This is a genomic window from Cohnella sp. GCM10027633 (genome assembly GCF_042675445.1).
Lineage (GTDB): Bacteria > Bacillota > Bacilli > Paenibacillales > Paenibacillaceae > Cohnella.
Map to the genome: position 1 here is coordinate 115,343 of NZ_JBHTGV010000013.1, position 57,671 is coordinate 173,013.

Consider the following 57,671-nt stretch of genomic DNA (forward strand, 5'->3'; position numbering starts at 1 on the left):
ATGTACATGAACGACGTCCTGAGCAAAATGGCCGTTAATTCCATGCGACTTCCTCCTTCTCCCACGATAACCGTCAATTTACGCCGGACGAAGCTTGCCGTTGTAGTGTCGCCTTATGGCAGTAGGCTCATTCGATTGCAACGCACGGAATTATTGGCAATCAGGCCGTCCCTAACAAGGTGGTACTAGCCCGGCTGGACGCGCCATAAGCTGTTATAAATAGGTATCCAAGGAGTGATCGATGTGAAATCCATTACAGGCGCATTGGGCTTCCGGATCGCGTCTCCGGTCGCCTCCGGGCTGTATTGGTCCGGCATATGGCTCGCGATCGGTGCGGTCGTCCTCTCCATTCTGCTGACGGGCTCGTCCTTCGACGAGGCGAACTTGCTGCCCTGGGTGTTCGGCGCGCACGGCTTCTCTTCGTTCGCCGGCGGCTTCGCGTCCGCCAGGAGAGCGGGACGCAAAGGTTGGTACTTCGGTCTCGCGAACGGGGTTCTGTACACGCTGCTCGTCCTGATGATCAGCTTCCTCGCGACGGACGCGAACTGGACGGCCGCGGTACCGTCGTTATTGCTCGTCGCCGCCCTCTCGGGGGCGTTCGGTGGCATGCTCGGCGTCAATACGCGCCAAGGCAAGTAAGCGCGCTCCCGAGTTCCCGACGATTCGATAATCCCGAACGTTTTGTGCTATAATAGTTCGGTATTTCGACTATCGGCTACTCGGAGGGCATCCCATGATTTTGTTCGAGAGCATGTCGTCGCTGACGATCTATTCGATCGTCGTCGTTGCCATCCTATTGACGTTCGGCACCGGACGGCAGCCTTTAATTACCGTATGGTTGTTCCTCAAATCGCTGGCGATGTCCCGCAATTACTTGTTGTTCTTGGTCGCGATGTTCGCCATTCTCGTTCTGAACAAGAACGAGCTCCGGCTGGAGCATTGGCTGAAAGTTCCTTACGACTTAACGCCGGCGTTGACCGGATGGGAAGGCAATTGGATGCTATGGGTGCAGCAGACGTTCCATTCGGACCTGCTTACCGGCATTAGCGCGACGTTCTATCTCGTCGTCTTCCAGTCCGTCATGATCGCTTCCGTCGGCATCTACACGTTCTATAACATGAGGAAGATGTATTACGCTTTTTGCGTCGCGTTATTGCTGAATTACTTCATCGCGGTTCCGTTCTACTTGTTCGTGCCGGTGAACGAAGTATGGTACGCGCTTCCGGAGATGAAGTTTCTGATGCTCGACGCGTTCCCCGCCTTCGAATCGCATTACCGGGCGTTATCCGGTCTGAACAATTGCTTCCCGAGCTTACATACGTCGATCTCGGTTACGATGGCGTTGATCGCGAGCCGCTCCGGCATCCGAAGATGGGCCGTCTTCACTTGGATTCACGCGGCGATCATTATTTTCACGATTTTCTATCTCGGCATCCACTGGTTCACCGATATGCTTGCCGGCCTCGTGCTCGCGTCCTTCGCGGCCACCGTCGGAATGAAGGTCGGAGAGTGGGCGGACAGCTCTCTCGGCGACGTCAGCTATCCGCTGCGCATTCGGGCGAAGCTCAAGGCTCGCTCGCTTGAATCTTAAGATGAAGTTGTGCAAAAGGGTTGTTCCTGCGGCATCGTTCGATGTCTCGCGGGAACAACCCTTTTTTGACGCATAAAAATAGAACGATTCGCATGGAACCGTTCTATCTTCGTCCAACTACCGATTAGTCTTCCTTCGTCTCCGAGCGAGCGGTCACGTTATTAATGGAAGAACGGTCGAACGTCAGTTTCGTTACGTCGTTCACCTTGAGCACGATCGTGTCGTCGGTAATTTCCGAGATCGTGCCGTGCATGCCGCCGATCGTCACGACTTTATCGCCCTTCTTCAGATTGTTAAGCATCGCGCCGCGCGTGCGCTGCTTCTTCTGTTGTGGACGAATCAGCAGGAAATAAAAGATAGCGAACATAAGAATGAACGGCAGCAACGTCACGAGCAGGTTGCTACCTCCATCGCCTTCGGCTAACCACATTTGCAGTCCCCCCCTTCTCTAGAATCCGCTTTCGTTACCGGCCATGCCGTAAGCATCGAAAAATTGATCGCGGAAGTCGCGAAGCCGGTCTTCCCGAATCGCCTGACGCACGTTCTCCATGAGCTTAACCAGAAAATGCAGGTTATGTACGGTCGTGAGACGGAGGCCGAACATCTCGTCCGCTTTGATGAGATGCCGGATATAAGCGCGGGAGTAATGGCGGCAAGCGTAGCAATCGCATTCCGGATCTAGCGGACCGAAGTCGTTGGCGAACTTCGCGTTGCGCACGACGAGCCGACCTTGACTAGTCATGAGCGTGCCGTTGCGGGCGATCCGCGTCGGCAGCACGCAATCGAACATATCGACGCCGCGGATGCTGCCTTCGACGAGCGCGTCCGGAGAACCGACCCCCATCAAGTAACGGGGCTTGTCACTCGGGAGCAGCGGTACCGTCTCCTCCAGCATCTCGTACATCAAGTGCTTAGGCTCGCCTACGCTCAGTCCACCCATAGCATACCCCGGAAAATCAAGGGAAGTCAAATCCCGCGCGCTCTGCTTGCGCAAATCGGCGTGCATGCCTCCTTGCACGATGGCGAACAGCGCTTGATCGTGCGGACGGCGATGAGCCTGCTGACAACGTTCCGCCCATCTGCTCGTCCTCTCGGTCGACTTCTTCACGTATTCGTACTCCGCCGGATAAGGCGGACATTCGTCGAACGCCATCATAATGTCCGAACCGAGCGCGTTCTGGACGTGCGTCGCGCTCTCCGGCGTTAGCGACAGCTTATCCCCGTTAATATGGGATCGGAACTGCACGCCTTCCTCCGTAATCTTGCGCATTTCGCTCAGAGAGAACACTTGGAACCCGCCGCTGTCCGTCAAGATCGGGCGGTCCCAGTTCATGAACTTATGCAAGCCGCCGGCCTGCTCGACGAGCTCATGGCCGGGACGGAGGAATAGGTGGTACGTGTTGCTTAGGATGATCTGCGCGCCCAAGTCCTTCAATTCCTCGGGGCTCATCCCTTTGACCGTCGCTTGCGTGCCCACCGGCATGAAAGTCGGCGTATCGATGACGCCGTGCGGCGTATGCACCCGGCCCAACCTCGCTCCGGTCTGCTTGCATGCTTTGATGAATTCGTATCTAATCGCCATCTGTGTGCATTTCCTCTCTGCTTAAGCGCTGCCTAAGTGATGAACATCGCGTCTCCGAAGCTGAAGAACCGGTATTGCCGTTCGACGGCTTCCCGGTATGCGGACAGCGTCGCTTCGCGTCCCGCGAGCGCGCTGACGAGCATGACGAGCGTCGACTTCGGCAGATGGAAGTTCGTCAATAGCGCATCTACCATGCGGAACCGATAACCGGGATAGATGAAAATATCCGTCCACCCTTCGCATGCTTGGACCGCGCTTCCTTCGAAGCGGTTGCCGATCGTCTCGAGCGTTCGCGCGGACGTCGTCCCGACCGCCACGATTCGTCCGCCGCTTGCCTTCGCTTCCCGCAGCATCGCGGCGCTCTCCTCGCTGACCGAATACCATTCCGCGTGCATCTCGTGCTCTTCGATCGTCTCCGCGGACACCGGACGGAAAGTTCCGAGTCCGACGTGCAGCGTGATCGGGCATACCTTCACGCCCATCGCCCGCAGCTCCCCAAGGAACGAATCCGTGAAGTGAAGCCCCGCCGTCGGGGCGGCGGCCGAACCTTCGTGCTTCGCGTACACGGTCTGGTACCGCTCGCGGTCTTCCAACGTTTCTTTAATATAAGGAGGCAACGGCATCTGTCCGAGACGGTCGAGCAGCTCGTTGAAGATGCCCTCGTACGAGAACCTGACGAGCCGCGCGCCCATTTCTCCTTCTTCCTCCACGACGGCGGACAGCAGCGGTTCGCCCGCTTCGTCTTGTCCGAATAGCAATCGCGCGCCCTTCGTGATCCTTTTGCCCGGACGGGCCAACGCTTCCCATCGGTCTCCCTCGATTTGCTTCAACAGCAGCAGCTCCACCTTCGCGCCGGTCTCGGCTTTCGTGCCGAACAGACGCGCGGGGAGCACTCTCGTGTCGTTCAACACGAGCGTGTCCCCGGGGTTCAATTGCTTCGCGAGATCGGTGAACGTACCGTGCTCCGTCCGGCCGTCGTCCTTATGAAGGACGAGCAGCCTGGAGGAGGTCCGATCCGCAAGCGGCGTTTGAGCTATTAATGATTCCGGTAATTCAAAGTCGTAATCGCTGACGTTCATCTCGTTCGCACCTTTTAGTCAACCTTTATAGATCGTGACGTTCTTATAGTAGTATTGCAGGATGTATTGGTAGTCATACCCTTGCTCGGCGAACCCTCTGGCTCCCCATTGCGACATGCCGATGCCGTGTCCCCAGCCTTTGCCGGAGATAACGAACTGCGGAGTCGCGGACGCCGCTCGCAGCTTGCCGCTTCCGTCCATGATGAACAGATTGCCTTCGCTCGCCGTCCGGACTTGTCCGTCCCCGCCGGCGATGGCTAACGAACCGAATTGTCTCGGCAGTTCTCTCGTGCTGCCTTGACCGTCTACGATCGACATCCTGCCCGTTTCCTCGATCGTGATCAGCGTGCTATTGACGCCGCCTAGCGCGCTCCGGATGTTATCCGGGTAAGCGAGAGCGACGCGGACGCCGTTCGCCTGCAGCTCCGTCGCGCGCCCGGAAGGACCTCTAGCGGACACTTCGAGCGTGTAGATCGGACCCGTAATGCTCTTGTCGTACTTCGCGAGCGACGCTCGCATCTGATCCGGCGAGAACGGTCCCGCGATCCAGCTGTACGCCGTCGTCATCTCGGGCACCTTGTCCAGCGGCACGACCGCGTCGCCGACAGCCAGCCTGCCGAGCTCTTCGCCGGCCGTCGTCGGCTTCGAGCGGACGATCGTCCCCGACGCGGTCGATTGCAACTGCGGCAATCCGACCGCGTTCTTAAGGCCGGTATCGGCCAGCAAATCCTCGCGCACGTAGCCGACGATGCCGGTTCCCGTCGCGACCTTGATCCATGGCTTCTTGCCGGCGTTCGGTCCATCGTCCGGGCTGACCGCGGCGCTTGCGTAAGTCGGATCGACGTTGCCCCACGCTTCGGTCGAATCCGCGGTAATGCCTCCGGCGTTCGATGCGAACAGCGCGCTGACGATACGTCCCGATGCGTTCACGAGCACCTCGCCCTTCGTCGCGTCGACGCCGGCGGTCGAGTTCGGGTTCTCCTTGCCCTCTCCCGCGCCGTAATACGCTTGGCTGACCGTCGTGTCGACGACGTTCGCGATCTTGAACGACATGCCGCCCGCGAGCGCGTACGATCTCGCCGCGACGGCCTGCGCCTTCTGCGCTTCGGCCGGCCAGCCCGATCCGACTTCGGCGGCCACCACGGAATACAAGTAATGCTCCAGGTTCACGTCGTTCACGACGGCAAGCGAGTTGTTGTACACGCTCATCTCCATGCTGCCGCGATACGTCCGCTTCGACCGTTCGGTCAGTTGGATCGTATCCGCGCCGGCGGGATCCGCGCGAAGCACGACGCCGGAAGCCGCCGGTATGGCGTACATCGTGGCGGGAGCGTTCACGGTCACATCGTTGCGCAGCAACGCGTAAGCATCTCCGGCTGTCGGAATCGTCGCCGTAGCGGCCCCCGCCGCAAGCGCCGCTTGCTGCAGCGCCGGCAGCGTCGACGCGTCCTTCTCTTGGCCGACGCGGACCGTGTACGTCATCGCGCCGGACAACGGCTTCGCCGCGACGAACGTATCCAGTCCGGCGGCGCCGATGACGCTTGCCGCCGCCGATGCTTCTTCGACGGTGGCATACGTGCCGGCTTCGACTGCCCATGGTCCGGCGATGCGCGGGCTGAGCAACGTCTGCACCCCGACGGACGCAGCCGCGTTCGACCATTTGGTCAGCGAGGCCGCCGCCTGCGCCGCGGTCGCGTATGCGCCCTCCGACACTTGATAGACGACCTTGCCCGACTTGTTCAGCTGCGTCACGAACGCGGCCGAAGACTGCGTCTGAATGTTCTTCAATACCGTCATCGCCGCTCCCTGCTCGGTCGTCTCCAGCACGAGCGCGCGGTAGCCGTCCATGCCGAACCTTACCGCCTGCCTAGGCGCCGCGCTGCCGATAACCGCGCTGTAAGCGGGGTCCTTCCACGAGACGGTCAATCCGCCCGCGGACTGTAGCGTCGCGACGGACGTCAGCGACGTCGATGCGCTGCTTCCCGTATTGATGAACAGCGCTACCCGGATCGTCGGCGGGACGTTCACGGCCGCATCGGCGACGATTCTTGACGATGCGGACAATACGGCCGCGACTAGTATAACGAGCAAGGCCAACCGAGAGTAAGATCGTTGATGTCGAATGCTTGTCATCTTCTAAGCCTCTCTTTCCGGCATAGGGAGCCCGAGGTGCTTATAGCCTGCGGCGGTTACGATTCTTCCTCGCGGCGTTCGTTGAAGGAAGCCGATCTGCATGAGATAAGGCTCGTATACGTCCTCGATCGTCTGGCTCTCTTCCCCGATCGAAGCCGCTATCGTGTCGAGGCCGACCGGACGGCCGGCGTAATTCAATATCATCGCCCGCAACATTTTATGGTCGATGCTGTCGAGCCCCATCGGATCGACTTGGATGCGCACCAAGGCGTCGTGGGCGACCGTTTCCGTAATGATGCCGTCTCCCCTTACCTGCGCATGGTCCCGAACCCGCTTCAGCAGGCGGTTCGCGATGCGCGGCGTGCCTCTCGACCTGCGCGCGATCTCGCGGGACGCTTCCCCGATTATGCCGACGCCGAAAATCTCCGACGTGCGCGTCACGATGTACGACAGCTCGTCCTCCGTGTAGAACTCGAGGCGGCTGACGACGCCGAACCGGTCGCGCAGCGGCGCGGACAAGAGGCCCGCTCGCGTCGTTGCGCCGATCAGCGTGAACTTCGGCAAGTCGAGCCTGACCGACCTCGCGCTAGGGCCTTTGCCGATAATGAAATCGAGCGCGAAGTCTTCCATTGCGGGATAGAGCACTTCCTCGACGGTACGGTGCAACCGATGAATCTCGTCGATGAACAGAACGTCGTTCTCCTGCAAGTTCGTCAAGATCGCGGCCAGGTCTCCCGGCCGCTCGATCGCGGGTCCGCTCGTCGTGCGGATGTTGACTCCAAGCTCGTTGGCGATAATGTTCGACAACGTCGTCTTCCCCAGCCCCGGCGGCCCGTATAGCAGTACATGGTCGAGCGGTTCGCGGCGCATCTTGGCCGCTTCTATGTAAATCTTCAGATTGTCCTTCACTTGCGCTTGGCCGATATATTCCGCCAAGTAACGCGGACGCAGGCTGTACTCCACCGCCTGGTCTTCCATCATCAAATGCGCGGTGACGATGCGGTCTTCCATCCTTCCGGCCTCCTCTCCCGCTTATAACGCGATTATCCCTGAAAAAGTTGCTGGAGCGCCAGCTTCATGAGAGCATCCGGCGATTCGCTGCCGGTCACCTTGTCCTTCATCGCGTGCCATGCGCGGTCCAGCTCCGCTTCGCGGTAGCCCAAGCCTCCGAGCGCTTCGCGCGCGGCCGCCCACGAGGCGCCGCCGCCCATGACCGCCGGCGAACTTACTTCCTCGATCGCCGATGCCGTCCATAGACCGTCCGTGCCGCCGAGCTTCTCCTTCAGATCGAGAATCATGCGCTGAGCCGTCTTCTTCCCGATGCCGGGCAGCTTCGTAAGGAACGTAAGGTTCTCTTGCTGGATCGCCGCCGCGATCGTCTCCGGCTTGCCGCCTGCCATGATGCCGAGAGCGACCTTCGGTCCGATGCCGGACACTTCGAGCAGCCTTCGGAACAGCCACTGTTCGTCGCGCGTCGCGAATCCGAACAATTGGATCGCGTCTTCGCGGACGTGATGATGGATGAAGAGCTGCACGGCGTCTTCCTTAGCCGCGAGCGCGTACGGATTCGGCGTGAACACCCGGTATCCGACGTCGCGAACGTCCATTACGACGTATTCCAATTCCGTATGTACGACCTTGCCTCGCAGGAAATCGATCATCTTAGCGTCGCTCCATTCATTCTATCATTCATCACGACGGAGTGCGCATGGCAGATCGCCACCGCGAGCGCGTCGGCGACGTCGTCCGGCTTCGGCACGGCCTGCAGCTTCAGCAGCATCCGAACCATCTCCTGCACTTGCTTCTTCTCCGCGGCGCCGTAACCGACGACCGCCTGCTTCACTTGCATCGGGGTATATTCGGAGATCGGAAGGCCGCGCTGCGCCGCCGCGAGCATGAATACTCCCCGCGCTTGGCCGACGCTGAACGCGTTCGTTACGTTCTTATTGAAGAACAGCTTCTCCACGGCGACCGTGTCCGGCTTGTATTGATCGAGCAAGCCGCAAGCCGATTCGTATATTTGCTTGAGACGTATCTCTTGGGGCGTTCCCGCCTCCGTCACGATGCTCCCGTATTGCACGGGCGTCAGCTTATGGCCGGACTTATCGATGAATCCGAAGCCCATGATCGCGATTCCGGGGTCTATGCCGAGCACTCTCATCTTCGCGTTTCCCCGCTTTCTTCCTATCGCTATCGACTATCCTATGATTATAGCAAAAGTCGAACGGGATGAGAACAGAAGGAGAACATAAATTCGGGTGCGGCTATTCGGTCTGGGACAATGATTGTTTTTGCGGACAGTCGTTACCATAATTGATACAAGCTTATACAATATCCCATCAGAGGACGAGGCGGTGGGAGCAAGTTGAAGCGATCGGGCGACGAAGATGACCGGGAGCCGCACGAGTGCGGCAGGCATAAGAAGAAACATTGCAAGTGCAAGAAAAAGAAAAAGCATTGCCGATGCGAGAAACACAAGCATTGCCGATGCCGGAAACATAAGAAGCATTGCCGATGCTGCAAAAGAGGACCGAGGGGGCCGAAAGGGGCTACAGGCGCAACCGGGGCTACTGGCGTTACTGGCGCGACCGGGATTACGGGGGTAACCGGGTTCGGAGCAACGGGGGCGACGGGCGCTACAGGGGCTACAGGCGCTACAGGGGCTACAGGCGCTACTGGCGCGACCGGGATTACGGGGGCAACCGGAATCGGATTGTCTGGACCGACGGGGCCGACGGGATCCACGGGAGCCACCGGAGCGACGGGTGCTACCGGCGATACCGGTGCGACCGGATTCGGCGTATCGGGAGCTACCGGGGCTACCGGGGCTACGGGATCTACCGGCGACACGGGTGCAACCGGATTCGGGGTGACGGGGCCAACGGGTCCGACGGGGGCCACCGGGGCAGCCGGCGGCTCGACCGGCGATACCGGCGCGACGGGACCGACCGGAGCGACCGGACTCACGGGCACGACTGGCGCGACCGGGGAGACGGGAGCGACCGGGCCGGTCGGAGATACGGGGCCTGCCGGAGGAGCCACGGGAGCTACCGGGCCGACCGGCGCGTCAGGAGCGACAGGCGATTCCGGTGCCACAGGCGCAACGGGTGCAACGGGCGTAACCGGCGATTCCGGCGCTACAGGAGCTACCGGTGAAACCGGCGACGCTGGCACGACGGGAGCGACCGGCAATACCGGCTCAACGGGGGCAACAGGGCCGACGGGACCCACTGGCGACGCGGGTGCCACGGGCAACACCGGAGCAACGGGACCGACGGGACCCACTGGCGATACGGGTGTCACGGGCGCGACCGGATTCGGAGTAACGGGAGCGACCGGACCGACTGGAGCAACCGGTCCGGGCGGAGGTTCAACAGGCGACACGGGTGCTACTGGCGCTACCGGCGCGACGGGTGCAACGGGCACGACTGGCGCGACGGGAGAAACGGGAGCGACCGGACCGATCGGCGACACGGGACCGACCGGTGGAGCGACTGGCGATACGGGGGCAACCGGGGACACCGGAGCAACCGGCGCGACTGGCACCACAGGGGATACCGGCGCGACCGGTGCTTCGGGACCAACCGGCGCGACAGGCGCTACCGGCGACACTGGAGCAACGGGTGCGACGGGCGATGCAGGCGCTACCGGAGCGAATGGAACTACAGGCGTTACAGGTGCAACTGGCGCTACCGGGGATACTGGAGCAACCGGTGCGACGGGCGATGCAGGCGCTACCGGAACTACAGGAGCCACGGGACCTACCGGAGCGACGGGAGCAACAGGCGTTACCGGAGTGACTGGTGCAACGGGCAGTACGGGTCCGACGGGACCCACCGGTGCTACGGGCGATGCAGGCGCTACCGGAACTACAGGTGCCACGGGACCTACAGGAGCGACAGGCCCAACAGGTGCTACCGGTGTGACTGGTGCAACGGGCGATATCGGAGAGACTGGTGCTACCGGTGAGACCGGGGATACAGGAGCTACCGGAGCCACTGGAGCTACCGGCGCGACCGGAGAGACTGGCGATACGGGCGCTACCGGATTCGGGGTTACGGGAGCCACCGGGCCGACGGGACCGGGCGGAGGGTCAACCGGCGATACCGGAGCTACTGGCGCGACCGGTGCAACAGGCGATACGGGCGCGACTGGGCCGACGGGTGCAACAGGGGAAACCGGAGCGGTCGGCGAAACGGGACCGGCCGGGGGCGCGACCGGTGCTACCGGACCAACAGGCGAGACCGGAACTACCGGTGCCACTGGAGCCACTGGAGCCACTGGAGCAACAGGCGATACCGGCGATACAGGTGCTACCGGAGCTACAGGAGCTACAGGAGCTACAGGAGCTACTGGTGCTACTGGTGCTACTGGTGCTACTGGTGCTACTGGTGCTACTGGTGCTACTGGTGCTACCGGCGCTACCGGCGCTACTGGCGATACCGGTGCTACCGGCGCTACTGGCGCAACCGGCGATATAGGCGATACAGGCTCTACTGGTGCTACTGGTGCTACTGGTGCTACTGGCGCGACCGGAGCAACCGGTGCAACCGGTGACACTGGTGATACCGGCGCCACTGGCGCCACTGGCGCTACTGGCGCTACCGGAGCTACTGGCGATACTGGCGCTACTGGCGCTACTGGCGCTACTGGCGCTACTGGCGCTACCGGAGCTACTGGCGCTACCGGCGCCACTGGCGCTACTGGCGCTACCGGCGATACTGGCGCTACAGGTGCTACTGGCGCTACCGGTGCAACAGGCGCTACCGGAGCTACTGGTGCTACTGGTGCTACTGGTGCTACTGGTGCTACTGGTGCTACCGGCGCTACCGGCGCTACTGGCGCTACTGGCGCTACTGGCGCTACCGGCGCTACCGGCGCTACTGGCGCTACCGGCGATACCGGTGTAACAGGCGCTACCGGCGCTACTGGCGATACCGGCGCTACTGGCGCTACCGGCGCTACTGGCGCCACCGGCGCAACAGGCGCTACTGGCGCTACCGGCGCTACTGGCGCTACCGGCGCTACTGGCGCTACTGGCGATACCGGCGTAACAGGTGCTACAGGTGCTACAGGTGCTACTGGCGCTACAGGTGCTACTGGCGCTACTGGCGCTACCGGTGCAACTGGCGCTACCGGTGCTACCGGCACTACTGGCGCTACCGGTGCTACCGGTGCAACAGGCGCTACTGGCGCTACTGGCGCTACCGGTTCTACCGGCGCCACGGGTCCGGCGTCGTCTACCTCAACCAAAGCGATCCTGTTCAGCGGCAACAACGTCGGCTTCCAACGGATCGCTGGCTCTCCGGGAGCTCTGTCCCAAGCGTTGCCTTACGTCACGGGGGGAGCCGGCAGCATCGTCGGGTTCTCCGCCTCTATTAATATCAACAACTTGATGGCCGGTACGTATCTCTACCAAATCTGTTGGGACGTCATCAACAGCGCGGCTTCGCCGCTGCCCGGCAACGTGATCTCGACGGTCACCCTAACGATCGGCGTCGCCCAGACCGGGACGATCATCTTCACGATTCGGCCGACCGACGTCGGCGCGCAAACGGTCCGCGTATCGAACGGCGGCGCTTACGCGCCGTTAACTCTCGCGCAGGCGAACGTCACGTGGACGAGTAACGTCGTTGGCAACCCTGTCTCCAGAACGAGCGCGATTTCCCTGTACTTGAATAATAATGTGACGCAGACCGCTATGTACTCGGTATTCATCTCGAGCGCAATCTAACGCGCGAGCTTGCGAATGCCAAATAAAAAGTCAACCGCCGCTGGCGGTTGACTTTTTTGTCCGGAATCCATCTATTCTTCGTGTCCCATCACGCCGCGCGATTTCAGCCGCGCATAATCGCTGAACGTGGAGATGACGCTGTTGTATTCGTCCTTGTCCGACACGCGGATGCCGTGAAGCAGCTCCCTCAGCTTCTCCTGCGTCAAGCTCGTCTGCAGCGTCTTCACGTCCAACTGGAAAAAGGTTCGGACGACTTTATCCTTCTGCGGAGGCCCGTTGAACAGCGACAGATTGCCGTCCTGGTCCATGCCGATATACGCCGTCTTGCGGCACTGCGGCGACAGATCGTCGACGTCTTCCGATAGAGTGACTTTGCCTCCGTCCGTCATCGATGCATCCCATTCCCGGTGAGCGAGGAGCAGGTTATAGGCCTCTTCCGGGGTATGCATCCCGAGCTTCCTCGTTTCTTCTCCGCACAAGTACGTTCGGTGCAGCACGAGCTCGACGTCCCCTTTGCGCTCGCGCAGCGAGGCGATCGTCTTGTCGCGGTTCGCTTCTCCGTAACCGGGACCGAATCCGAGCTTGTCCGACGCGGAGAAGACGGCGACCGCGTCGTCCGGCACGTCGGCGGTCCAACTCTTGACGATCGCGTAAGCCCCCCAGGAGCCGGCCAGCGTCGCCAGCGCGAATACGGCCGCGCCGATGCCGAGCGACCAGATATGACGGCGTTTGCGTTTCAGCTTCTTCTTCAGTTCCTTGAAAACGCGAAAGCGTAGCACCGGAATCCCCTTCTCTGCCTTTTTCTCTATTGTTGCCTGGGAATTCCGGTACTATGCGCTTAGGTTACCAATTTATCCATGGCAAGCTTTCTTTGCGTCTCGGCTTGCTCTTCTTCGCCGCCGCATGCCGAGGCTTTGCCTTCGCTGCGCGAGGTTTCGCCTGAGCCGCGGGCTGATGCTCGACTTCCCCGCTCTCGTCGGACGGATCGCGGTATGACCCGTCGAACGATTCCGGCTGCGTCATGGATCCGAGCGACGGGAATGCCGGAATCGACGGGAATCCGCCGTAAGCGTAAGGCTCGGCGCCGGCGTAGGAAAAGCCATGGCCCGGAGATATCAAGTCGGCCGGCGATACGGCCCCCGCCACTTGCGCATTGGGATAGCTGCCGTAGTAGCCCGGATAACCGACGTTCGGCATGGCCCCGGCTTGAACCCCGCCGACCTGCGGAACCGTTCCGTACCCGTAACCGTCGTAAGGCGACGAAGCGATCGGTTGCACGGCGCTTGGATTGCCCATGCCCTGGAATGCACCCGCCGTATTCGGCCAGCCGATCGGCGCCCCGCACGAAGAGCAACCGCCGACGGAAGCGGGAGAGACGGCGTTCGGGAACGGAGCGTTGTGCGCCGTATGCCCGCCGTAATTGCTGTCGTTCCAGCCTCCTATACCGCCATGGATATTTCCTCCGAGGTTACCCAACTGTCCGTCAAGCGAGCCGATGCCCTGAATAGGAGCGTGCCCGTATCCGCCTTGCGGTTGAACGGCGGGAGATACCGCGGAAGGAAATCCGAAGCCGTAATCCGGTGGGCAGTCGTCCGCCACGGCTCCCGCTACGACGGCAGGCGTCGGATATTGCAGGAACAGATCCTTGCTCGGCGCCGCATGGCCTCCGTAGATCGGTTGAATGTCTTGCACCGGATATGCCGGCGCGTGCGGCATGACGGGAGCGATCTTCTCCGATATCGGCATCGGCATCGGCATCGGCACCGGTGCCGGAAGAGGCGTCGGCAACGGCATCGGCATCGGTGCGGTTTCCGCCTTCGCGCCCGTGTTCGGCTTCGCGCCCGTTTCGGGCTTCACGCCTGTAGGCGCCTTCCCATGCATACCGCCGTGTCCCGCCGAGCCTACTCCTTCGTTCGAGGAACCGGCCTTCGGAATATTCACGACTTCGCCCGTAAGAAGCGCGTTCGGATTTTTCAACTGCGGATTCGCCTTGATCATATCTGACAAATGAATGCCCCACGCCTTGGACAGCTTCCACAGGCTGTCTCCCTGCTGAACGATATGCTGGTGCATCACTTCGACCGCCGATTTCGGCTGCGAATGGATTTTGACTTTCGTGCCGATCGCCAGCTCATCCGGATTGCTGATCTCCGGATTCGCCTTGATCAACTCTTCCAATGGCACGTTGTACTTCTTGGCGATCAAATACAACGTATCCCCTTGCTTCACCATATGGATCTTCACGCCGTTCCCTCCCTGATCGGATAACGTCCTCTACGTGCGGGCGGATGCCCTCGCGCAATCCCTACATCCTATGCAGGCAATGGGCGTTTGACATCCTTCCGAGCATAAAAAACCGACACCCCAGGACGGGATGCCGGATTCGTGAACGATCGCTTCGTTCGGGGACGTTATTCGGTTACGAACGGCAAGCTCGGATACGAGCCCAGCAAGCGTACTTGGCAGCCGATCGCCTCGATCTCGGAGATCGCGGCCGGCAGCAGTACCGTATCGAGCGACAGTTCGATATCGATGTAAAAATAATAGTTGCCCAGCTTCTTCTTCGTCGGGCGCGATTCGATCTTCGATAGATTGATCCGGCGCCAAGCGAACGCGGACAGCACTTGATGGAGCGCGCCCGGGTAATCTTCCGGCAGCGTGATCAGGATGCTCGTCTTCCGAAGCGGCGCCTGAGGCCGTTCCAGCGGCGCGTTGCCGACGAGCAGGAAGCGCGTGTAGTTGTTGTCGTGGTCGGTCACGCCTTCCCGGAGAATATCCAAGCCGAGGTCCTCCGCCGCGAGCTTCGTGCCGATCGCCGCCCATCCGAGTCCAGGGTTCGCCTTCACCACGCGTACCGCTTCGCTCGTGCTGCTCAGCGTCTCGAGCTCGGCGTGGGGCAAGTTGGCGCGCACGAATTGCTGACATTGCGCCATCGCTACCGGGTGACTCATCACCTTCGTAATTTTTCCTGGATCCCAAGCGCCGTCTTCGCCCGACAGCTCGTCTCGTCTTCCGATCAAGTTCTGAATCGACGGATAGATCCATTCCGCTTGAATCGGCAGATCGACCTCGTGAACGAGCCAATCCATATGCAGGCTTACCGAGCCGTCGATCGTGTTCTCGATCGGAATGATACTCCAATCCGTAACGCCTCTCGCGGTCGATTGGAACACGTCCTGAATCATTTTGTAATACACGAACTCGACGTCCTCGCCCCGGAACAAGTACCTGGTCGCTTCGTCGGATACGGTGCCGCTAGGCAGCAGCGCGACTTTGCGTCTCGTCATGCGCTCACCTCCGCTTCGGATGCCGCGAGAATGCGGTCGGGCGCATCTCCGAACTCCGGTTGGTCCTTGCTCAGCTTGCGCACCTGCGGGCCATGCAAGCAAGGCGCCAGCCAGCTTGTCGCCACGTCGATGCCTTCGTCCTTCATCGACTTCACGACGAAGCTTTCCAGCAATCCCTTCTTCGGCTCATCCCCCGCTTCCGCGAGAAGCAGCAGCGTAGGGCCGGCGCCGGACAGCACCGCGCCGAGGGCGCCGTTGTCGCACGCCTCGCGCAGAATCTTCTCCATGCCCGGTATGAGCGGCGCGCGATACGGCTGGTGCAGCCGGTCCCGCATCGCGAAGCGAAGCAGGTCCAACCTTCCGCTGGCAAGCGCCGCGGTCAACAGCGAGCTATGGCAGACGTTGAAGACGGCGTCCGTAAGCGACAGGCTCTCCGGCAATATGCCGCGCGCCTTCTTCGTCGCCAATTCGAATTGCGGCACGGCCGCCATTACGGCCAAGCCCGCGGGCGGATCGAGCTTGACGTGCTCCGCGCGAGTTCCGTCCCACGCGGCGACGATTATGCCGCCGAACAGCGAGGCGCCTACGTTATCCGGATGCTTCTCGAGGGCGGTCGCCATCTGGAACAACTCGTCCTTGGAGAGCGGATCCCCGATCAGCGCGTTCGCCGCGACGAGCGCCCCGACGATCGCCGCCGCGGAGCTGCCTAGCCCTCGCGTCAGCGGAATATCCGACCGGATCGCGATGTCCAGTTCGGGAAGCTCGGTTCCCGCGCGCTCGAATACGGCTTGCGCGACCTCGTACACGAGATTGGTCTTGTCCGTCGGAACGCCGCCGAGATTGTCGCCGTGCAGCGTAATCCGCGTCTCGCTTGCTGGCGCGAGACTCACCCATGCGAATAAAGATAATGCCATACCAAGCGAATCGAAGCCCGGTCCGAGGTTAGCGGTGCTTGCCGGAACCTTGACCACGACGCGGTCGGCGATCGTTGCGTTATTATTCAGGCTCATTGCGGACTCCTTTACCCCTCGACGCGGTAGACGCTTTTGATTTGTTGCACGGCGGGCAGCGCTTCGAACGCATCCAGTACGTCGTTCATCGCCGCCTTGCTCGCGTTATGCGTAATGATGATCAGCTCGGCGCCCGACTTGTTCGGCGCGGAAGGCTGCATGACCGATTCGATGCTGACGTCGAGACCGGAGAACACTTGGGCGATTTGAGCGAGCACGCCCGCGCGGTCGTCGACGTGCAGCAGCAGGAAGTACTTCGAGGCGATCTGCTCGTCCGTCTTGAGCTTCATGACCTTATAGCTAAGACCGGCTTGGCGTCCGTTCACGCCCAGCTTCATGTTCTTGACGACGGCGACCAAGTCGGCCACGACGGACGTCGCCGTCGGCAGCTCGCCCGCGCCGGGTCCGTAGAACATCGTCTCGCCGACCGCTTCCCCGTGAACGTATACCGCATTGTACACGCCGCCTACGGACGAGAGCGGATGACTCGTCTTCACCATCGTCGGTTGCACGCTGACGCTGATCGCGTCTTCGTCCCGCTCGGCGATACCGAGCAGCTTCACCTGGTAGCCGAGCCGCTTCGCATAGCCGATATCCTCTTGCGTAACGCCGCTGATTCCGCTCGCGCGAACGTCTTCCAGCGCGACGTTGGCCCGGAAGCCGAGCGTCGCCAGAATCGTCATTTTGCGGGCGGCGTCCAGCCCCTCCACGTCGGACGTCGGATCGGATTCCGCGTAACCGAGCGCCTGCGCTTCCTTCAGGACATCCTCGTAGGCGGCGCCCTCCTGGCTCATCTTCGTCAGAATATAGTTCGTCGTCCCGTTTACGATGCCCATGATCTTCGTGATGCGATCCGAAGAGAAGCCTTCGATCAGCGTCCGGATAATCGGAATGCCGCCTGCGACGCTAGCTTCGTACAGCACGTCGCAACCTTTCTCCCGCGCCTTCGCCAGGATTTCCGGTCCGTGCATCGCCATCAAGTCCTTATTCGCGGTAACGACGTGCTTGCCGCGCTCGAGCGCTTCGAGAATGAAGTCGCGGGATTGGGCGATGCCTCCCATCACTTCCACGATGACGTCGATCTCCGGATCGCGGACGATCTCCCACGGATCCTCCGTCAGCTTGTTCGGATCCACGTTGACGCTCCGGGATTTCGAACGGTCTTTCACCAATATTTTCGCGATCGAGATGTGCGAGCCGACTTGACTGCGCAAATCCTCTTGGTGGCCTTCGACGATGCGAACGACACCCGTTCCGACCGTGCCTAATCCGAGCAATCCTACTTTTACCGGCTTCATCCTGACTCCTCCGATTCTATCTATCTTCCAATGACTCGTCTTCCGATGCCTATGTCGCGCTAGCCTCTGCCGACGACGATCGCCCGCTTCACGCCGTCGATGGCGCGAAGCTTCTCTAGAAGTTCCGCCAGCTCTCCGTTCATGAGCGACGTGTCCACGGACACGACGACGTTCGCCATCCCTTGCAGCGGAATCGATTGCGAGATCGTCAGAACGTTCCCTTCGCTGGCCGCGAGCGTGCCGAGCACCTTGGACAGAACGCCCGAGCGATGCTCCAAGTCCATCGACAACGTAACGATGCGTTCGCGTGTCGTCTGCTCCAGCGCGTAGACGCCGTCCTTGTATTTGTAGAACGCGCTTCGGCTTAATCCGACGCGTTCGGCCGCTTCGTGAACCGTCGCCGCTTCCCCGCGCCGGAGAAGCTCCTTGACCTGCTCCGTCTTGAGGATGCCTTCGGGCAGCAAGTCTTCCCGAACGACATAATAGCGCTCCGCCATCTTCCGTCCTCCCACAAGAGACGAATGTATGCTCATGGTGGACATTATATCGAAAATCTTCACTCGAGGCAATAGGCGGCTTCCACTTGCGAGAAAATTGTCAAAAGATGCCTAACCATGTGGTATACTGGGAGCATTTAGATTAAATAAGCTTGCCGGAGGTATCGGATGGAGCCTAACTTAAACGCCAACCAGCGCGCTTGGACCGGAAGACGCCTGAGGAGCGACCTGCACGCCGGGAACGGCGTCGTCCTGCTCCCCGCGGGGCATCCGCTCTCGGATGAAGACATCATGAAGGTTCATCGCCATCGCATCGAATTGACGGAAGCCGACTTCGAGCCTCTATCCAAGCAAGACCAGGCGCTTCAGGCGCTGGAAGAATCGGTCGAGACGATTCAACGGCTGTTCGATGACATTCGACAAGGCGGAACGATTCCGTTCATGGACATTCGCAAGGAAGTATTGCCCGCTATCGTGCAATCGACGGAGCAGCTCCGCGTATTCCCGCTGCTCGTCTCGATGCAGGCGAAGGACGACTATACGTATCGCCATAATATCGCCGTCGGCGCGATCTCGTCCATGATCGGCAAATGGCTGAAGCTTCCCGAGAACGAACAAGCGATTCTAACGATGGGAGCGATCCTGCACGACGTAGGCAAGATGAGGATTCCCGAGCATATCCTGAACAAGAGGGACAAGCTGACGGACGAAGAGTTCGAGATCATGAAGAAGCATACCGTATACGGCTACCAGTTGATCCAAGAATGCAAGGAGCTCGACTGGCGTTCCGCCCTGATCGCCCTCCAGCACCACGAACGCGAGGACGGCAGCGGTTATCCGTTCGGCGTGACGGGCGATATGATCGATTCGCTCAGCAAGATCGTCGCCATCGCCGACGTGTTCCACGCGCTGACGAGCGATCGTTCCTACCGGAACGCTTCGCCTTTCTACGAGATTCTGCACCAGATGTACACGGGCAACCTCGGAAATTTCGATACGAGCATATTGCTTTTGTTCACCAGGCGGTTAATGGACGGACTGATCGGTTGCGAAGTGGAACTGACCGACGGCCGGATCGGCCGCGTCGTGCTCATCCCGCCGATGGATCCGACCCGCCCTCTGATTCATACGGGAGAATCGTTCATCGATCTTAGCAAGGAAACCGGCATCTACATGGAGCAGATCGTCGGCTGACGCGTCCCGATAACGTAGCGAAGCCCCCGCGGCCGATCAGGCGACGGGGGCTTCTTGCGGTTATGCTTAAGCGTCCTCGAACAAATAATCGTCCGTTCCGCCTTCGAAAAACTCGAATTCGAACTTGCCGATCCGAATGGTGTTGCCGTCCTTCGCGCCGCGCTTGCGCAGTTCGGCGTCGACGCCGATGCCCCGCAGAATGCGTCCGAAGCGGACGACCGCTTCGTGAGATCCGAATTGGGTGCGCCGCAGCAGCTTCTCGATCGCTTCGCTATGGATGACGAACGCGTCGTTATCCCGCGTAATCGTGAATTCGGCGCCGCCTTCCGGCTCGAACCGGTAGACGATGCCTTCCTCGGCTTCCTTCGCGTCCGTCTCTTCCGTCTCCGCCAACTCGGGCAACGAATCGAGCAAGTCCGCCACCTTGTACAGCAGTTCCTGCACGCCTTGCCTCGTGAGAGAGGAGATCGGCATGATCAGGATATCCGGCTTGGCCGCTTCGACCTTCGCGCGGAATTCCGCGAGATTGTCTTCCGAGTCCGGCATATCCATCTTGTTCGCCGCGACGATCTGAGGACGATCGGCGAGCTTGGCGTTGTACAGCTTCAGCTCGTCGTTGATCTTCTCCCAATCCTCGAACGGATCCCGGCCTTCCATGCCGGACATGTCCACGACGTGGACGATAATGCGCGTGCGCTCGACGTGCCGCAGGAATTCATGCCCGAGTCCGACGCCCGTGTGCGCGCCCTCGATCAACCCGGGCAAATCCGCCATGACGAAGCTCCGCTCGTCGCCGAGGTCGACGACGCCTAAGTTAGGCGTCAGCGTCGTGAAGTGGTATGCGCCGATCTTCGGCTGCGCGCCGGACACGACGGACAGCAGCGTCGACTTGCCGACGCTCGGGAAGCCGACGAGACCGACGTCCGCCATGACCTTCAGCTCCAGCGTAACCCAACGCTCCTGGCCTTCTTCCCCGTTCTCGGCGATCGCCGGCGCGGTGTTCGCCGGGCTCTTGAACCGGGTGTTGCCCCGTCCGCCGCGGCCGCCCTTGGCGACGACGACCTGCTGGTCGTGCCGCGTCAAGTCGGCGATCAGCTCGCCCGTATCGTCGTCTATGACGATCGTGCCCGGCGGCACGCGGACGATGTAATCCTCGGCGTTCGCGCCGTGCTGGCTCTTGTTGCGGCCCTTCTCGCCGCGCGGCGCCTTGAAGTGCTTCTGGTAACGGAAGTCCATGAGCGTCCGGAGACCTTCGTCCACGCGGAAGATAAGATCTCCCCCGTCTCCTCCGTCCCCGCCCGCCGGCCCGCCTTCCGGCACGTACAGCTCGCGGCGGAACGCGACCAGACCGTCGCCGCCGTCCCCGCCTTTTACGAATACTTTCGCTTTGTCTACGAACATGTTGATTTCACTCCAAGTGCGGCAACCGGACCGCCTGCGCGCGTCCATGGCATTGCCGTCACGTTAATTTAGGCCGGCAGCGGGAATCGAACGACGAGCGTTCTCGCTTGCGGCTTCTCTTCGGACAGCTGCTCTAGCGCTACATGTCCGATGCCGTCCAGGCATTGCGTTAAATCCGCGTTCACGCTATCCGCTGCCGCTAACTCTCCGGTATACGCCAGATCGACCTGCAAGCCGGATTCGGACTGCGACAGCGACAGCTTCAGTACGTTATCGTAGCTCGAGGCCGCGCCCGTTCTTACCCGAATGACGTTGATCATCCCGATAATCGCGAGGGCGAGCTTGTCCGTATCGTAAGGCGCCCGATCCAGCTGCAACCCTTCCTGTACCTCTACGTCGAGTCGCATCGTGTCGCACATCGTACGGAACGACAGCAGATAGATCGACAGCTTCGGAATGCCGAAATGGGACAACCGGCTGTCATGGTCCATTCGCGCTCGAATGCGATCCACGATCGCCACGGCTTTATCGGGCTTGTTCAAGCGCAAATAGCCGTACAGCACCTGCAACTCGTTCATCCAATCGTGCCGATGATGGCTAAGCGTCTGGATCACCGAAGCATGCGCATGGTCGAGCAGCCGCTCGTAACGCTCGCGATCCCTGCGAGACGCCGCGTACATTAGGATACCCCCAAGCGCGACGCTCCAAATCACGAATAGAGCAAGCGGCCACCATGGGTCCGGCCAGACGAATATCGCCGCGATGGGCAACGCGAGCGAGGAAGCCGCGAAGATTTCCCAAGGCGTTAATTTCCTTACCTTCATTCGACTTCCCCGTTCCTCTCAGCCCTTCGTTCGTTCCGACGGCACGTCTTATCGCTTCCTCAGTATAGCACGAGGGCTCGCGGCGTCACCATGAGTACCAAGTCGCGTCGCCGTTTACGCAAAAACCCGGCCATGATTACGATGGCCGGGTGTTCTCGGTGCCGTATTAGACTTCAAGAGCAGCGGCTACTGGCGCTTGCTCGAGCGGGTATACGCTCACTTTCTTGCGATCGCGTCCCCAACGTTCGAATTTCACGACGCCGGTCACGAGCGCGAACAGCGTGTCGTCTTTGCCGATGCCGACGTTGTTGCCCGGGTGGATCTTGGTGCCGCGTTGGCGTACCAGGATGTTGCCCGCGAGAACGTTTTGTCCGTCCGCACGTTTAGCGCCAAGGCGCTTGGAGTGCGAATCGCGTCCGTTCTTCGTCGAACCTACCCCTTTTTTCGAGGCGAACAACTGAAGATTCAGCTTCAACATAGTGTCAACCTCCTTTTTCCGCAAAGGTTACTTTTATTTTGACGTACTTGCCGTATGCATCCGCGATGGATTCCAGAGAAACGAGCATGCCTTCCAGCAACAGCTGGACTTGGGCGTTCCGGGCTTCGTCGTCGCTGATCGGCGTTACCACCTTCAACAACCCGTCTTTCTCGGATACCTCGGCATCGGGCGCGAGCCCCGTCAATTTCTCGATGGCGTTCACCGTTCCCGTCGCGACCGCCGACACGCCGGCGCAGACGATGTCTTTGCCCGGGTCGTCGTAATACGCGTGACCGGATACGGTAAACCGCGTAATATGGCTACGTCCGTTCCGCACGAGCGTAATCTTGATCATAAGGCCACCTCTTACGCCTTGATGCTCTCGATCGTCACTTTCGTGTACGGTTGACGATGACCTTGCTTACGCTTGTAGTTCTTCTTAGGCTTGTACTTGAAGACGATGATCTTCTCGCCTTTGACTTGTTGCTCGACTTTGCCCGTTACGGACGCGCCGGATACGAGCGGAGCACCCGTCGTAAGACCGTTGCCGTTGGATACCGCGAGCACGCGGTCGAACGTGATGCTGTCGCCTGCGTTAGCCGCAAGCTTCTCGACGAAGATAACGTCGCCTGCTTGGACTTTGTATTGCTTGCCGCCTGTTTCGATAATCGCGTACATTCTGTTGCACCTCCTCATGTCTAAGACTCGCCTCATGGGGTGCCGGTTGCCGCAGCTTCGTTCAGCCAGGGCAGCGCCGGTCTTGTCGACCCGGTGGAGTGCGGTTGTAGCCTGCAAAACTTCAGATTGCACGCACTAACGTAGTTTATCATAATGCCCAAATGAATTCAACCGTAAACTTAAGCAAACCTTGCAAGCCTTCGAAAGTCGCGAGGAATGATGCCGAACGGGTTATCGCACGTAAATCTTCCCGCTGCCTTTGCAGGCGGCGCACGTCTCGTAGAAGTAGTTCATCGCGTTCGCGCGCGCCTTCTTGCGAGTAATCTCGAGCAAGCCGAGACGCGTCCATCCGACGACTTGGCACTTCGTGCGGTCCTTCTTCATGGTCGTCTCCAGCCGTTGCACGACTTGGTGCCGATGCTCCTCGGTTTCCATATCGATGAAATCGACGATGATGATGCCGCCGACGTCCCGTACCCGGAGCAACCGGGCGATCTCCTCCGCCGCTTCCCGGTTCGTCTGGAATACCGTCTCCTCGAGCGAGGCGGTGCCCGTATACTTGCCGGTGTTCACGTCGATTACGGTAAGCGCCTCCGTCTGGTCCCACACCAAGTACCCGCCGCTCTTCAGCCAGACGCGCGATTGGAACGCCTTGTCGAGCTGTTCCTTGATGCCGAACTTCTCGAACATCGGCTGCGGTTCGCCGTAGAACCTGACGCGGTCCTGCAGTCCGGGGACGGCTTGCCTGACGTATTCCTTCGCGTCCTTCGCGCGCGCTTCGTCGTCGATGATCAATTCTTCCGTGTCGGGCGTAATGACGTCGCGGATAAGCCGCTGCACGAGCCCCGAATCCCTATGCAACTCCGCGGGCGCTTCCGATCGCGCGCTGCTCGCCGCGACGTCCTGCCATTTCCGCCTTAATCCGTTCAAGTCCTCCTCGAGCGAGGCGCGGCTTTCCCCCTCGGCGTTCGTCCGCATGATCAGCCCTTCGCCATCCTGGCGAATGTCTTCCGCCAGACTCTTGAGGCGAAGGCGTTCCGATTCTAGATCGATCTTCTTCGATATGCCGATATAATCAGCGCCAGGCATGAAGACGAGCCAGCGGCCCGGCAAGGAGAAGTGGGTCGTGACGCGAGCGCCTTTGCCGCCGAGCGGCTCTTTCATAACCTGCACGAGCAGTTCGTCTCCCGGCTTGAGCAGATCCGAGATGGACGGCTTGTCCTTCGGTTGCTTGTCCAAGTGGGGGTGCAGCGCGTCGTCCACGTACAGGAACGCGTTCTTGGTTAATCCGATATCGACGAAAGCAGCTTGCATGCCCGGCAGAACGTTGACGACTTTCCCTTTGTAGAGATTGCCGATGAGCGACGTTCCTTCGACTTTCTCCACGCTGAATTCCGCAAGCTTTCCGTTCTCGAGCAAGGCCGATTGGGTAACGTTTTGCGAGCAATGGATGAACAGCTGCTTCATGCAAACCTCCCGCTGGTTGCGCTTTTCTTTATTTTACATGAAAAAACGCAAATCCGCATTCCCCGATGTCAGTCTGCCGAGAAACCCGTCGATTATCGTCTTCTCGGGCACGACCTTCGCGATCTTCCCGCGGCGCATGACGTAGACGAGATGGTATTGCTCCTTCATGAACAGCCGAATGACGTGCGCGAGCGGACGATCTTCCGCGATGACGATCGGACGGGACAGCACGCCCCGGTCGATGCGGCTGTCCGATCGCTCGCTGCGGTGGACGAGAAATCGCAAAAAAACGAACGGAACGTTGCGCATATACGTCCAGTTGGACGCGCACAGAAACAGCCCGACCGCGAGCAGGTTCAAATGCACGAGCCCGCCTCCCAGCAACGGATAGAGCGATCCGAGCACGATCAGGCCGCTGAAGACGAGACTGATTCTCGCGCACCACATCAACGTTCGGTGATAAGGCGTATGCAAGCTCATCCACGCCTGGAGCATTCTGCCTCCGTCGAGCGGCAGTACCGGCAACAGATTGAACGCGCCGATGAGCAGATTCGCCCTAACGAACGCTTCCACCCAGACGGGGTCCGCCAAGCCAGCTTGTCCGAGCATCCAGCCGGCGCCGCATAGAATCAAGTTCTGCGCCGGTCCCGCGAGCGCGACCCAGATTTCTTCCCGCGCGGGCAGCGTCCCCGCTTCCTCCACCTCGACGACGCCGCCGAACGGCAGCAGCTTGACTTCCCTCACCGTCCAGCCGAAGCGCAGAGCCGCGAGCAAATGCCCGAGCTCGTGCCATAAGACGATGACGAACAGCGTGGCCAGCTCCATGAACCGTCCGGTCGCGACCGACGCGATCATGACGAGCACGAACAGCGGGTGCAAGCGGAACGCGATGCCCTTCCATTTAATCAAAGGGAACCACTTCCGTCGGATTCAGCTTCTTCCCGTTCTGCTGCACGGCGAAATAAAGCGAGCTTTCTCCTCCCGCTTCGGTCGCCGCTTTCAGCTCGCCGAGCTTATCGCCCGCTTCCACCCAGTCGTTCTCGCCGACCGCGGCGCTCCCCAAGTTGCCGTAGACCGATAAGACGCGGCTCGGATGCTCGACGAGAATGGTAACGCCGCCTTCTCCCTCGGACTGAACCTGCAGCACGCGTCCGGCATACACCGAGACGATGTCGCTTCCGCCGGGAGCGGCGACCTGCACTCCGCTTCCGCTCTGCGCGAACGTCTCGACGACTCTGCCCTGAACGGGCGGCACCGTATCCTCCGGCTTCAGCGAGACGCTCGCTTCCTTCGTCTCCACTCCGCGGGGGGAGAACGGCAGGAACGACGGCGAGCCGCCGAACGTATCGCCGTACCAAGCCTCGATCGCCTCGAAGTCCATATCGTTGGATACGGAATCGATCAGCCATAGCTTCGCTTCCCCGCTGCCCGGAAGCTCCAGCTTCATTCCCCCCCAGATACCGCCGAACAGCAATCCCGCGATGAAGATGCGGATCGCCATCCCGCGCGCCCAAGGGGACAAGCCGCTTCGGCCGGGCGCGCGGCGCAAGTCCGGCGCGCGAGACGTCGGAGGCAGCCCTTTCATGCCCGTCCATTGGCTCGCCGTATCGTATTTCATCGTCCGTTGCTTCTCTTTCCACCAGAGCTCCGGATCCGGATCGTCGTACGGCATGATCGGCGACATCGGAGGAAGCTGCGCGGACGGAGGAGCAAGCGTCGTTACGTGCTCCGCTTTCATCTGCGCCTCTACCGGCGCTGCCGGGACCGGCAGCAGCGGGTCCGCCGCTTCGTCGTTCCCCTTCGTCTCCATCTCGTCCAGCAGCTGCTGTATCCGTTCACGCCTGCGTTCGCGCACGTTGTTCCGCATCGGCATGGCAAGCCCTCCTTGTCCTTCTACCCTACTACCACCTTATGGCGGACAAGGGGCTTTTAGACTTCTGGGCGGGTTCCACGGGTTTCGTCGACGAGTAGGAAAAGGGACAAGTGTCTCCTGGAGAGCGAAGCGGCTGCTTTTACGGTCCCGAACTCTCCGTTATAACGGGGTTCCCATTTCAGAGTTCGGGATCGTAACGGCAGCGTAAACCAGCTAATGTTTGTCAAGCATTGGCGTCTTGGCCTCTGGAAAAAATCTTGTTATAATTCTGTACATACCAAATAACCCCCGTTGCAGCGGAGGTATTGGTTAATTATGGATTATGCAGTGTAGGGCAATCCCTTCTTCAAGATGGCGTATATGTGATGCAAGAGCTTGTTAGCGCAAGCAATCACCGTCACCTTATAGGGCTTGCCCTCTTCTCTTTTCTTATCGTAGTACGCTCGTAGCCTCTTGTTGTTACTTCCCCTAATTCCACATTGCACCGCCAAATATAGCGCTCTTCGCAGCCTTTTAGAGCCGCGTTTGGTGATGCGGGTGCTGGACGCTACGAATTGTCCGGAACTATGCACGCTCGGATCTAGCCCTGCGTAGGCTACGAGTTGTTTCGGATCCTCAAACTGCCCTGCATCCCCGATTTCCGCTATTAGCGAGGCCGCTAGTTTATCCCCGATGCCTGGAATTGTTTTTAGCAACTCCACTTCCGGAATTCCTTTCGCCTCTTCTTGGATTCTCATCTCCAGTTGACTCAATTGTTCTTGTTGAGCAAGCAGGATCTCTACCATACACAATAATGCTGTCCCTTGAGCGGCACTTTGCTTCCGAGGGAGTTGTAGGTTTTGGATTCGCTCTACTTTCGATTGAATCCATGTCTTCCCGTGGGAAGTGCCTGCTGTTTCGCGTATCACTTCCTCCGTAATGGCCACCCCCTGAAGCACTTGAAGTAGCACACGCAAAGAAGTCTTGGAAAACAGATCATGGAACACACCTTCATAGGCCGGGCAAACTTGATCCAACAGCGCCCTCGCGTTCAATTTCGACTGAACGAATTGAGCCGTCATAAACTCATGCTGCCTCGTCAGGTGCTGCATCTCTGTTATTTGATCCGCCCACCTTCGGTGAGGCTTTACATCGCCACGATAGTACATCTCGGCTAAATGCCATGCATCTGCCGCGTCCGTTTTAACTTTGCGTAACTGTGCGCTTTTTGAGCGTTTAGACAACAAAGGGTTTAAGATGAAATGCTCGACATTCATCTGCTCCAAGTAGGCGACGACCACTCTATGGTAGTGCCCGGTTGCTTCCAAAACAACAACGGGCTTGGCACTCGTGTGCTCTTCTAAAGCATGAATGACGGAGACTAGCCTTTCAAGCCCACCTCCGGCATGCCGAATGGTTTCCGATTTTCCATATGCCTCACCACGCTTCGTAAACGCTTGAAATACACTAAAATCCTTCGCGACATCAAGTCCAATAACCGGTTTCATGTCAACTCCTCCTGATGTGAAAATAGCCGGCAAACCCACGATGGTTCCAAACCCATAGCTTCGCTTGTGATGCGAGGTCAAATGCCCCAACCAGCTCAAACATGGTCATTGGAGGTAGTGGGAGAACAGTTTACGCTGCGGGGTAAAATCCCCTAGGAGATACGCGTTCTCCCGGCTACCGCCATCATAGATTGCCTATAAAAAAAGGCCAACCAGAAATAACTGGCTGACCTGATAATACGAAGGAGATACTTCGTCCCGCTCCGGCCACCGTCGACAACAAAAAGAACTGCCCCCAATGGAACAGTCCCTTGTCCGCTATAGATCCATCTGATACTTCTCCTGGTGCGCCCGAATGCTGAACACCAGCCCGATCGACAGCATGTTCAGCAGCAGCGACGTTCCGCCGTAGCTAATGAACGGCAGCGTAATGCCCGTCAGCGGCATGATTCCGATCATCATCCCGATGTTCTCGAAGATCTGGAACACCATCATCGAGGCGATCCCGATAATGACGAACGACCCTCGCAAGTCGATGCACTGATACGCGATCAGGATCATTCGGTAGATGAACAGGAAGTATAAGAGCAGCAGCACCGCCGCCCCTTGGAAGCCGAACTCCTCGGCGATAACGACGAATATCGAATCCGAATACGTATACGGAATGAACTTGCGGTTCTTCGACTCGCCCTGCATATAGCCGTCGCCCGCGAGCCCGCCCGAACCGATGGCTATCTGCGCGTATTCCGACTGCCGGCGATCGTCCGCCGAAGCTTCCTCCGGGTGGATATACGTGTTAATCCGCTGGTACCAGTGCGCTTTTTCGTGCTCTTGCATGTAAGTTTTGATTTCTTCGTTATACGTATTGAACAACGTAACGAACAGCATCAAGCCGCCGACGACCGCCACAAGTCCGATCATCACGTAGGAATAGCGGATGTTCCCGATCCAGAGCATGCCGAGCACGATGAAAATATAGATGATCGCGTTGCCCAAATCCGGCTGAATCATGACCAGCAGGAACGGAACGAACACCATCGCGGCCACCAGCATGACGTCGCTGCGCATTCTGAGCGGGTCGCCGAGCCGTCTGCCGAGCACCGCGGCGATCGTGATGATCAGGAAGATTTTCATGATCTCGGCAGGCTGGAATTGGAATCCGCCCGGCAAGATGAACCATCCCTTGGCCCCGTTGATCTCCGGAGCGAACAAGTACACGGCAACGAGCAGAATGATCCCGATCGCATACCAGACGTACCACATTTTCAAGATGAGACGGTAATCGATCAGCGTGCTGAGCACGATGACGACGAAACCGACGCCGAAATAGACGAGCGTCTTCAGATCGTAATTCGGATATAGCGGATTGCCGTGCGTCGCGCTACGGATTAGAATCGCGCTGATGCACATGAACGCCGCGAGAATGAGCAGCATCATCCAATCCATTTTCTTCCATCGGTTCAACAAGCTCCGATCAACCCATTCCCAAGAACTTCTTTACTTTGCGGAACATGCCGGCTTTTTCCTCCAACTGAGACAGCGGAACGGTTTCCCCCAGAATGCGGCGCGCGATGTTGCGGTATGCGATAGCCGCGCGGGAGTTCGGGTTCATAACCGTCGGTTCCCCTTGGTTAGCGGCTTTGATTACTAATTCATCATCGGGTACGATGCCGATCAGATCAATGGCCAATACTTGGCAGATATCGTCGATCTCCAGCATGTCTCCGCTCTTCATCATGTTCGGCCGAATCCGGTTGATCACGAGCTTCGGCGAGGAGATATGGCTCTTCTCCAGCAAGCCGATGACGCGGTCGGCGTCGCGAACGGCGGCGTTCTCGGGCGTCGTGACGACGATCGCTTGCGACGCGCCCGCGATGGCGTTGCGGAAGCCTTGCTCGATGCCCGCCGGGCAATCGATGATGACGTAATCGAAATCCGGCTTCAAGCTTTCGATAATCTGCTTCACCTGATCCGGCGTAACGTCGTTCTTGTCTTTCGTCTGCGCCGCCGGAAGCATGTACAGCTCGTCGAAGCGTTTGTCTTTAATGAGCGCCTGGTTTACCCGGCACCGGCCTTCCGCGACGTCGACCAAGTCGTAGACGATCCGATTCTCGAGCCCCATGACGACGTCCAGGTTACGCAAGCCGATATCGGTATCGACCATGCACACTTTTTTGCCGAGCAGCGCGAGCGCCGTTCCCAAATTCGCCGATGTCGTCGTCTTGCCGACACCGCCCTTGCCTGAAGTGATTACAATCGCTTCTCCCATGACGTTACACTCCTTTGAACTGCATGACTTCCTTGCGGTGACGGCCGAGGCTCGTCATCTTGTCGATGGCCATGGCGCCGTCCTTCAAGAACGCGTATTCCATCCAAGGCTCCGCGGACGTCCATTCGTCGGGCGGCCGGCTGATAACGTCCGCGATTCGAAGCTGGGTCGGCGTCATCGAGGACGCAGCGATGATCGCATCCGTATTGCCGGAGGAGCCCGCGTGAACCATGCCCCGCAGCGCACCCAGAATATATACGTCCCCCGTGCAACGAACGATTCCGCCAGGATTGACGTCGCCGAGCAGGAGCAGATTGCCTTCGAATTCCAGCGTCTGGCCGGATCGGACGATCGTGGCTACCGTCCGCAACCCCGGCGGTCCGGACAACTCCTCCGGTTCGGCCGGCGCGTTGCTCTCGATCGATTGAATCAATAGATTGCCTTGCTTGCGTAATATGGCGCGCAGCCGCTCTTGGTCGTCCTCGTCCAACTGCCTCGCGCCCAGCTTGACGAACACGTGTATGATCGGTCCCGTGAATTGCTGCACGTGCTTGTCCAGCTTCGCGCCGAGTTCTTCCAAGAGAGCTTCGAATTCGCATTCGTCGTCCAGCAGAAAAACAAGCCCTTCTTTAATTCCCTTGATCGTAATGTGCGACTTGACGGCCATCTTTCCGCTCCTCCCTACGGATATTGAAATTCTGCCAAGATAAGCCGAATTCCTGCTTACTCCGAATTGTCTTCTCCCGAGGATTGGGACGGTTTCACCAAATAACGACGTACGGGCACGTAGATAACAAGGGCGAACAATAGCTGCAACAGCGACGTCGGTGCGACCTGCCAGTAGAAGACGAAGCTATAAGGCAAGTCCGTCAGACGGAAAAGCTTGTAGATCAAATAGACGATCGTATCCAGCAAACCGCTGCCGATGACGACGATCCAGACGAAAAAACCGAGCGTGAACGTTCGACGCTCCGCGAGCAAGCCGGCCGCATAGCCGAGCAAGCCCATTCCGAAGCCGTATGGGCCAATGAGGTGGCCATAGAATAGCAGATCTTGCAGCAACCCGAAGCCGAGACCGAATAAGAACGCGCGGTGACGGCCGGCGAAGCCGGAGACGAATAACGTCATGATGAATGCGAAATGCGGCAGCAGCCTGTCCGTCCACTCGGGCGGAACGAGCCACGGCACGATAGCGTTCTCGACGAGCAGCAACAGTAGCGTCCAGACGACGACCCGGTTGATCCTCATCGTCAAGGACCGTCCACGTCGGGCACGACGACGACGAACACTTCCCGCAAGTGATCGAACTTGGCCGCCGGCGTAATGATCGCCGTATGCGTCAAGCCGAAGTCGCCGACTTGGCGGCTCTCGACCGTGCCGATAACGATGCCTTTCGGGAATACGTTGCCAAGACCCGAAGTGATGACTTTATCGTCCTTGGCGAGCGGATCGCGTTCGTCGATCTTCGTCATCTGAAGCGTGCCGGACTCCTCTTCGTATTCGATGATTCCGAACGATTCTGTTTCCTTGCCGAGCACCGTCGCCGATACCGGCATCCCCTTGGAGGAACTTTCGTCCAAGTCCGTAATCAGCTTGACGGTCGACGTGAACGTCGAGACGTGGCTGACGATGCCGACGAGACCGTCGATCGTCGTGATCGCCATCTCGGGCTTGACGCCGTCGTTCGAGCCGAGATTGATCTTGATCGTCTTCTCGTACGGATTCGAAGTCGTTCCGACGACCTGCGCGATCAAGTAACGATAGTTATCCAATTGCTTCTGGCGTTCGGTGAACGAGAGCGCCTCTTGCAGCCGCTTGTTCTCCGCCTCCAGCGAATTGAACCGAATCTGGTCTTGCGTATATTGGGCGACCGTCTGGCGAAGGAGTTCATTCTCCTTATACACGTCGGAAAGCCGGCCGAGGTCGCGGAAGAAATCCGCGACCGCTCCGACCGGCCGGTAGAATACGCCTTGTGCAGTCCCGACGGCATCGTTGATGAACTTCTCGGGCCAAGTGAGTTTCTTGCGCCCGAGCGTGAATCCCATGAGCGCGATGAACACGATCAACCCGATCATAAGAATGAACAATCTTTTGTTGCGCATTAATTTAAAGATATCCGCTCACCTGCTTTTCCGTCCCATGGGCTGAAGCTTGCTTGCTTAACGCGATCCGCCTTTCGATTTGAACAACCCGATATTGTCCAGCGCACGTCCCGTGCCGATAACGACGCAGTCGAGCGGGTTCTCCGCCACGAGTACGGGCATGCCCGTCTCGCGCGCGAGCAGCTTGTCGAGGTTGCGCAGCAGCGCGCCGCCGCCGGTCAGGACGATTCCCCGGTCCATGATGTCGGCGGACAGCTCCGGCGGGCACTTCTCGAGCGTGATCTTGACCGCGTCGACGATCGAGTTCACGGTGTCGGACAACGCTTCGGTCACTTCGTCCGACGTGATGGCCAGCGTCTTCGGCAAGCCGGACACGAGATCGCGGCCGCGAATTTCGATCGATTCGAGCTTGTCGAGCGGAAGCGCGGAGCCGATCTCCATCTTCAATTGCTCGGAGGTGCGTTCTCCGATCATCAGATTGTACAGGCGCTTGATGTAAGAGATGATCGCGTCGTCCATCTCGTCGCCCGCGATGCGGATCGACCGGCTCGTAACGATGCCGCCGAGAGAGATGACCGCCACTTCCGTCGTTCCGCCGCCGATGTCGACGACCATGCTGCCCGTCGGTTCCCAGACGGGAAGATCGGCGCCGATCGCGGCCGCGAACGGCTCTTCGATGATGAACGCTTCGCGCGCGCCCGCTTGCTTCGTCGCGTCTTCCACGGCGCGTTTCTCGACGGCCGTAATGCCCGACGGGACGCATACCATGACGTTCGGATGGCGCGGGAACAGCGTCCGCGGCTTTTGCGCCCGGCGGATGAAATATTTGATCATCGTGGCCGTCGTCTCGAAGTCGGCGATGACGCCGTCCTTCATCGGACGGATCGCGACGATGTTGCCCGGCGTGCGGCCGATCATCTTCTTCGCTTCCGTGCCTACGGCTTCGATTTTTTTCGTATCGGTACGCAGGGCGACCACGGACGGTTCCCTGACGACGATTCCTTTGCCTTTAACATAGACGAGCGTATTAGCCGTACCTAGGTCGATACCCAGATCTCGCGTGAATGCCATGTTGCTACCTCCTGCTTTAACCGCGACTGCTAGGATGACGCCGGGAGGGGCGTACCAGTCGTCGGGACAATCCTTCTTATTATATTACAAGCATCCCGTCTCCTTCAAACTCGTATAGCGATTGTCACCGATTACCAAATGATCGAGCAATTCGATCCCGATCAGCTCTCCGGCTTCGGCAAGGCGCTTCGTCAAGACGATGTCCTCCTGGCTCGGCGTCGGGTCTCCGCTCGGATGGTTATGCGCGCACAGAATCGAAGCGCTGCTGCGGCGAATGGCCGCCCGGAACAACTCTCTCGGATGGACGATCGAAGCGTTCAAGCTCCCGATCGATAGCGTCTGACGGCCGATCACTTGGTTCTTCGTGTTCAAGAACAGGCATACGAAGTGTTCTTCCCGCAGATGGCGCATCTCTTCCATGAGGAGATTAGCCGCATCCTCCGGACACGAGATCTTGACCATGTCCGGGAGCCGCGACCTTGCGACCCGCCTGCCCAGCTCGATCGAGGCTTGAAGGAGAAGCGCTTTGGCCGGACCGACGCCTCTGATGTGCGTAAGCTCGTCCCAATTGCTCTCCGCGAACTTGCGCAAGCCTCCGCATTCCGAGAGGATGCGCTGCGCCAGATGGACGGAAGACTCGTCCCTCGTCCCCGTTCCGAGCATGATCGCGAGCAGCTCCGCGTGGCTGAGAGCGCTTGCCCCGTGTCGTTGCATTCTTTCCCGCGGCCGTTCTTCGGACGGAATCTCCCTAATTCGAAACGAACGTTGTTCCATACCGCTTCGTCCTGCTTTCCATAGCCGCGTCGGCCGCGGGATTGGCTTAAGGTACTAAGGTTTCGAGACGCCGAACGTCTCCAGCATGACGGCCAAGAGCGAGACGGGAAGCCCGACCACGTTGAAGAAGTCGCCTTCGATCGATTCGACGAGCAGCGCCCCGAGCTCTTGAATGCCGTATGCGCCGGCTTTGTCCATCGGTTCGCCGCTGGCGATATATCGCGACAGCTGCTCGTCGGACAGCTCGCGCATGCGAACTTTCGTTACCCGGTGGGAAATGACCGACTCTCCGTCAGACGCGCGGACGCAAGCGATGCCCGTATAGACTTCGTGAACGCGTCCGGACAGCGCCCGAAGCATTCGGAACGCGTCTTCCGTGTCCGTAGGTTTCCCCATTACTTCCCTGTCTAAGACGACGATCGTATCGCTCCCGACGATAATCGCGGAAGGCGGGGCTTGTCCGGCGAGTTGCTCTTGAACGGAGAATGCCTTTCTCCGGGAAAGTCCTTCGACGATCTGCTCCGGCGTCCAATCGGACGGCGTGTCCTCGTCCACGTTGCTCGGAACGACTTCGAAGGGCAATCCGAGCAAGCGGATCAGCTCCTGCCTGCGCGGCGAGCCGGAAGCGAGAATTAACGTTGCTGCGGTTGCGTTCATCTTGCGGATACATCCTTTCGATATTACATTTTCCGATACACCCAGATCGCGAGAGCGGCCCCGATCAAGCTGAGCAGACTGATATTCGCGTGGAACGTGAAGTCGTAACGGAACACGATCAGGTCCGCCGCCGGCGACCAATCGATCGGAAGCGTGCGCGTAAGGAATTTCAAGCTTTGCGCGTCTTGCAGCGATCTCGCGACGAGCGTTCCGGCGAGCATGCCGAGCCAGACGAACAAGAGAAGGATCCAAGCGTTTTTCTTCATGATTCGCGTTTCACCACCATTTTTTGACACCTGCTTCCTCATTATACGTGTACCCGCGAACGCGCACAATGCGCAATAACAAAGACAGCCCCGAAGAATCAGAGCTGTCTCTTCCAATAGTTCCTACCGCTTATCCTTGGGTCGACGGTTGCAGCGTCCGGCGCAATTCGCCGTCCGCGAGCCGAGCCTGCAGAACCGCAGTCTGGGCGCCCCACAGGTGGTACCGGGACGGCTTGCCGCCGTAGCTCGCAAGCGAATCGAGGGCCGAATCGAGCGATTGCCCGAGCTTATCCGCAGGCGCCTTCGCCGCTCCGGTCAACGCTCCCGCCGCGGTTCGCGAAGCTTGCCAATCCGCGGAAGCCTGCTTAAGCGCATCGGCATCGTCGGCGGACATAGGCTGCGGAAGATCGTCCTGCAGACCGCTAACGGTGAGCTGCGAGATCAGTTGCCCGAGCGCCGCGCTCTTCGTCATGTACGAGGCAGTCGCTTCGGTAAGTTCTCCCGCGCCCAACAGCAACGTCGCGCCGCCCGCAGGCTTAACGTACACTTCGATATTGGGCATTTGCGCAGCCAGCAGTTCGGCTTCGGCTTTCGTCGACGCGATGCCGGCGTATACCCGGTAGCCGTCCGTGTCGTCGATCGCGGCGGGCAATCCGACTTCCTGCAGTTGCGCCACCGCAAGCTGCGCGCTGTCCGCGCTTTTGAACACGCCGTATTGGAGGACGTAAGCTTCGTTCGCGGGAACCTCGGCGATCGTCCCGTTCGGCTCCGCGGATCGCGGGACATCCGTATCGCCGGTCGTACCAGGCAACGACGTAGCGGAAGTCGCCGGCGACGGATCGGCCGACGGAAGCAGCACGCTCTCCGTTCCGTCGGTCTCCGGGGTCTTGCTCGGAAATATCGGTTCGCCGGTGAACAGCGTGAGCACCATGTAGCCGAACAAAGCTCCCGTCACGATCGCGGCGGCGACCGAGAGGATGACTCGCGTCCAAGACGGAGCGGAAGGAGGCGCATAGGCGCCCGAACGCGACATCCATCCGGCGTTCGCGGGGCGATAATCGCCTGCTTCGTCCTCCGGCAAGCTCCACCTCTCCGGCTGTTCGTGGTCGGTCTCGATCTGCTCCAGCTCCCTCACGAGCCGAGGCTGACGCTCTCGGGCGGCCGGGATCTTCCAGTCGATCATCGGCGGCGCAGGCTGGGATATCGGCGTTGGAGGAGCCTTCGGTTCCGCCTGCTGACGAGCTTCCGGTTGTCGCGGTTGTTTAGGTAAATGCACGACGACCGAATCCGTGCGCCGGATCATGTCCTCGAGCGCGCGGATATCGTCGTCCAGATAAGGTCCGTTCATAGGCGGATACGATTCGATGACCGTATCGGTCGGTTCGGTTATTCGCGCATCCGGCGCGATCGGCAGAAGCTCCGCGTTCGTCTGCGTCGCGAGAGACTCTTCAGCGGGCCGTACCGGCAACTGGCGCTGCGTTTGGCGGGCGGGTTCCGCCGCATGCGCCGGCTTGTCCGGCTTCGGCGCGGGCAACGGATCGAATCGGAACGTCATTCTTGCCTTGGATGTCATCCTGCGTCTCCCCTTGTCCTGCAATCTATCAATAAGATATGAGAGAAGAGAGAAAGATATGATCGCGGATTGGGGAAAAGAGTTGCGGTGGCAGTGGCCGGTGCCGCGGCATTCCATAACCCGGCTTTGCCGGGTTATTCAGCCAAATCCGGGGCCGGGGCATTCTGTAACCCGGCTTTTCCGGGTTAATCAACCAAATCTGATGACGCGGCCTTATGTAACCCGGCTTTTCCGGGTTATTCAGCCAAATCCGGTGACGCGACCTTCAATAACCCGAATTTGCCGGGCTATGCAACCAAATTCGGTGCTGCGGACTCCAGTAACCCGGATTTGCCGGGCTATGCAACCAAATTCGGTGCCGCGGCCTCCAGTAACCCGGATTTGCCGGGCTACTCAAACAAATTCGGCGCCGCGACCTTCAATAACCCGGATTTGCCGGGCTATGCAACCAAATTCGGTGCCGCGGCGTTCCATAACCCGGCTTTGCCGGGTTATGCAGCCAAATCCGGGGCCGGGGCATTCTGTAACCCGGCTTTTCCGGGTTAATCAACCAAATCTGATGACGCGGCCTTATGTAACCCGGCTTTTCCGGGTTATGCAACCAAATTCGGTGCCGTGGCCTTCAGTAACCCGGCTTTGCCGGGCTATGCAACCAAATTCGGTGCCGCGGCCTCCAGTAACCCGGATTTGCCGGGCTACGCAACCAAATCTGGGGCCCACCTCTAGTTACTCAACCAAAACTCCCGCGCATGCATGATATAGCGCGATGACACTGAGTTACTCAACCAAAATTCCCTCGCATGTACGATATAGCGCGGTCACACCGAGTTACTCAACCAAAACTCCCTCGCATGCATGATATAGCGAGGTCACACCGAGTTACTCAGCCGAAGCTCCCGAGCATAAACGATATAGCGCGATGACACCGAGTTACTCAGACAAAACTCCAACGCATGCACGATATAGCGCGGTCACTCCGAGTTATTCAAACGAAACTCCCCAGCATACACGAGATAGCGCGATGGCACCGAGTTACTAGACAGAGCCCCGGCAAACGCGCTAGCCGTGCACCCCGCCAAAAAAACGCCAAAAACCCCCGCCGCCTCGGCACTGCCGAAGCGAACGGGGGTTCCGTCAACGAATTTAACTATACCGCTCGCGAAGAAGCTTCGCCAGCTCGTAAGCCGTCTTCCAAATGTCGCCCGCGCCCATCGTGATGACGAGATCGTTCGGCTTAATCTCGCCGGCGAGCAACTCCCGCACTTCTTCCTTCGTCGGCACGTAGCGGACGTTCGGATTGCTGTTCGCGGCGATCAGCTCGACGAGCCTCTTCGAGTTGACGCCTTCGATCCTTTGTTCGCCGGCCGGCGAGTAGATGTCGGTGATGATGACCTCGTCGGCGTCCGCGAACGCCCTGCTGAAAGCGTCCAGCAGGAAGTACGTGCGCGTGTACCGCTGAGGTTGGAACACCGCCACGATGCGCTTGCCCGTCGCCTTAGCGGCTTGAATCGTCGCCTGAATCTCGGTCGGATGATGCGCGTAGTCGTCGATGACCAGCATGTCCTTCACTTCGCCGAGCACTTGGAACCGCCGTTTGGCGCCGCGGAATTCGCGGATTGCTTCGGCGATAGCCCCGAATGAAGCGCCCGCCTCCAGGCAGACGATGACCGTCGCGAGCGCGTTATACACGTTATGGCGTCCAGGCACGGACAACGTGATCGATCCGAGCTCTTCCGCCCCCTTGCGCACGGTGAACGACGCGCAGCGATCGCCGAGCTCGATGTTCGTCGCGGTGTAATCCGCGTCGGCCGCTTGCACGCCGTACGTGATGACGCGAGGCCCGTTCACCTTCGGCACTACTTCGCGAACGTTATCGTCGTCCGCGCAGACGACCGCGCAGCCGTCCGGACGAACGTTGCCGAGGAACGACACGTACGCGTCCTTCAGCTTATTGAAGTCGCCGTCGTAATTCTCGAGATGATCGGCTTCGATGTTCAGCACTACGCCGACGGCCGGCGTGTACTGCAAGAAAGAGCCGTCGCTTTCGTCGGCTTCCGCCACGACGAACTCGCCTTTGCCCGCCTTAGCGTTCGTGCCGACGTTAACGATCTCTCCTCCGATAATATAAGTCGGGTCAAGCCCTACCGTCTCCATGACGAGCGCGATCATCGACGACGTCGTCGTCTTGCCGTGCGCGCCGGCGACGGCGATGCCCGTGCGGGCATTCAACAATCTTGCCAACATCTGCGCCCGGTGCAACGTCGGAATTTGCAGTTGTTCCGCGGCTTGCCGTTCGACGTTGTCTTTGGATAACGCGGTGGAATACACGACGAGGTCGGCGCCCCGTACATGCTCCGGCTCGTGGCCGATGTAGATTCGCGCCCCGCCCGCCGCCAGCTTCTCGGTTAATTCCTGTCCGACCACGTCGGAACCGGACACTTCATAACCCATCTCCAGCATCACGCGGGCGATGGCACTCATGCCATAGCCACCGATACCGATAAAATGCACATGTTCAGCGGTTCGCAACGACGCTTCACCAGCCTTTTTCTGAATTCGTTCCGTGGAGCAGCCACGAGCGAACGTCGGCAATCAAGTAGAGCGTGCCGGTAACGACGCTTAGCGGATTGTCTTGCTCCGACGCTTGCGAGGACGCCTCGCGCAGAAGCGTTAATGCGCGCCGCCAATCCGGCTCGACGACGATGTCGCGCGGACCTCCGAGCTCTTCCCGCAGTCTTCGGGCGACTGCGGCCAGTTCGTCGGCGGCCATTCTTTTATGGAAATCCGGTTCCGTAATCACAAGCGTATCCACCATTGGTAGTATATGCCGCAGGGAATGTTCGTGATTCTTATTCGGCATCATTGCCATCATGACGTTGAGCCGATCGTACTCGTAGACGTCGCGAAGCGCGGCGGCAAGCGCCTCCATCCCTTCGGGATTATGGGCGCCGTCGAGCAGAACGCGCGGCGATTCGGATACCATCTCCAGCCTTCCGGGCCAAGCGGTCTCGCGCAACGCGGCTTCGAGCACGTCGTCGTCCACGATCAACGCGTAATAAACCCGCAGCGCTTCGATCGTCATGATCGCCACGGCGGCGTTCACGATCTGATGCGCCCCGTTCAAAGCGATCGTTAACGATTGTAACGCGCGGAACGGACCTTGGAAAGTAAACTTTTGCTCATTTTCGCGAACCGACAGCGTTTCGAACGAGAACCGGTCGCCGAGCGCGTAGAGAGTCGCTTGCTTCGCCGCGGCCGTCTCGCGAACGATCCCGGAAGCTTCCGGATGCAAGACCGCGGTTACGAGCGGGACGCCGGACTTGATAATGCCCGCCTTCTCCCGCGCGATGTCGGCGATCGTCGGTCCGAGCACGTCCATATGGTCGTGTCCGACGTTCGTGATGACGGTCACGACCGGGCTGACGATGTTCGTCACGTCCAACCGCCCGCCGAGCCCCGTCTCCCAGACGACGTAGTCCGGGAAGACGACGGTGCCGTAATAGAGCAGAGCGAGCGCCGTCGTCACCTCGAACATCGTCGGCGAGCCCCACTCGCCGGCGGCCAGCTTGTCCGTCTCCGGCTTAAGCCGGTTGGCGAGCCGGACGATCGAGGCGTCGTCGATATCTTCGCCGTTATATTGGAGCCGGTTGGCGTACGACGTTAAGTACGGCGACGTGAACGTCCCGACGTCGTAGCCCGACTTGCGCAGGATGCTCGTCAAATACGCGCATACCGAGCCTTTGCCGTTCGTGCCGGCCACGTGTATGAACTTCAATCTGCGCTCCGGATGTCCGAGCGCTTCCATCAACAATTGGATCCGATCCAGGCCCGGCCGGATGCCGAAGGACGTCAGCCCGGTAATCCAAGCCATCGCCTCTTCGGCGGTCCGGAAGCTTCCTTCCGGGAGGGTACGTTCGTCTGTCATGATGCGATCCCCTCCGTTAAGCCTGAAGCTCGGCGATGCGCGCAAGCACCTTGTCGCGCTTGTCGCGGTAGTCTTGGCCCTTCGCCCGCTCCTGCTCGACGACGTGAGCCGGCGCCTTCGCCATGTAGCCTTCGTTGGACAGCTTCTTCTCCACCCGGTCGACTTCCGCGTTCAAGCCGTCGAGCTCCTTGTTCAAGCGCGCGATCTCTTGGCCGATATCGATGAGTCCCGCCAGCGGGAAGTACAGCTCCGCTCCCGTGACGATGGCGGTCATCGCCTTGTCCGGCGCCGTCAGAGACGGGTCTAGCGTCAATTGCGACGTGTTGCAGAAACGTTGGACGTAAATTTCGTTGCGGCGGAAAATCCCGTCTTCCTCGGTTCCCGTCGGTTTCAGCAGCAGCTCGATCTTCTTGCCCGGCGATACGTTCACCTCCGCGCGAATGTTGCGGACGGCGCGAATCGCTTCCATGAGCAGCTTCATCTCCTTGACCGATTCCGAAGCTTCGAACGAAGCGTCGTACGTCGGCCAAGCGGCCAGCATGATCGTCTCGCCCGGCTCGTGGGGCAGATGCTGCCAAATTTCCTCGGACAAGTAAGGCATGAACGGATGCAGCAGACGAAGCGTGCGGTCGAGCACGTAGGCGAGCACTGACTGCGTGCTGCGCTTCGCTTCCGCGTCCGTTCCGTAGAGCGTAAGCTTCGCGAATTCGATGTACCAGTCGCACAGATCGTCCCAGATGAAGTCGTACAGAAGTCGGCCGGTTTCGCCGAATTCATAGCTCTCCATCAAACGCGTGATGTCCTGCGCGGTCTCGTTGAAGCGATGGAGAATCCAACGGTCCGCCGTCGACAGCTTGCCGCTCAGATCGATATCCGCGTGGCCGAATCCTTCCAGGTTCATCAGAGCGAATCGCGAAGCATTCCAGATCTTGTTCGCGAAGTTGCGAGCCTGCTCGACCTTCTCGAAGCGAAAGCGCAAGTCTTGGCCCGGCGTGCTGCCGGTCGAGATCATGAACCGCATCGCGTCCGCGCCGTATTGCGCGATGACGTCGAGCGGATCGACGCCGTTGCCGAGCGACTTGGACATTTTGCGGCCTTCCGCGTCCCGCACGAGACCGTGAATGAGCACGTCCTTGAACGGAATCTTATCGGTGAATTCGAGCGCCGTGAAGATCATGCGCGCGACCCAGAAGTAGATAATATCGTAACCCGTCACGAGGGTGCTCGTCGGGTAGTAGTTCTTCAGATCGTCCGTGTCCGACGGCCAACCGAGCGTGGAGAACGGCCAAAGCGCGGAGCTGAACCAAGTGTCAAGCACGTCCTCGTCTTGTCTCCACGGCGAGCCCGGTTGATCGGCGCCCTCGGGCGCCTCGACGCCGACGTGAATCGCTCCCGTCTCGTCGTTGTACCAAGCCGGAATGCGGTGGCCCCACCAGAGCTGGCGGGAGATGCACCAATCGCGGACGTTCTCGATCCATTGAAGGTACACTCTCTCGAACCGGTCCGGCACGAAGTTGACGCCTTCGCCGGACTTCTGGCTGTCGATCGCGCGCTCGGCGAGCGGCTTCATCGAGACGAACCATTGCGTGGACAAATACGGCTCGACGACCGCGCCCGAACGCTCGCTATGGCCGACTTGGTGAACGTGCTCTTCGATCTTGATGCAGACGCCTTGCGCCTGCAGATCCTTCACGATCGCCTTGCGGCAGTCCGCGCGGTCGAGTCCCGCGTACGGGCCCGCATGCTCGTTCATCTTGCCGCCTTCGTCCATGACGGTTATCTGCGGCAAGTCGTGGCGGGAACCGACCTCGAAGTCGTTCGGGTCGTGCGCCGGCGTAATCTTGACCGCGCCGCTGCCGAATTCCTTCTCGACGTAATCGTCGGCGATGATCGGAATTTCGCGGTTCACGATCGGCAAGAGGATCATCTTGCCGATAAGGTCCTTGTAACGCTCGTCTTCCGGATGTACCGCGACGGCCGTATCCCCGAGCATCGTCTCCGGACGCGTCGTGGCGACCGTGAGATGTCCGCTGCCGTCCGCGAGAGGATATTGCAGGTGATAGAGGTTGCCGTTGACTTCTTTGTACTCGACCTCGATATCGGATAGCGCGGTGCGGGCGGCCGGATCCCAGTTAATGATCCGTTTGCCGCGATAGATCAGCCCTTTGTCGTACAGACGAACGAACACTTCGCGCACGGACGCCGACAACCCTTCGTCGAGCGTGAACCGCTCGCGGGAGTAATCGAGGCTCAAGCCCATTTTGGCCCATTGGCTGCGAATCGAGCCCGCGTAATGTTCCTTCCAATCCCATACTTTCTCCAGGAACGCTTCCCGGCCGAGATCGTAGCGGGACTTGCCTTCCTCGCGCAGCTTCTGCTCGACCTTCGTCTGCGTGGCGATGCCGGCATGGTCGGTACCCGGAAGCCAGAGCGCGTCGAAGCCCTGCATGCGCTTGAAGCGAATGATGATGTCTTGGAGCGTATAGTCGAGCGCGTGCCCGATATGAAGCATTCCCGTTACGTTGGGCGGCGGGATGACGATCGTATATTTGGGCGCGTCCGGATTGCGTCCCGCTTGAAAATATCCCCCTTGCACCCAGGCGTCGTACCATTTGCGTTCGGCGCTGGAAGGATCGTAAGTCGTCGGCATTTCGACGTTGTAGCTTTTCGTTTCGGACATGAGCGGTTGACCTCCATAGGAGCAAATTCAGCCGTCGGTTCGCGGAGAATCATCCGCGACGCGGCCCATAAAAAACACAAAAACCTCCCGTCGCAAAGGACGAAAGGTTCAACTTCCGTGGTACCACCTTCGTTCCGCCAAAGCCATAGGGGCTCGACGGCACTCGATGCGCGATAACGGCGGCAGCCGTCTTGTTCTACGCGCCGTCGGCCGAATGCGGCCGTGCGTTCGAGCAAGAAACTCCAGGGCGACTCGCGCGCAGCGGCGATTCCTGCGGACCCTTCCAGCGCTGCGAACAGCGGGCCGCTCTCTGTAGGACGTTCTGCGTACTCTTCCCTATCCAAGTCTTTCCCCTTATTGTACCCGCCCCGGAAGGGAGAGTCAATAAGGGGACGCTTAGCGCGCTTGAACAAGGCGTCTTACGGAATGTACAGCACTTGGCCTTCCGATAAGTACGGATCGTTCAGCCGGTTATGCAACTGCAGCGCGCGAGGCTGAACGTTGTAACGGCCCGCGATTCCTTCGAGCGTATCGTCTCGTTGGACGATGCACATGCGGACTTTGCGGAACGATTGCGCTTCGTTGCCGTTCGACAGGAACAGGCGGGTCCATTCGACCTCGTCCCCGGAGGAGCCTTGCTGCGCGCTCTTCGCCGCGGCCGCTTTCTCTTCCGCGAGTACGGCTTCCAGCTGCTTGAGCTCCGATTCTCGCTTCGCGCCGATGTCTCCGAGCTGCGATAGCAAGCCTACGCCGGATTGCGCGCGCGATGCCGGATCCGACGCCAATAAGTTGACCGCGATCTTCGGCGGCTCGGACGACGGCTCGGCGACCGGGAGCGACGCTGCTTCGGCAGCCTGTTGCGACGCCGCTTCGGCAGCCGGTTGCGACGCCGTCGGTTCCGCCTGGCGCGCGCTCAAGTCGCCCCAGCGGTCCGCGGACGATCCGGCCGGATACGCCGCCGCTGCATCCGCCGCGCGCGCCTGCGCTTGCAGCAGCTGTTGCTGTTCCTCTTGGCTCTTGAACTTCGCCAGCCACTCGTCGTATTCGGCCGCGTTCGCGATGGACGCGAACGGCTGCTGGGCGTCGACCCGCCCCGGCTCTGCGTCTTCCGCGTCATAGGCGTTAACGTCCGAATCGGCATCGGCGTAGACTTCGTCGGCGGCGGATAGGCCCGGCTCGGACAAGCCGTCGCGTTCGAAGTCCGCGTCGTAACCGGGCTGCGCCTGATGCACGACCGTGAAGCTGTCGTCCTTCCAGATCGGCACCTGCGCCGCGGCGACCTGCAAACCCCTTAGCGCCAGCACGCCGGTCACGTTCAGCGACCGCGTCGACAGCACGTCGACGTCGAAATTATCGATCTCCACCGCGAGATCGTCCACGTTGTTCACCCGGTTGAGCGGCAGCGTAATTTCTACCGGAATCCAATGCTCCAGCTGCGATACGTCTTGCGACTGCTGCGCGCGATAGATACCGGACAGCAGCAGATGACCGCTAAGCAGGACGTTGTCGTCCTGCGGCAGCACTTGCATATGGGGCACAAGCTCGATTTCCTCCAGCTCTTCGATCGCGGCTACGTCGTCGGGCAAATGAACCCGTTCGTAAATATCGAACCGCAGTCCGTACGGTGGCTCCGTCACGGCGAACTCCTCCTTCAACATGGCGCCGATTCGCTATCGGGACCTTTCTCGATTCATTACTTATCTATATGCCGGCAGGTGCCCGGCATGCCTGTTCGGGGAGGAAAAAGCAAACAACCCCCCGGCGGATGCCGGGAGGTTGCAATAAAACCCGCGTTGCGTTCTATAGACCGCGAAGCGCCGCCGCGTGCGCAGCGATCGTCAGGTCGATATCCCGTTCCGTATGCGCGGTGGACACGAACCAACCTTCGTAAGCCGACGGCGCGATGTTGACGCCCCGATCGAGCAAGCCGCGGAACACGGAGCGGAACGTCTGCGCGTCCGCTTGCTTGGCGACGTCATAGTTGATGACGTGCTTGTCCGTGAAGAACGGGCACACCATCGAGCCCACGCGATTGATCGTCATCGGGATGCCCGCGTCCGCCGCGTTGCGCTCGAGCCCCGCCTGCAGCCGAACCGACAGACGCTCCAGCAACTCGTACGCCTCGTCCGTCATCAGCTTCAGCGTCGTGTAACCCGCCGCCATCGCCAGAGGATTGCCGGACAACGTGCCGGCTTGATAGATCGGACCGACCGGCGCCATCTGCTCCATGATGTCCCGGCGCCCGCCGTACGCGCCGACCGGCAGCCCGCCGCCGATGACTTTGCCGAGACAGGTCAAGTCCGGCGTCACGTCGTACAAGCCCTGCGCGCAATTGCGATGCACGCGGAAGCCGGTCATGACTTCGTCGAAGATCAGCAAGCTGCCGTAACGCGACGTCACTTCACGCAAGCCGGTCAGGAACCCCGGAAGCGGCGGAACGACGCCCATGTTGCCAGCGATCGGTTCGACGATGACGGCCGCGATCTCCTCGCCGAACTTCTCGAACGCGAGCTTGACCGATTCCAGATCGTTGTACGGAACCGTCAACGTATGGGTCGCCACGCTCTCGGGCACGCCGGGGCTGTCGGGCAATCCGAGCGTCGCGACGCCGGAGCCCGCCTTGATCAGCAGGCTGTCCGCATGTCCGTGATAGGAGCCTTCGAACTTCAATATTTTATTCCGCTTCGTATAGCCGCGGGCCAACCGGAGCGCGCTCATCGTCGCTTCCGTGCCGGAGTTGACCATGCGCACGATCTCGACGGAAGGCACGCGCTCGCAGACGAGCTCCGCCATCAGCGTCTCGATCTCCGTCGGCGCGCCGAAGCTCGTCCCTTTCTCTGCCGTCCGTTTGATCGCTTCGACGACTTCGGGATGGGCATGGCCGGCGATCAGCGGTCCCCAGGACAAGACGTAATCGATGTACGATTGTCCGTCGATGTCCGTGATGCGGCTTCCTTCCCCGCGCGCGATAACGAGCGGCGTCAGACCGACCGATTTGAATGCCCGCACGGGGCTGTTAACGCCGCCGGGGATCACATGCTTCGCCCGTTCGAAGGCGGCTTTGGACTTTGCGTCGTCGCGAATTCGACCATTTTCGCTCATATTCGTCACACCCTACTATCTGGATTGGAAAAAGCTATGGTACACTGTGATGAGACTGATTCTACCGGTTTGCAGGAGGAATTGCGATGATCGAGTGGCTCAAAAAAGTATCCTTATTCGACAATCTCAACGACGACCAATTGGAACATATTCTTAGAATTTCGCATCGACGGACGTTCCCCGCAGGAACGACGATGTTCCAGGAGAAGGAGCCCGGGCTCACGTTCTACGTCGTGCTGTCCGGATCGATCAAGCTGTTCACCCGAAGCTCGGGCGGAGAAGAGAAGGTTCTGTCGCTCGTCAGCGCCGGCGAAAGCTTCGGAGAACTCTCGCTGCTCGACGGGCTGCCGCGCTCGGCATCCGCGCAGACGCTGGAGCCTACGACGGTGCTCGAGCTGTCGTCGGATCAATTCATGAGCTTGCTGCAATCCCACTTCGACATCACGAGAGGCATCCTGACCGAGCTAAGCCGCCGGCTTCGCAAGACGAACGAGCACGTCAACGACTTGACGTTCCTAGACGGCCGCACGCGCGTGCTCAAGAACTTGATCACTCTCGCGAACCAGAACGGCAGACGCGACGGCAACATCATCTCGATCCATATGGCGCTCAACTACGACGAGCTCGCCCAGATGGCCGGCGTCACGAAGATCGTGCTGAGCGACGTGATCCGGGAGCTCGAATCGCGCGGCGTCCTGACGTTCGGCATTAACGAGTACAAGCTCAACCTTCTCAAGCTGAGAGGCTGAGCCCGCGTTCGATCGTTAGCCGTCCCCCAGCCAACGCGCGACGTCCTTCGCGTGATACGTAATGATCAAGTCCGCCCCCGCGCGCTTCATGCCGACGAGCGTCTCGAGCACGATCGAGCGCTCGTCGAGCCACCCTTGCATCGCCGCCGCTTTCACCATCGAATATTCCGCGCTCACGTTGTAGACGACGATCGGCAGCTCGTACCGGTCGCGCAGCATTCTCACGATATCCAAGTACGCGAGTCCCGGCTTAACCATCAGGAAGTCGGCGCCTTCCTCCGCGTCCGAGCTCGCTTCCCGAAGCGCTTCGCGCGCGTTGGCGGGATCCATCTGGTACGTTCTCCGGTCTCCGAATTGCGGAGTCGAATGAGCCGCTTCGCGGAACGGACCGTAGTAGGCCGAAGCGAACTTCACCGCGTAAGACATGATCGGCGTGTTCTCGAAGCCTTCGCGATCCAATCCTTCGCGAATCGCCGCGACGAAGCCGTCCATCATGTTCGAAGGCGCGATAATGTCAGCGCCCGCTCTCGCCTGGGACACCGCCGTCTTGACGAGCATCTCGAGCGAAGCGTCGTTGTCGATAACCGCGCCATGCTCGGTTTGGCGCACGATGCCGCAATGCCCGTGGTCCGTGAACTGGCATAAGCACGTGTCCGCGATGACGACGAGCTCGGGCCGCAGCTCTTTGATGCGGCGAATGCCGCGTTGAACGATGCCGTCGTCCGCGAACGCGGACGTACCGATCGCGTCTTTGGCCGAAGGTACCCCGAACACGAGCACGGCCTTGATGCCGAGCGAGCCGATCGCCTCGATTTCCTTCTCCATCGTATCCAGCGACCAGTGGTAGACTCCAGGCATGGAAGGAATTTCGTGCTGGACGCCTACTCCCTCGGTTATGAAGATCGGCGCGATCAGATCGTTCACTCCGATCGCCGTTTCCCTAACCAAGCCTCGCAACGAAGCGGAGCCTCTTAATCTGCGGTGTCTTGCCGTCGGATATGCCATGATGTCTATTCTCCCCTCGTCATGCGGCGCCGTTCTGCGAGCGCCTGTACTAACCCGTCGATCGTCGCCTTCTCCGGTACGACCGTCACTTGAAGTCCGTGTTGCTCCGCCGTTTGCGCCGTCACTGGGCCGATGCACGCGATCTCTACGCCTTGCAACGCCGTCGCCGGGTCTTCGATGCCGATGCGCTTCAGCGCTTCGAACAAGTTCACGACGGTCGACGAGCTCGTGAACGTAATGACGTGAATCTCGCCGGCCGAGATCATCTCGGCGAGCCATAGATCCCGAGGCGCCGCGAGCGCCGTCTCGTACACGTCGATCTCGACCGCTTCGACGCCTTTGCCCCGCAGCGCCTTCGGCAGCAGCTCGCGCGCCAGGTCGCCGCGAGGCAGCAACGCTTTTTGTCCCGGAGCGACCAGCGCGTCCAGCCGTTCGAGCAGCCCTTCAGCCTGGTAGCTTTCCGGCAGCAGGTCGGCGCGAATGCCCCTCAGCGCGAGCTCCTCCGCCGTCTTCGGCCCGACGGCCGCGAACTTCGCCCGGTGGAACCTGCGAATGTCGATCTGAGCGATGTCCAGCCAGCGGAAGAAGTATTCGACGCCGTTCACGCTCGTCAAGACGACCCAATCGTAGTCGTCCGCTTGCGCCAGCGCCTCGCGGATCGCCCGCACGCTCTCGGCGGAATCCGGCAGCTTCGTCTCGATGACCGGGAATTCGTACGTCTCGGCACCGAGTTCGTCCAGCTTCGCGACGAGCTCGCTCGCTTGCGAACGCGCCCGGGTGACGAGCACCCGGCGGCCGAACAACGGCTTGCGCTCGACCCATGCGAGCGTCTCGCGCTGGCGTACGACGTCCCCGACGATGATGACGGCGGGAGGCTTGAAATTCGCTTCCCGTACCTTCGCTTCGATATCCGCCAGCGTTCCGACGAGCGTGCGCTGTTCCGCGCGCGTGCCCCACTGCACGAGCGCTACGGGCGTGTCCGGCGAACGGCCGTGCTTGACCAATTGCTCGCTAATATATCCGATCTTGGCGACGCCCATCAAGAAGACGAGCGTGCCCGTCGCGTTCGTGACTTTATCCCAATAGATCGACTGATCGAGCTTGTCCGGGCTTTCGTGCCCGGTGATAACGGAGAAAGAAGAGGCCCAGTCGCGATGGGTAACCGGAATGCCCGCGTACGCGGGCACCGAGATCGCGGACGTAATTCCCGGTATGATATCGTATTCGACGCCGTTCTTCCTCAGCAGATCGGCTTCTTCGCCGACGCGGCCGAAGACGGTCGGATCGCCGCCCTTGAGACGGGCGACCGTCTTGCCTTGCAAGGCCAGGTCGACGAGCAACTGATTGATTTCTTCTTGCTTCATCGTATGGCGATCAGGCAGCTTGCCGACGTAGATGCGCTCGGCGTCCGGCCTGACGTGATTAAGCAACTGCGGTCCCGCCAATCGGTCGAACACGACGACGTCGGCGCGTTGCAGCGCCTCGAGACCGCGAATCGTAATGAGCTTCGGATCTCCCGGACCCGCGCCTACCAGAAATACTTTGCCTATTCTCCCCGTTGTCATCCGCCTATTCCCTCGCTTCCGCCAGTAGCTGATCCGCGCCGCGCGCCAAGAGCGCCTGCGCCACTTCGAAGCCGACCCGTGAAGGGTCGTCTCCCGTCGCGCTTTCCTTCAGCAGCGTGCGCCCGTCCGGAGACGCGACGATGCCCGTCAACGTCAGCGCCGCCCCGGGCTCGCTTGAAGCCGCGGCCGCGTAAGCTCCGATCGGCACTTGGCAGCCGCCGTTCAGCAACCCGAGCAATCTGCGTTCCGCTGCGACCGTACGCTCGGTGACCGGATCGTTAATCAAGCGCAGCATGGCCAGCACGTCTTCGTCGTCTTGGCGGCATTCGATCGCGAGCGCGCCTTGCCCGACGGCGGGCAAGCATACTTCAGGCGGCAAGTACGCCGTGATTCTGTCCTGCCAGCCCATCCGGTGCAGACCGGCAGCCGCCAGCAGGATCGCGTCGAAGCCTTCGTCCTGAAGCTTGCGAATACGGGTATCGATGTTGCCGCGAATCGACTCGATCTTCAGATCCGGCCGATGCGCGTACAGCTGCGCGGCTCTCCTGAGGCTGCTCGTGCCGACGCGCGCGCCTTGGGGCAGCTGCTCCAAGCTGTCCGCGCTATCCGAGATCAAGCAGTCTCGCGCGTCCTGCCTCGCGGGTATCGCGCCCACGGTCAATCCTTCCGGCAGCTCGAACGGCATATCCTTCATGCTATGCACGGCGAAGTCGATCTCCCCGTCCAGGAGCGCTTGCTCGATCTCCTTGACGAACAGTCCTTTGCCTCCGACCTTCGATAACGTCACGTCAAGAATGCGGTCTCCCCTTGTCACGATCGGCTTGACCTCGAACGTATAGGCCAATCCCGCATCCTCGCACAGCTTGCGAATCGCGTCGATCGTCTGCTGCGTCTGCGTCAGAGCCAGCGTGCTCTGACGGCTTCCCACGATAATGTTGCGCATGCTCCTCTATTCCTTCCCGCCGAGTGCTCGCACTCTTAATCTCTCTAATAGTTCGCTTGCATCCAACGCTTCCGCGTCGATGCCCGCCCATTCGGCGAGCGCGTCTTCCGACGACGCCGCGGCCAGCAGCTTCCTTCGGGTTGCCGGATCGGCGACCTCCGCCTTCACGACCTTCCGTATGTGCCTCAGCGCCTTCAGATAGGATCCGTATTCCGGTCCGTAACGTCCCGCCAGTTCGCCGGCGATGCGCGCGGCAACGGCCGGACCCGCGCCCGACGCGCTCGCCGTCAGCAGAAGATCGCCTCTGCGAACGACCGCCGGGACGATGAAGTCTCCCTCCGTCCCGCCGTCCGCCGCGTTGGCCGGCACGCCGCGATTCCGCGCCTCGCGCACGACGGCGGCGTTCGCCTCCGGATGATCGGTCGCGGCGAACGCAAGCGCCGCTTCCGCAAGATCCCCGTCTCTATACTCCCGATCGATCGTTACGATCGCGCCTTCGCTGGCTAATTCGGCAAGCCCTGCCGTAAGGGAAGGGCTCACGACGCGGACGAGCGCGCCCGCTTCGAGCAAGCCTCTCGTCTTGCGTTCTGCGACGGCCCCCCCGCCGACGACGACGCACGTTCGGCCTTGCAGGTCGATCAGAATCGGATACCATCCGGCCAAGCGCAACGTCTCCCTTCACGCGCGAGCTTCAGAACATATGGTGGAACGAAGAGAACGCGCTGGCGAAGAAGTCCGCGATCAGCAGGGCGTACCCGATCAAATTCCATCTGGCTAAGCCTTGTCCGGCTTCGCGTCTCGTTCGGCTTACGATTAAGGAACCGACGTAGACCGTTCCGGCGCCGTAAGCCAGCATTACCTTCGGATCCAGCAGCGTCTTCCAGCCGTCCGTCAACAGAAGCGCAGCCGTTCCCGTCGAGAGCGACAGCAGCAGCAGCGGCACCCCGATCAGCCCCGATCGGTACGCGTACCGGTCGATGAGCTGCAGACCCGGCATCCTGCTCATGAGCGGCGTCCACTTCTTCGTCTTCAGCCGACGATGCAAGTACAGGTACATGAGGGCGAACAACGCGGCGACAGTCAGCACCGCGAACGACAAGGTAACGAAGCTGATGTGCAAGACGAGCAATCGCCGCCCGACCTCCTCCGTCGCCAATTCCATCTTGCGCCGCGGGTGCTCGATCAAGTTCAGGGCGAGCACCGCGAAGCCGACGACGTTGACGAGCAGTACGAGCAGATCGGCCTTGAGCCACCGGTTCAGCAGGAACGAAGCCGACACGAGCAGCCATGACACGTAGAACAGGAACTCCCGGAGCGTGAGCGCCGGATGGGACAAGCTCTGAACGAGAATGTAGATCAAGAACGCCGTCTGGATGAACCATACAAAAACAAGCAGCCCTGTTCCGACTCTTCTCGCGCTCCGGTTGCCGGATGCGGCGTCGGAAACGAAGAATAGCAGGCTCAGGGCGTAAATATACAGGACGGCGTCCGTTAACAAATCTTGCGTCATCATGAGGGCAGCGCCTCCCGCTTCCCTACCGTTATCGAAGCGCACCCGCGAGCTTGGCTAGCAAGCCCCCTTGTTCCAAGCCTGATCCCGTTCCCGTCTCCGGCGCCTTGGCCGCCGTCAGCGCCGCGTCCTTGCGGGTCTTCTCCTCCGCCTTCTGCTCGGCCTTAAGCTGCGCGACGTCTTCCTCCAGCGCGAACAGCTGAACGAACAGCTTCAACGCCTCATCGCTGCGTTTCTCGGCAGAGAGCTCTTTAATGCGCAGAATCGGATCGTGGATCACTTGGTTAACGATGCTCTTCGTCAGCTTGCGAATGACTTTCACTTGCCTATCGTCCAGCTCCGGCAGCTTCCGCAGCAGGCTCTCCATCGTGTTCTCCTGAATGCCGGCGGCCTTCTCCTGAAGGGCGCGGATGAGCGGGCTGACGCCGAGCGTCGCGTACCATTGACGGTATGCCTCCTGCTCGAGCTCGATCATCTCCTCGATAATCTCCGCTTCCTTGCGGCGCTTCGCGAGATTGCTCTCCACGATGCCTTCCAGATCGTCGATATCGTACAGGAACACGTTCGGGATGTCGCCGCACGACGGCTCGATATCCCGCGGCACGGCGATGTCGATCAGGAACAGCGGGCGCTTCTTGCGCCCTGCCATCGCCTTCTCTACGTTCGCACGGTCTAGCACGAACCGCTGCGCGCCGGTGCTGCTGATGACGATATCGACGTGTTTCAGCCGATCCATCGCGTCGCCCATCGACAGCGCGGTACCGTGAAACTTCTCGGCGAGGTCGCGCGCGTTCTCGAGCGTCCGGTTGACGACGAGCACTTCCTTCGCGCCGTTGGCGTGCAGATGCTGCGCCGTCAGCTCGCTCATCTTGCCCGCGCCGACGATCATGACCGTCTTGTCGTCGAACCGGCCGAAGATGCGTTTGCCGAGCTCGATCGCCGCATAGCTGACCGATACGGCGCTCTCGCCGATCGACGTGTCGGAATGGGCTCGTTTGGCCAGCGTGATCGCCTGCTTGAACAACCGATTGAACAGCGTGCCGGTTGCGCCTTCTTCCTGCGCGAGCAGCCACGCGTCCCGCACCTGGCCGAGAATTTGCGTCTCGCCGATGACCATCGAATCGAGGCCGGACGCGACGCGGAACAGATGCTCGACCGCCCGGTCGTCTTCGTACATATATAAGTGGGTATTGAATTCTTTGCGCGGAATCCGGAACCATTGCTCCATGAACGAACGGATATAATGTCCGCACAGCGTGAGCCGGTCGACGACCGCGTAGATCTCCGTACGGTTGCAGGTCGCGACGATAACGCCTTCGAGAATGCCCGTCGTCGCCTTAAGCGCCTGCAGCGCCTTCGGCAGCTCGGAATCCGACAACGCGAATTTCTCGCGTACTTCGACGGGAGCGGTGCGGTAATTCAGACCGACGACTATGAGATGCATGGGCATTCACCTGCCTTCCTTGGAGCAAGAATCATTCTAATCTGATGTGGATCATCATCCATTATAGCACAATTGGACGAACGCTTAAGACGCAATTTTGAACACTTTGCGAATAAGCCGGCCTATACGCTCTTCGCTATTGTCGGCCTACGCTCCCCAATCTATTCCCGAAGTGGAAGCGGCGCGCGCCCGATAGCAAACAAAAAGAGCCGCTCTCGCGACTCTTCATGCTTCTTATCGGACCGTTCCCCCCGAGGCGTTCAAGCCTCGAGCGAGAACAACATGCGACCGTGAAGCTTCAGTCTCTCGTCGATCTCGGCGATCTGCCCCGCGTCGCGCGTCTGGTTGCGGATATCGAGCAATTCGTTGACCGCGCCTCTCAGGCGTTCGATCTCTTCCTCGACCGAGAACAGCTTGAACCGGGCTTCCATCATCCCTATCGTGTCCCGGTGCTCGAACACCGTGCGCTGGCTATTGCCCTTCGCTTCCACGATACGAACGACGGCTCCTTGAATATAATGGTACACCATCGTGAATCCGGGATAAATCCGATTAACCGTCGCATCGCCCTTGAACGACGATACGAGCTTGCGCAAGGCGTTGGTCAGCTTCGCTTGAACGACGCGGCAAGTGAGCAGGCAACGATACATTCCGTTCGAACTTTCGAACGTCAAGCGGATCGATTCTCCGCCGTCTTCGTCTTGCAGCACGATCTCTTGGTTGGCGTTCTCCAGCACGAACACTTGCAGGCGCAGCTGCTGCGTTTCGCACAGGGAGAGCAATCGCGGCATTTCGGATTGTTTCAATTGCAGGCTGGCATTGACATACTCCGTGGCTACGCGTTGAGCCATAGAAATCTCCTCAATTCCATTGTGTTGCGTTTTGGCGATTCGGATTTGCTTACTCTTATTATACCGAAATCCGAATCCCGTTTCTTGCGCGCCAGCCTTGATTTTTCCGTGAAAAAGGCTCAAAAAACGATGCCTGCCGCGATCCTGTCGGACTTTTACCCGTTATCCTCTGTTTCCTGCGCGAAGTTAGCGGGTTCAGAGGGGGGATTCATCGTCATATCTGCCGATTGCGCGATAATGCTCCACAAATCGTCTCTGCCCTGTCCCGTCTCGGACGAAAAATGGACGAGCGGAACGTGTCCGGGCATGCCGAGCGTCTGGCGGATCATCTTCGAGTGCTTCGGCCATTGGGAACGGGACACTTTGTCCGTCTTCGTGGCGACGACGCACATCGCAATACCGTAATGGGATAGCCACTCGAACATCTTCTGGTCTTCCGCGGACGGCGGGTGGCGGAAATCGACGAGCTGCAGCACCAGCTTCAGCGGCTCTCGCTCTTTCAAATACAGCTCGATCATTTTGCCCCAGGACTGACGTTGGGACTTGGACACCCTCGCGTACCCGTAGCCCGGGAAGTCGACGTAATACAGCTCGCCGGCTTCGCTGTTCACCCTGTAATAATTGAGCGTCTGCGTCTTGCCGGGCTGCGCGCTCGTGCGGGCCAAGTTGCGCCTGAGCAGCATCTTGTTGATGAGCGAGGACTTGCCGACATTGGAGCGGCCGGCCAGGGCAATCTCCGGCAATCCGTCCTCCGGATATTGGGCCGGACCGACCGCGCTAATGACGAAATCGCTTTGTTTGATCTTCATCGTGACTGACTTCTCCTATCAATGCGTGCCCAGCGGCGGCGCTTCTTCGGGCTCGTCGTTCGCTCCCGCCGCGAGTATCGCTTGTTCTCCGCCCAGCTCGTCGTCGCTATCCCACGGAACCGCGAAGCGGCCGTACGCGTCGGACAACGCATGCCGAAGCACTTCGTCCATATGGGATACCGGCACGAAAGTCAGGTCGGCTCTTACGCTCTCCGGCACGTCGCGAAGATCGCGCTCGTTGTCCTTCGGAATGAGCACTTTGCGGATGCCCGCGCGGTGCGCGGCGAGCGACTTCTCCTTCAACCCGCCGATCGGAAGCACGCGGCCTCTGAGCGTGATCTCGCCGGTCATCGCGACCATGCGGGAGACGCTGCGGTTCGTGAGCGCCGAGATGAGCGCCGTCGCGATCGTAATGCCCGCGGAAGGTCCGTCCTTCGGAATGGCGCCTTCGGGAATATGAATATGAATGTCGTGCTTCTCGTGGAATTGCGGATCGATGCCCAGCTCCTTGACGCGGCTGCGCGTGTAGCTGAACGCGGCTTGCGCCGATTCCTTCATAACGTCGCCGAGCTGTCCGGTGAGCGTCAGCTTGCCGGTGCCCGGCATGACGGTCACTTCGATGACGAGCGTGTCTCCGCCGACTTCCGTCCATGCCAGTCCGGTAACCGCTCCGATCTGGTCTTCCTGCTCCGCCATTCCGAACCGGAACTTCGACGGGCCGAGCAGCTCCTTCAGCTTCGCCTTGTCCACGACGAACGGCGCCGCTTCCGGATTCGAGACGATCGCCTTGGCCGCCTTGCGGCAAATAGAAGCGAGCTGCTGCTCCATGTTACGTACGCCGGACTCCCGCGTATACTCGCGGATAAGCGCGAGCAACGCGTCCGATTCCAGCACGAGCTGCTCCGGCTCGAGGCCGTGGTCGCGCTTCTGCTTCGGCAACAGGTGGCGCTCGGCGATCTGCTGCTTCTCGAGCTCGGTGTAGCCCGGAATGTACAGCATCTCCATCCGGTCGAGCAGCGGACGCGGAATGTTATGAACGACGTTCGCCGTCGTCACGAACATGACGTTGGACAGATCGTACGGCACTTCGACGTAGTGATCGCTGAACGTCGCGTTCTGCTCCGGATCGAGCACCTCGAGCAACGCGGAAGCCGGGTCGCCCCGGAAATCCATCGCCATCTTGTCGATCTCGTCGAGGAGGAACACCGGATTAGCCGTCCCCGCGCTGCGCATGCCTTGCAGAACGCGTCCGGGCATCGCGCCGACGTACGTCCGGCGATGGCCGCGGATTTCCGCTTCGTCGCGGACGCCGCCGAGCGAGACGCGCACGAACTCCCGGCCGAGCGACTTCGCGATCGAGCGGGCGAGCGACGTCTTGCCGACGCCGGGAGGCCCGACCAAGCACAGGATCGGTCCCTTGAGCTTCTTGACGAGCTTCTGCACCGCCAAGTATTCGAGCACGCGCTCCTTCGGCTTCTCGAGGCCGAAGTGCTCTTCTTCCAAGATCGCTTCGGCTTTCGCAATGTCGAGATCGTCCTCGGTCAACTTGGACCACGGCAGGGTGAGCAGCCACTCCACGTACGTCCGGATGACCGCGCCTTCCGCGGACGCCGCCGGCATTTTCTCCAGACGGTCGATTTCCTTCAGCACCTTGATCGCGATCTTCTCCGGCAGCTCCGCGTCTTCCAGTTGGTTGCGCAGCTCTTCGGCTTCGCCCGCCCGGCCTTCCTTCTCGCCGAGCTCCTTCTGGATCGCCTTCATCTGCTCGCGAAGGTAATATTCCTTCTGCGTCTTCTCCATCTGCTTCTTGACGCGCTGGCTGATCTTCCGCTCGAGCTCGAGCACCTCGCGCTCGTTGTTCAGGAAGTCGAGCAGCTTCTCGAGCCGCGGGCGAACTTCGACCGTCTCGAGGATTTCTTGCTTGTCCTTGATCTTCAGCGACAGATGGCTCGTGATGACGTCCGCCAGACGCCCCGGCTGATCGATGTCCGATACGGCGGCGAGCGTCTCCGGCGTTACCTTCTTGGACAGATTGATATAATTTTCGAACTGGCTAAGCACCGCTCGCATGAGGGCATCCAACTCGGAATCGTTCGTCTGGCCTTCGTGCAGCTCGTGGGCAAGCACCTCGTAGTAATTGTCGTTCGGCAAGTATTGCTCGATCTCCGCGCGGTTGACGCCCTCGACGAGCACGCGGATCGTTCCGTTCGGCAGCTTGAGCATTTGCCTTACCTTGGCGATCGTGCCGACCCGGTAAATATCGTCCTGCGTCGGCTCTTCGATATTGATCTCCGATTGGGAGCAGAGCAGAATCATATGATCGTCGACCATGCATTGTTCCAACGCTTTGACCGACTTCTCGCGACCTACGTCCAGATGCAGCACCATGCTGGGGTAGACGAGCAGCCCGCGCAAGGGCAACAGGGGGATGGAACGGCTTTTCGGTTTGCTCGATCCCATGATTGGGCACCTCCTCGAAGGTTCTGGAACTGAGAGTCGAGCGATTCGGGCCTTAACGCGTCAATGGCGTTCACCGAATCGTCAACGTTAAATCTCTCGTCATTGTACCAAATGTATTCGCCCGTCGCAAAAATGAACACCTTGGGTTCGGCGATATCCCGCTCGGTTTGGGCGCAGAAGGCGCGGAATCGGGAGGTGGCGGCGCTAATCCGGCGTGCAGCCGCGGTTCGACGATTTAGCGTTATGTGATGGCGCTAATCCGGCTCGCGGCCGCCGTTCGGCGATTTAGCGTTATGTGTGGAC

At 60.0% G+C, this 57,671-nt stretch carries 52 protein-coding genes and 1 other annotated feature (1 of these 53 cut by a window edge); of the genes, 5 read left to right on the plus strand and 47 right to left on the minus strand.

Features of this window, described 5'->3' with window-relative positions; all coding sequences use genetic code 11:
• On the minus strand, positions 1-44 hold the start of the coding sequence (locus ACFQZG_RS22690) for a DUF421 domain-containing protein (RefSeq protein ID WP_378156708.1). The gene continues 694 nt to the left of window position 1, outside the view; the window shows 44 of its 738 coding nt (coding positions 1-44); the start codon lies at positions 42-44; its stop codon lies beyond the left edge, outside the window.
• 199 nt (positions 45-243) lie between these two features.
• Between ACFQZG_RS22690 and ACFQZG_RS22695 the strand changes: the two genes are divergently transcribed.
• Both ACFQZG_RS22695 and ACFQZG_RS22700 read left to right on the plus strand, forming a co-directional pair.
• Positions 244-639 carry a TIGR04086 family membrane protein gene (locus ACFQZG_RS22695; RefSeq protein ID WP_378156710.1) on the plus strand — a complete coding sequence of 132 codons (396 nt, stop codon included), beginning with the start codon at positions 244-246 and terminating at the stop codon, positions 637-639.
• A 94-nt stretch (positions 640-733) separates the two neighbouring features.
• Complete coding sequence (locus ACFQZG_RS22700; protein WP_378156712.1) at positions 734-1,591, plus strand: phosphatase PAP2 family protein; 858 nt, start codon at positions 734-736, stop codon at positions 1,589-1,591.
• Between the two features lie 124 nt (positions 1,592-1,715).
• On the opposite strand, the gene yajC is transcribed toward ACFQZG_RS22700, so the two are convergent.
• The 7 genes from yajC to ruvC are packed head-to-tail and all read right to left on the minus strand — an operon-like array spanning position 1,716 to position 8,546.
• On the minus strand, positions 1,716-2,021 hold the full coding sequence (gene yajC / locus ACFQZG_RS22705; RefSeq protein ID WP_378156714.1) for a preprotein translocase subunit YajC: 306 nt from the start codon (positions 2,019-2,021) through the stop codon (positions 1,716-1,718).
• A gap of 18 nt (positions 2,022-2,039) precedes the next feature.
• Entirely contained in the window at positions 2,040-3,173 is a 1,134-nt protein-coding gene (gene tgt / locus ACFQZG_RS22710; protein ID WP_378156716.1) for a tRNA guanosine(34) transglycosylase Tgt, read from the minus strand.
• Between the two features lie 32 nt (positions 3,174-3,205).
• Entirely contained in the window at positions 3,206-4,252 is a 1,047-nt protein-coding gene (queA, locus tag ACFQZG_RS22715; protein WP_378156718.1) for a tRNA preQ1(34) S-adenosylmethionine ribosyltransferase-isomerase QueA, read from the minus strand.
• An 18-nt stretch (positions 4,253-4,270) separates the two neighbouring features.
• Positions 4,271-6,385 carry a SpoIID/LytB domain-containing protein gene (locus tag ACFQZG_RS22720; protein WP_378156719.1) on the minus strand — a complete coding sequence of 705 codons (2,115 nt, stop codon included), beginning with the start codon at positions 6,383-6,385 and terminating at the stop codon, positions 4,271-4,273.
• A gap of 3 nt (positions 6,386-6,388) precedes the next feature.
• The gene (ruvB, locus tag ACFQZG_RS22725) at positions 6,389-7,396 is read right to left on the minus strand and encodes a Holliday junction branch migration DNA helicase RuvB (RefSeq protein ID WP_378156721.1); all 1,008 of its coding nucleotides are present in this window, start codon (positions 7,394-7,396) and stop codon (positions 6,389-6,391) included.
• 32 nt (positions 7,397-7,428) lie between these two features.
• Positions 7,429-8,046 carry a Holliday junction branch migration protein RuvA gene (ruvA, locus tag ACFQZG_RS22730; protein WP_378156723.1) on the minus strand — a complete coding sequence of 206 codons (618 nt, stop codon included), beginning with the start codon at positions 8,044-8,046 and terminating at the stop codon, positions 7,429-7,431.
• Positions 8,043-8,546 (minus strand): crossover junction endodeoxyribonuclease RuvC, encoded by a 504-nt coding sequence (ruvC, locus tag ACFQZG_RS22735; RefSeq protein WP_378156725.1) that lies wholly within the window; start codon positions 8,544-8,546, stop codon positions 8,043-8,045. The genes ruvA and ruvC overlap by 4 nt, the downstream gene beginning before the upstream one ends.
• A gap of 204 nt (positions 8,547-8,750) precedes the next feature.
• Here ruvC and ACFQZG_RS22740 point away from each other — a divergent pair, with 204 nt between their 5' ends.
• Positions 8,751-12,119 carry a hypothetical protein gene (locus ACFQZG_RS22740; RefSeq protein ID WP_378156727.1) on the plus strand — a complete coding sequence of 1,123 codons (3,369 nt, stop codon included), beginning with the start codon at positions 8,751-8,753 and terminating at the stop codon, positions 12,117-12,119.
• A 71-nt stretch (positions 12,120-12,190) separates the two neighbouring features.
• On the opposite strand, the gene ACFQZG_RS22745 is transcribed toward ACFQZG_RS22740, so the two are convergent.
• The 6 genes from ACFQZG_RS22745 to ACFQZG_RS22770 form a co-directional block, all read right to left on the minus strand.
• Positions 12,191-12,898, minus strand: coding sequence for a BofC C-terminal domain-containing protein (locus ACFQZG_RS22745; protein WP_378156729.1), 708 nt, complete (start codon positions 12,896-12,898; stop codon positions 12,191-12,193).
• A gap of 64 nt (positions 12,899-12,962) precedes the next feature.
• Positions 12,963-14,363, minus strand: coding sequence for a LysM peptidoglycan-binding domain-containing protein (locus ACFQZG_RS22750; RefSeq protein WP_378156731.1), 1,401 nt, complete (start codon positions 14,361-14,363; stop codon positions 12,963-12,965).
• A 167-nt stretch (positions 14,364-14,530) separates the two neighbouring features.
• Complete coding sequence (pheA, locus tag ACFQZG_RS22755) at positions 14,531-15,406, minus strand: prephenate dehydratase (protein ID WP_378156733.1); 876 nt, start codon at positions 15,404-15,406, stop codon at positions 14,531-14,533.
• The gene (gene thrB / locus ACFQZG_RS22760; RefSeq protein WP_378156735.1) at positions 15,403-16,416 is read right to left on the minus strand and encodes a homoserine kinase; all 1,014 of its coding nucleotides are present in this window, start codon (positions 16,414-16,416) and stop codon (positions 15,403-15,405) included. The genes pheA and thrB overlap by 4 nt, the downstream gene beginning before the upstream one ends.
• A gap of 11 nt (positions 16,417-16,427) precedes the next feature.
• Positions 16,428-17,714 carry a homoserine dehydrogenase gene (locus ACFQZG_RS22765; protein ID WP_378156737.1) on the minus strand — a complete coding sequence of 429 codons (1,287 nt, stop codon included), beginning with the start codon at positions 17,712-17,714 and terminating at the stop codon, positions 16,428-16,430.
• A gap of 59 nt (positions 17,715-17,773) precedes the next feature.
• Positions 17,774-18,211: an ACT domain-containing protein gene (locus ACFQZG_RS22770; RefSeq protein ID WP_378156739.1), complete on the minus strand. Its 438-nt coding sequence runs from the start codon at positions 18,209-18,211 to the stop codon at positions 17,774-17,776.
• A 168-nt stretch (positions 18,212-18,379) separates the two neighbouring features.
• Here ACFQZG_RS22770 and ACFQZG_RS22775 point away from each other — a divergent pair, with 168 nt between their 5' ends.
• Complete coding sequence (locus ACFQZG_RS22775; RefSeq protein ID WP_378156741.1) at positions 18,380-19,405, plus strand: HD-GYP domain-containing protein; 1,026 nt, start codon at positions 18,380-18,382, stop codon at positions 19,403-19,405.
• A gap of 66 nt (positions 19,406-19,471) precedes the next feature.
• Here the strand turns inward: ACFQZG_RS22775 and obgE are convergent, their stop codons facing one another.
• The 24 genes from obgE to hemL form a co-directional block, all read right to left on the minus strand.
• A complete protein-coding gene (gene obgE / locus ACFQZG_RS22780; protein WP_378156743.1) occupies positions 19,472-20,806 on the minus strand; it encodes a GTPase ObgE in 1,335 nt (444 codons plus the stop codon).
• A 68-nt stretch (positions 20,807-20,874) separates the two neighbouring features.
• Positions 20,875-21,630 carry a Spo0B domain-containing protein gene (locus tag ACFQZG_RS22785; RefSeq protein ID WP_378156745.1) on the minus strand — a complete coding sequence of 252 codons (756 nt, stop codon included), beginning with the start codon at positions 21,628-21,630 and terminating at the stop codon, positions 20,875-20,877.
• Positions 21,631-21,796: 166 nt separating this feature from the next.
• A complete protein-coding gene (gene rpmA, locus ACFQZG_RS22790; protein ID WP_378156747.1) occupies positions 21,797-22,108 on the minus strand; it encodes a 50S ribosomal protein L27 in 312 nt (103 codons plus the stop codon).
• Between the two features lie 4 nt (positions 22,109-22,112).
• Complete coding sequence (locus tag ACFQZG_RS22795) at positions 22,113-22,463, minus strand: ribosomal-processing cysteine protease Prp (RefSeq protein ID WP_378156749.1); 351 nt, start codon at positions 22,461-22,463, stop codon at positions 22,113-22,115.
• An 11-nt stretch (positions 22,464-22,474) separates the two neighbouring features.
• The gene (rplU, locus tag ACFQZG_RS22800; protein WP_378156751.1) at positions 22,475-22,786 is read right to left on the minus strand and encodes a 50S ribosomal protein L21; all 312 of its coding nucleotides are present in this window, start codon (positions 22,784-22,786) and stop codon (positions 22,475-22,477) included.
• Between the two features lie 13 nt (positions 22,787-22,799).
• Positions 22,800-22,902, minus strand: a sequence feature (ribosomal protein L21 leader region).
• A gap of 115 nt (positions 22,903-23,017) precedes the next feature.
• On the minus strand, positions 23,018-24,253 hold the full coding sequence (locus tag ACFQZG_RS22805; RefSeq protein WP_378156753.1) for an Rne/Rng family ribonuclease: 1,236 nt from the start codon (positions 24,251-24,253) through the stop codon (positions 23,018-23,020).
• 33 nt (positions 24,254-24,286) lie between these two features.
• Entirely contained in the window at positions 24,287-25,162 is an 876-nt protein-coding gene (locus ACFQZG_RS22810; RefSeq protein WP_378156755.1) for a M50 family metallopeptidase, read from the minus strand.
• Positions 25,155-26,126, minus strand: a complete 972-nt coding sequence (locus ACFQZG_RS22815) for a peptidoglycan DD-metalloendopeptidase family protein (protein ID WP_378156757.1) — start codon at positions 26,124-26,126, stop codon at positions 25,155-25,157. The genes ACFQZG_RS22810 and ACFQZG_RS22815 overlap by 8 nt, the downstream gene beginning before the upstream one ends.
• A gap of 320 nt (positions 26,127-26,446) precedes the next feature.
• The gene (locus ACFQZG_RS22820) at positions 26,447-27,613 is read right to left on the minus strand and encodes an IS110 family RNA-guided transposase (protein WP_378156758.1); all 1,167 of its coding nucleotides are present in this window, start codon (positions 27,611-27,613) and stop codon (positions 26,447-26,449) included.
• A gap of 318 nt (positions 27,614-27,931) precedes the next feature.
• Entirely contained in the window at positions 27,932-29,080 is a 1,149-nt protein-coding gene (locus ACFQZG_RS22825; RefSeq protein ID WP_378156760.1) for an FtsW/RodA/SpoVE family cell cycle protein, read from the minus strand.
• A 7-nt stretch (positions 29,081-29,087) separates the two neighbouring features.
• Positions 29,088-29,882 (minus strand): septum site-determining protein MinD, encoded by a 795-nt coding sequence (minD, locus tag ACFQZG_RS22830; RefSeq protein ID WP_378156762.1) that lies wholly within the window; start codon positions 29,880-29,882, stop codon positions 29,088-29,090.
• A gap of 4 nt (positions 29,883-29,886) precedes the next feature.
• Positions 29,887-30,549 carry a septum site-determining protein MinC gene (gene minC / locus ACFQZG_RS22835; protein WP_378156764.1) on the minus strand — a complete coding sequence of 221 codons (663 nt, stop codon included), beginning with the start codon at positions 30,547-30,549 and terminating at the stop codon, positions 29,887-29,889.
• A 56-nt stretch (positions 30,550-30,605) separates the two neighbouring features.
• On the minus strand, positions 30,606-31,130 hold the full coding sequence (gene mreD / locus ACFQZG_RS22840) for a rod shape-determining protein MreD (protein WP_378156766.1): 525 nt from the start codon (positions 31,128-31,130) through the stop codon (positions 30,606-30,608).
• Between the two features lie 2 nt (positions 31,131-31,132).
• Positions 31,133-31,984: a rod shape-determining protein MreC gene (mreC, locus tag ACFQZG_RS22845; protein ID WP_378156768.1), complete on the minus strand. Its 852-nt coding sequence runs from the start codon at positions 31,982-31,984 to the stop codon at positions 31,133-31,135.
• Between the two features lie 57 nt (positions 31,985-32,041).
• On the minus strand, positions 32,042-33,055 hold the full coding sequence (locus ACFQZG_RS22850; RefSeq protein ID WP_378156770.1) for a rod shape-determining protein: 1,014 nt from the start codon (positions 33,053-33,055) through the stop codon (positions 32,042-32,044).
• Positions 33,056-33,139: 84 nt separating this feature from the next.
• Positions 33,140-33,829 carry a RadC family protein gene (gene radC, locus ACFQZG_RS22855; RefSeq protein ID WP_378156772.1) on the minus strand — a complete coding sequence of 230 codons (690 nt, stop codon included), beginning with the start codon at positions 33,827-33,829 and terminating at the stop codon, positions 33,140-33,142.
• A gap of 54 nt (positions 33,830-33,883) precedes the next feature.
• Positions 33,884-34,486 (minus strand): Maf family protein, encoded by a 603-nt coding sequence (locus ACFQZG_RS22860; protein WP_378156774.1) that lies wholly within the window; start codon positions 34,484-34,486, stop codon positions 33,884-33,886.
• A gap of 23 nt (positions 34,487-34,509) precedes the next feature.
• Complete coding sequence (locus tag ACFQZG_RS22865) at positions 34,510-34,752, minus strand: DUF4321 domain-containing protein (protein ID WP_378156776.1); 243 nt, start codon at positions 34,750-34,752, stop codon at positions 34,510-34,512.
• Between the two features lie 130 nt (positions 34,753-34,882).
• The gene (locus ACFQZG_RS22870) at positions 34,883-36,325 is read right to left on the minus strand and encodes an SPOR domain-containing protein (protein ID WP_378156777.1); all 1,443 of its coding nucleotides are present in this window, start codon (positions 36,323-36,325) and stop codon (positions 34,883-34,885) included.
• A gap of 1,143 nt (positions 36,326-37,468) precedes the next feature.
• On the minus strand, positions 37,469-38,854 hold the full coding sequence (gene murC / locus ACFQZG_RS22875) for a UDP-N-acetylmuramate--L-alanine ligase (RefSeq protein ID WP_378156779.1): 1,386 nt from the start codon (positions 38,852-38,854) through the stop codon (positions 37,469-37,471).
• A 7-nt stretch (positions 38,855-38,861) separates the two neighbouring features.
• Positions 38,862-40,250, minus strand: coding sequence for a bifunctional folylpolyglutamate synthase/dihydrofolate synthase (locus ACFQZG_RS22880; RefSeq protein ID WP_378156781.1), 1,389 nt, complete (start codon positions 40,248-40,250; stop codon positions 38,862-38,864).
• A gap of 16 nt (positions 40,251-40,266) precedes the next feature.
• Positions 40,267-42,930, minus strand: coding sequence for a valine--tRNA ligase (locus ACFQZG_RS22885; protein WP_378156783.1), 2,664 nt, complete (start codon positions 42,928-42,930; stop codon positions 40,267-40,269).
• A 419-nt stretch (positions 42,931-43,349) separates the two neighbouring features.
• On the minus strand, positions 43,350-44,567 hold the full coding sequence (locus ACFQZG_RS22890; RefSeq protein WP_378156785.1) for a LysM peptidoglycan-binding domain-containing protein: 1,218 nt from the start codon (positions 44,565-44,567) through the stop codon (positions 43,350-43,352).
• Positions 44,568-44,730: 163 nt separating this feature from the next.
• The gene (gene hemL / locus ACFQZG_RS22895) at positions 44,731-46,032 is read right to left on the minus strand and encodes a glutamate-1-semialdehyde 2,1-aminomutase (protein ID WP_378156787.1); all 1,302 of its coding nucleotides are present in this window, start codon (positions 46,030-46,032) and stop codon (positions 44,731-44,733) included.
• A gap of 86 nt (positions 46,033-46,118) precedes the next feature.
• Here hemL and ACFQZG_RS22900 point away from each other — a divergent pair, with 86 nt between their 5' ends.
• On the plus strand, positions 46,119-46,781 hold the full coding sequence (locus ACFQZG_RS22900) for a Crp/Fnr family transcriptional regulator (protein ID WP_378156789.1): 663 nt from the start codon (positions 46,119-46,121) through the stop codon (positions 46,779-46,781).
• Positions 46,782-46,796: 15 nt separating this feature from the next.
• On the opposite strand, the gene hemB is transcribed toward ACFQZG_RS22900, so the two are convergent.
• From hemB to lon, 9 genes are all read right to left on the minus strand, one after another.
• Positions 46,797-47,786 (minus strand): porphobilinogen synthase, encoded by a 990-nt coding sequence (gene hemB / locus ACFQZG_RS22905; RefSeq protein ID WP_378156791.1) that lies wholly within the window; start codon positions 47,784-47,786, stop codon positions 46,797-46,799.
• Between the two features lie 5 nt (positions 47,787-47,791).
• Complete coding sequence (cobA, locus tag ACFQZG_RS22910; RefSeq protein WP_378156793.1) at positions 47,792-49,351, minus strand: uroporphyrinogen-III C-methyltransferase; 1,560 nt, start codon at positions 49,349-49,351, stop codon at positions 47,792-47,794.
• 4 nt (positions 49,352-49,355) lie between these two features.
• The gene (gene hemC, locus ACFQZG_RS22915; RefSeq protein ID WP_378156795.1) at positions 49,356-50,294 is read right to left on the minus strand and encodes a hydroxymethylbilane synthase; all 939 of its coding nucleotides are present in this window, start codon (positions 50,292-50,294) and stop codon (positions 49,356-49,358) included.
• A 6-nt stretch (positions 50,295-50,300) separates the two neighbouring features.
• Positions 50,301-50,957 (minus strand): precorrin-2 dehydrogenase/sirohydrochlorin ferrochelatase family protein, encoded by a 657-nt coding sequence (locus ACFQZG_RS22920; RefSeq protein ID WP_378156797.1) that lies wholly within the window; start codon positions 50,955-50,957, stop codon positions 50,301-50,303.
• A 28-nt stretch (positions 50,958-50,985) separates the two neighbouring features.
• Positions 50,986-51,807: a cytochrome c biogenesis protein CcsA gene (gene ccsA, locus ACFQZG_RS22925; RefSeq protein WP_378156799.1), complete on the minus strand. Its 822-nt coding sequence runs from the start codon at positions 51,805-51,807 to the stop codon at positions 50,986-50,988.
• Positions 51,808-51,835: 28 nt separating this feature from the next.
• On the minus strand, positions 51,836-53,248 hold the full coding sequence (gene hemA, locus ACFQZG_RS22930; RefSeq protein ID WP_378156814.1) for a glutamyl-tRNA reductase: 1,413 nt from the start codon (positions 53,246-53,248) through the stop codon (positions 51,836-51,838).
• A 260-nt stretch (positions 53,249-53,508) separates the two neighbouring features.
• Positions 53,509-54,099: a non-ribosomal peptide synthetase module gene (locus tag ACFQZG_RS22935; RefSeq protein WP_378156800.1), complete on the minus strand. Its 591-nt coding sequence runs from the start codon at positions 54,097-54,099 to the stop codon at positions 53,509-53,511.
• 155 nt (positions 54,100-54,254) lie between these two features.
• Positions 54,255-54,908, minus strand: a complete 654-nt coding sequence (gene yihA / locus ACFQZG_RS22940) for a ribosome biogenesis GTP-binding protein YihA/YsxC (RefSeq protein ID WP_378156802.1) — start codon at positions 54,906-54,908, stop codon at positions 54,255-54,257.
• Positions 54,909-54,926: 18 nt separating this feature from the next.
• Positions 54,927-57,368 carry an endopeptidase La gene (gene lon, locus ACFQZG_RS22945; RefSeq protein ID WP_378156804.1) on the minus strand — a complete coding sequence of 814 codons (2,442 nt, stop codon included), beginning with the start codon at positions 57,366-57,368 and terminating at the stop codon, positions 54,927-54,929.
• Positions 57,369-57,671: the final 303 nt, after the last annotated feature.

What these genes read in the sequence shown, in the direction of transcription:
- ACFQZG_RS22700 (WP_378156712.1), top strand. Translation starts at nt 734, where the DNA reads ATGATTTTGTTCGAGAGCATGTCGTCGCTGACGATCTATTCGATCGTC.
- yajC (WP_378156714.1), bottom strand. Translation starts at nt 2,021, where the DNA reads ATGTGGTTAGCCGAAGGCGATGGAGGTAGCAACCTGCTCGTGACGTTG.
- tgt (WP_378156716.1), bottom strand. Translation starts at nt 3,173, where the DNA reads ATGGCGATTAGATACGAATTCATCAAAGCATGCAAGCAGACCGGAGCG.
- queA (WP_378156718.1), bottom strand. Translation starts at nt 4,252, where the DNA reads ATGAACGTCAGCGATTACGACTTTGAATTACCGGAATCATTAATAGCT.
- ACFQZG_RS22720 (WP_378156719.1), bottom strand. Translation starts at nt 6,385, where the DNA reads ATGACAAGCATTCGACATCAACGATCTTACTCTCGGTTGGCCTTGCTC.
- ruvB (WP_378156721.1), bottom strand. Translation starts at nt 7,396, where the DNA reads ATGGAAGACCGCATCGTCACCGCGCATTTGATGATGGAAGACCAGGCG.
- ruvA (WP_378156723.1), bottom strand. Translation starts at nt 8,046, where the DNA reads ATGATCGATTTCCTGCGAGGCAAGGTCGTACATACGGAATTGGAATAC.
- ruvC (WP_378156725.1), bottom strand. Translation starts at nt 8,546, where the DNA reads ATGAGAGTGCTCGGCATAGACCCCGGAATCGCGATCATGGGCTTCGGA.
- pheA (WP_378156733.1), bottom strand. Translation starts at nt 15,406, where the DNA reads ATGACGAGACGCAAAGTCGCGCTGCTGCCTAGCGGCACCGTATCCGAC.
- thrB (WP_378156735.1), bottom strand. Translation starts at nt 16,416, where the DNA reads ATGAGCCTGAATAATAACGCAACGATCGCCGACCGCGTCGTGGTCAAG.
- ACFQZG_RS22765 (WP_378156737.1), bottom strand. Translation starts at nt 17,714, where the DNA reads ATGAAGCCGGTAAAAGTAGGATTGCTCGGATTAGGCACGGTCGGAACG.
- ACFQZG_RS22770 (WP_378156739.1), bottom strand. Translation starts at nt 18,211, where the DNA reads ATGGCGGAGCGCTATTATGTCGTTCGGGAAGACTTGCTGCCCGAAGGC.
- ACFQZG_RS22775 (WP_378156741.1), top strand. Translation starts at nt 18,380, where the DNA reads ATGGAGCCTAACTTAAACGCCAACCAGCGCGCTTGGACCGGAAGACGC.
- obgE (WP_378156743.1), bottom strand. Translation starts at nt 20,806, where the DNA reads ATGTTCGTAGACAAAGCGAAAGTATTCGTAAAAGGCGGGGACGGCGGC.
- ACFQZG_RS22785 (WP_378156745.1), bottom strand. Translation starts at nt 21,630, where the DNA reads ATGAAGGTAAGGAAATTAACGCCTTGGGAAATCTTCGCGGCTTCCTCG.
- rpmA (WP_378156747.1), bottom strand. Translation starts at nt 22,108, where the DNA reads ATGTTGAAGCTGAATCTTCAGTTGTTCGCCTCGAAAAAAGGGGTAGGT.
- ACFQZG_RS22795 (WP_378156749.1), bottom strand. Translation starts at nt 22,463, where the DNA reads ATGATCAAGATTACGCTCGTGCGGAACGGACGTAGCCATATTACGCGG.
- rplU (WP_378156751.1), bottom strand. Translation starts at nt 22,786, where the DNA reads ATGTACGCGATTATCGAAACAGGCGGCAAGCAATACAAAGTCCAAGCA.
- ACFQZG_RS22805 (WP_378156753.1), bottom strand. Translation starts at nt 24,253, where the DNA reads ATGAAGCAGCTGTTCATCCATTGCTCGCAAAACGTTACCCAATCGGCC.
- ACFQZG_RS22815 (WP_378156757.1), bottom strand. Translation starts at nt 26,126, where the DNA reads ATGCCGATGCGGAACAACGTGCGCGAACGCAGGCGTGAACGGATACAG.
- ACFQZG_RS22820 (WP_378156758.1), bottom strand. Translation starts at nt 27,613, where the DNA reads ATGAAACCGGTTATTGGACTTGATGTCGCGAAGGATTTTAGTGTATTT.
- minD (WP_378156762.1), bottom strand. Translation starts at nt 29,882, where the DNA reads ATGGGAGAAGCGATTGTAATCACTTCAGGCAAGGGCGGTGTCGGCAAG.
- minC (WP_378156764.1), bottom strand. Translation starts at nt 30,549, where the DNA reads ATGGCCGTCAAGTCGCACATTACGATCAAGGGAATTAAAGAAGGGCTT.
- mreD (WP_378156766.1), bottom strand. Translation starts at nt 31,130, where the DNA reads ATGAGGATCAACCGGGTCGTCGTCTGGACGCTACTGTTGCTGCTCGTC.
- mreC (WP_378156768.1), bottom strand. Translation starts at nt 31,984, where the DNA reads ATGCGCAACAAAAGATTGTTCATTCTTATGATCGGGTTGATCGTGTTC.
- ACFQZG_RS22850 (WP_378156770.1), bottom strand. Translation starts at nt 33,055, where the DNA reads ATGGCATTCACGCGAGATCTGGGTATCGACCTAGGTACGGCTAATACG.
- radC (WP_378156772.1), bottom strand. Translation starts at nt 33,829, where the DNA reads ATGGAACAACGTTCGTTTCGAATTAGGGAGATTCCGTCCGAAGAACGG.
- ACFQZG_RS22860 (WP_378156774.1), bottom strand. Translation starts at nt 34,486, where the DNA reads ATGAACGCAACCGCAGCAACGTTAATTCTCGCTTCCGGCTCGCCGCGC.
- ACFQZG_RS22865 (WP_378156776.1), bottom strand. Translation starts at nt 34,752, where the DNA reads ATGAAGAAAAACGCTTGGATCCTTCTCTTGTTCGTCTGGCTCGGCATG.
- ACFQZG_RS22870 (WP_378156777.1), bottom strand. Translation starts at nt 36,325, where the DNA reads ATGACATCCAAGGCAAGAATGACGTTCCGATTCGATCCGTTGCCCGCG.
- ACFQZG_RS22880 (WP_378156781.1), bottom strand. Translation starts at nt 40,250, where the DNA reads ATGACAGACGAACGTACCCTCCCGGAAGGAAGCTTCCGGACCGCCGAA.
- ACFQZG_RS22885 (WP_378156783.1), bottom strand. Translation starts at nt 42,930, where the DNA reads ATGTCCGAAACGAAAAGCTACAACGTCGAAATGCCGACGACTTACGAT.
- hemL (WP_378156787.1), bottom strand. Translation starts at nt 46,032, where the DNA reads ATGAGCGAAAATGGTCGAATTCGCGACGACGCAAAGTCCAAAGCCGCC.
- ACFQZG_RS22900 (WP_378156789.1), top strand. Translation starts at nt 46,119, where the DNA reads ATGATCGAGTGGCTCAAAAAAGTATCCTTATTCGACAATCTCAACGAC.
- hemB (WP_378156791.1), bottom strand. Translation starts at nt 47,786, where the DNA reads ATGGCATATCCGACGGCAAGACACCGCAGATTAAGAGGCTCCGCTTCG.
- cobA (WP_378156793.1), bottom strand. Translation starts at nt 49,351, where the DNA reads ATGACAACGGGGAGAATAGGCAAAGTATTTCTGGTAGGCGCGGGTCCG.
- hemC (WP_378156795.1), bottom strand. Translation starts at nt 50,294, where the DNA reads ATGCGCAACATTATCGTGGGAAGCCGTCAGAGCACGCTGGCTCTGACG.
- ccsA (WP_378156799.1), bottom strand. Translation starts at nt 51,807, where the DNA reads ATGATGACGCAAGATTTGTTAACGGACGCCGTCCTGTATATTTACGCC.
- hemA (WP_378156814.1), bottom strand. Translation starts at nt 53,248, where the DNA reads ATGCATCTCATAGTCGTCGGTCTGAATTACCGCACCGCTCCCGTCGAA.
- ACFQZG_RS22935 (WP_378156800.1), bottom strand. Translation starts at nt 54,099, where the DNA reads ATGGCTCAACGCGTAGCCACGGAGTATGTCAATGCCAGCCTGCAATTG.
- yihA (WP_378156802.1), bottom strand. Translation starts at nt 54,908, where the DNA reads ATGAAGATCAAACAAAGCGATTTCGTCATTAGCGCGGTCGGTCCGGCC.
- lon (WP_378156804.1), bottom strand. Translation starts at nt 57,368, where the DNA reads ATGGGATCGAGCAAACCGAAAAGCCGTTCCATCCCCCTGTTGCCCTTG.